At 73.9% G+C, this 47,582-nt stretch carries 39 protein-coding genes, 1 tRNA gene and 1 pseudogene; 19 read left to right on the top strand and 22 right to left on the bottom strand.

The genetic code is table 11. From position 1 onward, the window contains the following. Positions 1-110: 110 nt before the first annotated feature. From ACFWVC_RS24945 to ACFWVC_RS24935, 3 genes are read right to left on the bottom strand one after another with little or no spacing between them, the layout of a single operon-like run. Positions 111-4,664 carry an FtsK/SpoIIIE domain-containing protein gene (locus tag ACFWVC_RS24945; protein ID WP_384290248.1) on the bottom strand — a complete coding sequence of 1,518 codons (4,554 nt, stop codon included), beginning with the start codon at positions 4,662-4,664 and terminating at the stop codon, positions 111-113. 17 nt (positions 4,665-4,681) lie between these two features. Further along, complete coding sequence (locus tag ACFWVC_RS24940) at positions 4,682-5,899, bottom strand: hypothetical protein (RefSeq protein WP_384290246.1); 1,218 nt, start codon at positions 5,897-5,899, stop codon at positions 4,682-4,684. After that, positions 5,896-6,471 carry a sigma-70 family RNA polymerase sigma factor gene (locus tag ACFWVC_RS24935; RefSeq protein WP_384290243.1) on the bottom strand — a complete coding sequence of 192 codons (576 nt, stop codon included), beginning with the start codon at positions 6,469-6,471 and terminating at the stop codon, positions 5,896-5,898. Before ACFWVC_RS24935 ends, ACFWVC_RS24940 begins: the two co-directional genes overlap by 4 nt. Before the next feature lie 253 nt (positions 6,472-6,724). Between ACFWVC_RS24935 and ACFWVC_RS24930 the strand changes: the two genes are divergently transcribed. Further along, the gene (locus ACFWVC_RS24930; RefSeq protein ID WP_384290239.1) at positions 6,725-7,720 is read left to right on the top strand and encodes a ricin-type beta-trefoil lectin domain protein; all 996 of its coding nucleotides are present in this window, start codon (positions 6,725-6,727) and stop codon (positions 7,718-7,720) included. A 22-nt stretch (positions 7,721-7,742) separates the two neighbouring features. On the opposite strand, the gene ACFWVC_RS24925 is transcribed toward ACFWVC_RS24930, so the two are convergent. The 8 genes from ACFWVC_RS24925 to ACFWVC_RS24890 all read right to left on the bottom strand — a co-directional run bounded on the left by ACFWVC_RS24925 (position 7,743) and on the right by ACFWVC_RS24890 (position 19,236). After that, positions 7,743-8,858, bottom strand: a complete 1,116-nt coding sequence (locus ACFWVC_RS24925) for a hypothetical protein (RefSeq protein WP_384290236.1) — start codon at positions 8,856-8,858, stop codon at positions 7,743-7,745. A gap of 171 nt (positions 8,859-9,029) precedes the next feature. Beyond that, positions 9,030-10,409, bottom strand: a complete 1,380-nt coding sequence (locus ACFWVC_RS24920; RefSeq protein WP_384290234.1) for a UDP-glucose dehydrogenase family protein — start codon at positions 10,407-10,409, stop codon at positions 9,030-9,032. A gap of 176 nt (positions 10,410-10,585) precedes the next feature. Next, positions 10,586-11,752 carry a right-handed parallel beta-helix repeat-containing protein gene (locus ACFWVC_RS24915; protein ID WP_384290230.1) on the bottom strand — a complete coding sequence of 389 codons (1,167 nt, stop codon included), beginning with the start codon at positions 11,750-11,752 and terminating at the stop codon, positions 10,586-10,588. Continuing rightward, positions 11,749-13,608 (bottom strand): right-handed parallel beta-helix repeat-containing protein, encoded by a 1,860-nt coding sequence (locus tag ACFWVC_RS24910; protein ID WP_384290225.1) that lies wholly within the window; start codon positions 13,606-13,608, stop codon positions 11,749-11,751. Before ACFWVC_RS24910 ends, ACFWVC_RS24915 begins: the two co-directional genes overlap by 4 nt. Beyond that, positions 13,605-14,894, bottom strand: coding sequence for a glycosyltransferase family 2 protein (locus ACFWVC_RS24905; RefSeq protein WP_384290221.1), 1,290 nt, complete (start codon positions 14,892-14,894; stop codon positions 13,605-13,607). The genes ACFWVC_RS24910 and ACFWVC_RS24905 overlap by 4 nt, the downstream gene beginning before the upstream one ends. Positions 14,895-15,359: 465 nt before the next feature. Further along, positions 15,360-16,586 carry a ferritin-like protein gene (locus tag ACFWVC_RS24900; RefSeq protein ID WP_384290217.1) on the bottom strand — a complete coding sequence of 409 codons (1,227 nt, stop codon included), beginning with the start codon at positions 16,584-16,586 and terminating at the stop codon, positions 15,360-15,362. Between the two features lie 348 nt (positions 16,587-16,934). Beyond that, positions 16,935-17,609, bottom strand: coding sequence for a YoaK family protein (locus ACFWVC_RS24895; RefSeq protein WP_384290212.1), 675 nt, complete (start codon positions 17,607-17,609; stop codon positions 16,935-16,937). A gap of 193 nt (positions 17,610-17,802) precedes the next feature. Beyond that, positions 17,803-19,236: a fibronectin type III domain-containing protein gene (locus tag ACFWVC_RS24890; RefSeq protein ID WP_384290209.1), complete on the bottom strand. Its 1,434-nt coding sequence runs from the start codon at positions 19,234-19,236 to the stop codon at positions 17,803-17,805. Positions 19,237-19,481: 245 nt separating this feature from the next. Here ACFWVC_RS24890 and ACFWVC_RS24885 point away from each other — a divergent pair, with 245 nt between their 5' ends. After that, the gene (locus tag ACFWVC_RS24885) at positions 19,482-20,456 is read left to right on the top strand and encodes a YbhN family protein (protein ID WP_384290206.1); all 975 of its coding nucleotides are present in this window, start codon (positions 19,482-19,484) and stop codon (positions 20,454-20,456) included. 109 nt (positions 20,457-20,565) lie between these two features. Continuing rightward, complete coding sequence (locus ACFWVC_RS24880) at positions 20,566-21,978, top strand: amidase (protein WP_384290203.1); 1,413 nt, start codon at positions 20,566-20,568, stop codon at positions 21,976-21,978. Here ACFWVC_RS24880 and ACFWVC_RS24875 read toward each other — a convergent pair. Then, on the bottom strand, positions 21,975-23,348 hold the full coding sequence (locus ACFWVC_RS24875; RefSeq protein ID WP_384290200.1) for a serine hydrolase domain-containing protein: 1,374 nt from the start codon (positions 23,346-23,348) through the stop codon (positions 21,975-21,977). The two genes, ACFWVC_RS24880 and ACFWVC_RS24875, sit on opposite strands and share 4 nt — an antisense overlap. Before the next feature lie 237 nt (positions 23,349-23,585). On the opposite strand from ACFWVC_RS24875, the gene ACFWVC_RS24870 reads away from it, so the two are divergent. The 3 genes from ACFWVC_RS24870 to ACFWVC_RS24860 are packed head-to-tail and all read left to right on the top strand — an operon-like array spanning position 23,586 to position 27,606. Next, positions 23,586-24,284 carry a FadR/GntR family transcriptional regulator gene (locus ACFWVC_RS24870; protein WP_384290198.1) on the top strand — a complete coding sequence of 233 codons (699 nt, stop codon included), beginning with the start codon at positions 23,586-23,588 and terminating at the stop codon, positions 24,282-24,284. After that, positions 24,281-25,738, top strand: coding sequence for a hypothetical protein (locus tag ACFWVC_RS24865; protein ID WP_384290195.1), 1,458 nt, complete (start codon positions 24,281-24,283; stop codon positions 25,736-25,738). The genes ACFWVC_RS24870 and ACFWVC_RS24865 overlap by 4 nt, the downstream gene beginning before the upstream one ends. Beyond that, on the top strand, positions 25,735-27,606 hold the full coding sequence (locus ACFWVC_RS24860; RefSeq protein WP_384290193.1) for a GMC family oxidoreductase N-terminal domain-containing protein: 1,872 nt from the start codon (positions 25,735-25,737) through the stop codon (positions 27,604-27,606). Before ACFWVC_RS24865 ends, ACFWVC_RS24860 begins: the two co-directional genes overlap by 4 nt. Here ACFWVC_RS24860 and ACFWVC_RS24855 read toward each other — a convergent pair. The 5 genes from ACFWVC_RS24855 to ACFWVC_RS24835 form a co-directional block, all read right to left on the bottom strand. Continuing rightward, positions 27,599-28,114: a PaaI family thioesterase gene (locus tag ACFWVC_RS24855; protein WP_384290191.1), complete on the bottom strand. Its 516-nt coding sequence runs from the start codon at positions 28,112-28,114 to the stop codon at positions 27,599-27,601. The two genes, ACFWVC_RS24860 and ACFWVC_RS24855, sit on opposite strands and share 8 nt — an antisense overlap. A gap of 78 nt (positions 28,115-28,192) precedes the next feature. Beyond that, positions 28,193-28,927: a siderophore-interacting protein gene (locus ACFWVC_RS24850; RefSeq protein WP_384290189.1), complete on the bottom strand. Its 735-nt coding sequence runs from the start codon at positions 28,925-28,927 to the stop codon at positions 28,193-28,195. A gap of 78 nt (positions 28,928-29,005) precedes the next feature. After that, on the bottom strand, positions 29,006-30,286 hold the full coding sequence (locus ACFWVC_RS24845) for a hypothetical protein (protein WP_384290187.1): 1,281 nt from the start codon (positions 30,284-30,286) through the stop codon (positions 29,006-29,008). A 290-nt stretch (positions 30,287-30,576) separates the two neighbouring features. Beyond that, positions 30,577-32,805 (bottom strand): family 2 encapsulin nanocompartment cargo protein terpene cyclase, encoded by a 2,229-nt coding sequence (locus tag ACFWVC_RS24840; protein WP_384290185.1) that lies wholly within the window; start codon positions 32,803-32,805, stop codon positions 30,577-30,579. Between the two features lie 170 nt (positions 32,806-32,975). Beyond that, the gene (locus tag ACFWVC_RS24835; protein ID WP_384290183.1) at positions 32,976-33,446 is read right to left on the bottom strand and encodes a hypothetical protein; all 471 of its coding nucleotides are present in this window, start codon (positions 33,444-33,446) and stop codon (positions 32,976-32,978) included. A 130-nt stretch (positions 33,447-33,576) separates the two neighbouring features. Between ACFWVC_RS24835 and ACFWVC_RS24830 the strand changes: the two genes are divergently transcribed. Further along, positions 33,577-34,185 carry an HhH-GPD-type base excision DNA repair protein gene (locus ACFWVC_RS24830; RefSeq protein WP_384290180.1) on the top strand — a complete coding sequence of 203 codons (609 nt, stop codon included), beginning with the start codon at positions 33,577-33,579 and terminating at the stop codon, positions 34,183-34,185. 103 nt (positions 34,186-34,288) lie between these two features. Here the strand turns inward: ACFWVC_RS24830 and ACFWVC_RS24825 are convergent. Next, positions 34,289-34,459 (bottom strand): annotated as a pseudogene (locus ACFWVC_RS24825) (ATP-binding protein); the annotation flags it as partial. 97 nt (positions 34,460-34,556) lie between these two features. On the opposite strand from ACFWVC_RS24825, the gene ACFWVC_RS24820 reads away from it, so the two are divergent. Then, entirely contained in the window at positions 34,557-34,853 is a 297-nt protein-coding gene (locus tag ACFWVC_RS24820) for a type II toxin-antitoxin system VapB family antitoxin (RefSeq protein WP_319134963.1), read from the top strand. A 148-nt stretch (positions 34,854-35,001) separates the two neighbouring features. Then, positions 35,002-35,679 carry a LytR C-terminal domain-containing protein gene (locus ACFWVC_RS24815; protein ID WP_384290177.1) on the top strand — a complete coding sequence of 226 codons (678 nt, stop codon included), beginning with the start codon at positions 35,002-35,004 and terminating at the stop codon, positions 35,677-35,679. A 284-nt stretch (positions 35,680-35,963) separates the two neighbouring features. Here ACFWVC_RS24815 and upp read toward each other — a convergent pair whose 3' ends face one another. Next, complete coding sequence (gene upp / locus ACFWVC_RS24810) at positions 35,964-36,599, bottom strand: uracil phosphoribosyltransferase (RefSeq protein ID WP_384290175.1); 636 nt, start codon at positions 36,597-36,599, stop codon at positions 35,964-35,966. Between the two features lie 157 nt (positions 36,600-36,756). Between upp and ACFWVC_RS24805 the strand changes: the two genes are divergently transcribed. The 4 genes from ACFWVC_RS24805 to ACFWVC_RS24790 all read left to right on the top strand — a co-directional run bounded on the left by ACFWVC_RS24805 (position 36,757) and on the right by ACFWVC_RS24790 (position 38,310). Further along, positions 36,757-36,957, top strand: coding sequence for a hypothetical protein (locus ACFWVC_RS24805; protein ID WP_384290173.1), 201 nt, complete (start codon positions 36,757-36,759; stop codon positions 36,955-36,957). A 222-nt stretch (positions 36,958-37,179) separates the two neighbouring features. Continuing rightward, the gene (locus ACFWVC_RS24800; RefSeq protein WP_384290171.1) at positions 37,180-37,725 is read left to right on the top strand and encodes a hypothetical protein; all 546 of its coding nucleotides are present in this window, start codon (positions 37,180-37,182) and stop codon (positions 37,723-37,725) included. A 32-nt stretch (positions 37,726-37,757) separates the two neighbouring features. Next, on the top strand, positions 37,758-38,213 hold the full coding sequence (gene tadA, locus ACFWVC_RS24795) for a tRNA adenosine(34) deaminase TadA (RefSeq protein ID WP_384290169.1): 456 nt from the start codon (positions 37,758-37,760) through the stop codon (positions 38,211-38,213). Between the two features lie 10 nt (positions 38,214-38,223). After that, positions 38,224-38,310, top strand: a tRNA-Ser gene (locus ACFWVC_RS24790). Positions 38,311-38,446: 136 nt separating this feature from the next. Here ACFWVC_RS24790 and ACFWVC_RS24785 read toward each other — a convergent pair. Further along, positions 38,447-39,778, bottom strand: a complete 1,332-nt coding sequence (locus ACFWVC_RS24785) for a hypothetical protein (RefSeq protein WP_384290166.1) — start codon at positions 39,776-39,778, stop codon at positions 38,447-38,449. Positions 39,779-39,983: 205 nt separating this feature from the next. Next, entirely contained in the window at positions 39,984-42,017 is a 2,034-nt protein-coding gene (locus tag ACFWVC_RS24780; protein ID WP_384290163.1) for a choice-of-anchor D domain-containing protein, read from the bottom strand. A gap of 477 nt (positions 42,018-42,494) precedes the next feature. Here ACFWVC_RS24780 and ACFWVC_RS24775 point away from each other — a divergent pair, with 477 nt between their 5' ends. From ACFWVC_RS24775 to ACFWVC_RS24755, 5 genes are all read left to right on the top strand, one after another. Then, positions 42,495-42,659 carry a hypothetical protein gene (locus ACFWVC_RS24775; RefSeq protein ID WP_319663804.1) on the top strand — a complete coding sequence of 55 codons (165 nt, stop codon included), beginning with the start codon at positions 42,495-42,497 and terminating at the stop codon, positions 42,657-42,659. 28 nt (positions 42,660-42,687) lie between these two features. Continuing rightward, positions 42,688-42,984, top strand: coding sequence for a Dabb family protein (locus ACFWVC_RS24770; RefSeq protein WP_384290160.1), 297 nt, complete (start codon positions 42,688-42,690; stop codon positions 42,982-42,984). Between the two features lie 149 nt (positions 42,985-43,133). Beyond that, positions 43,134-44,204, top strand: coding sequence for an RNA polymerase sigma factor SigF (locus tag ACFWVC_RS24765; protein WP_384290158.1), 1,071 nt, complete (start codon positions 43,134-43,136; stop codon positions 44,202-44,204). A gap of 168 nt (positions 44,205-44,372) precedes the next feature. After that, positions 44,373-45,227 (top strand): RNA polymerase sigma factor SigF, encoded by an 855-nt coding sequence (locus ACFWVC_RS24760; RefSeq protein ID WP_384290155.1) that lies wholly within the window; start codon positions 44,373-44,375, stop codon positions 45,225-45,227. Between the two features lie 77 nt (positions 45,228-45,304). Next, on the top strand, positions 45,305-46,087 hold the full coding sequence (locus ACFWVC_RS24755; protein ID WP_384290152.1) for a hypothetical protein: 783 nt from the start codon (positions 45,305-45,307) through the stop codon (positions 46,085-46,087). Positions 46,088-46,147: 60 nt separating this feature from the next. Here the strand turns inward: ACFWVC_RS24755 and ACFWVC_RS24750 are convergent, their stop codons facing one another. Then, entirely contained in the window at positions 46,148-46,822 is a 675-nt protein-coding gene (locus ACFWVC_RS24750) for an esterase/lipase family protein (RefSeq protein ID WP_384290149.1), read from the bottom strand. A gap of 180 nt (positions 46,823-47,002) precedes the next feature. On the opposite strand from ACFWVC_RS24750, the gene ACFWVC_RS24745 reads away from it, so the two are divergent. Next, positions 47,003-47,582: ATP-binding protein (locus ACFWVC_RS24745; protein ID WP_384290147.1), on the top strand; the 580-nt coding region annotated here is incomplete at its 3' end.

Raw genomic sequence — 47,582 nt, 5'->3', positions numbered from 1 at the left:
CGGCGTCACCTCGTGTGCCTGAGCACCCCTGTGACGGGGTGCTCAGGCACACGACCCCCCGCAAAGATCCCACCCCCGCCCCCCCCCCCCCCCTCCGCCGTTCCGGCGCGCTACTCGGCGCGCAGCGTCGTCAACGGCACCTGGACGGCCATCACCGTGCCGCCCGGGCCCGCGGTCCAGCCGCGACCCGGGTGGGCGACCGACCGTACGACGCTCTGCGGCAGCCGTACACCGATCAGATCGCCCTCGGACAGGGTCTTCGGGCCGAGCAGCAGACCACGGCGGGCGCGCTTGGCGCTGACCGTCCAGCCGCTGAGGCCGCCCTGGAGTCCGTCGGCGGAGGCGGCGTAGACCAGGCCGAGGCCCTGGTCGCGGCCGGAGACCGCGATCTCCTTGAGGAGTTTGTCCGCGGCCGGGTTCATCAGCAGGTCGGCGTCGTCGACCATCACCACCCGGGGGCCGGGCAGCGCGTCGAGCGCCGCCCGCACGTCGTCCGCCGACGGGTCCGGCTCGGTGAGCACCCGGGCCGTCGCATGCCGGGCGAGCGCCCGCAGCGGCGACTCGCGGGGGGTGAGGACGACCAGCGAGGTGCCGCCGGCCAGCAGCGAGACGGCCAGCGAGGCGAGGGCGTTGCTGCGCCCGGACCCGGCGGGGCCGAGCACGCCGAACACCGAGGACGAGCCGGCGAGGTCCGCGCCGACGGGCTCGCCGGAGTCGCCGCCGACGCCGAGCAGGCCCCACAGCGGGCGCCTGGAAGCGGCGGGCACCTTGTCGTACGTCTCGGCGAACTCCACCGACCGCGGCAGCGAGGCGATCTGGAACGGCCGGCGCGCCTGCGGCACCCGGACGTCCCGCTTGCGGGCGGTCTCGCCGATCGAGCGGAGCGCCTCGGCCTGCTCGGTGCCGCCGCCCGGGGCGAGCTGCGCCACCTGGGTCTCGGTGCCGGTCAGGACGTGCCAGCCGCGGCCGGGCGGGATGTTCGACGGGATCTTGCCGGGCATCAGGCCGACCGCCTGGTAGTCGCTGCGGTCGCCCTGCCGCAGCAGCAGCTTGTGGTCGTTGTGGGCGGCCATCCGCCCGCCCAGCAAGGAGCGTTCGGAGGTGGCGACGACATGGATGCCGGCTCCCGCGCCCTCGCGCACCAGCCGGATCACCTCCTGGACCAGCTGTCCGTGGTCGTGCTCGTCGAGGATGACGGACAGCGAGTCCCAGCCGTCGACGAGCAGCAGGATGTGCGCGGGACGCTCGGCCGCCGGCAGCAGTCGGCGCAGCTCGGTGATGCCCGTGGCGTTGTGCTGCTGCGCCAGGTCCTGACGGTTCGTCAACTCCTGGTTGAGGCGGCGCAGCAGGCGCCCGAGCCGCTCCATGTCGTGCCGGGAGACCACGGCACCGCAGTGCGGCAGCGCGGAGAGGGCGGCCAGGCCGCCGCCGCCCGCGTCGATCCCGTACAGGTGCACGTCCGCGCTGCTCGCCTTGCGCGCGGCGGATCCGGCCAGCGTGCGCAGCACCTGGGTGCGACCGGAGCGCGGGGAGCCGATGACGTACAGGTGCCCGAAGGAGGAGAGGTCCGCCACGGCCACCCGGCGCTGCTGGAGCTGCGGCACGTCCTCCAGCGCGTACGGGATGAGCAACCGCCCCTCGCGGTCCGAGCCGAACGCGTCGAGGTCGTCCAGGACCAGTGCGTCCTGGAGCGGCGGGAGCCAGGGGCTGGGCTGGGGGGTGAAGTCCTCCAGCGCGTCCGCGGCGGCGCGGATCTCGGCGACGAGTTCCTGAAGGTCCGTCGGTGCCGGGCTCTGCGGTGCGACGGCCGCCGCGGCGGGCTCGGCGGGCAGGACGGCGGGCCGGCCCAGCCCGTCCCACGACAGTTCGCCGGCGCGGACCACCTTGCGGGCCCCGGCCTCCGGCTCGGGGGTTCCCTCCGCCCTCGGGCGGGGACGCTCGGCGCCGACCCAGGCGGTCTGGAACGGCTCTGCCGACTTCGGCCCGCGGCGGATCAGGGCGCGTCCCGGGGTGGCGGGCGAGATGTCGCCCGCGTCCCGGGTGTCGATGATGTCCTGGCTCTCGGTCTGGTCGGTGACCCGCAGCGCGATACGAAGGTTGGTGTTGGCCCGGATGTCGCCGGTCACCACACCGGCCGGGCGCTGGGTGGCCAGGATCAGGTGGATGCCCAGCGAACGGCCGCGCTGGGCGATGCTGATGAGGCCGGGCACGAATTCGGGCACCTCGCGCACCAGGGTCGCGAACTCGTCGATGACCAGCAGCAGCCGGGGGAGCGGCGCCAGGGAGGGGTCGGCGGCGCGCTTGGCGCGGTACTCGGGGTGGTCCTTGGCGTCGGCGGCGGCGAGCACCTGCTCGCGGCGGCGCAGTTCGGCGCCGAGCGACTCCAGGGCCCGTTCCACGAGGTGGGCGTCGAGGTCGGTGACCATGCCCAGGGTGTGCGGGAGGTGCGCGCACTCCTTGAAGGCGCTGCCGCCCTTGTAGTCGACGAGGACGAAGGTCAGCTCGTCGGGCCGGTTGGCGGCGGCGAGCGAGGCCACGAAGGTCTGCAGCAGCTCGGACTTGCCGGAGCCGGTGGTCCCCGCGACCAGGCCGTGCGGGCCGTCCTGCACCAGGTCCAGGGAGAGCGGCCCGTCGAAGCCGCTGCCGAGCACGAAGGAGGTGGACGCGGGCCGGTTCCGCCAGCCCTCCAGGAGGGCTTCCGCGCTGGGCGGCTCCTGGCCCAGCAGGTCAAGCAGCCGTACCCGCTGCGGGAGTCCGGCGTCGTGCTCGGGGCTGACGTCCCGGAGGGGCGCCAGCGCGCGGGCCAGTTGCTCGCACCACTGGGCCGCGACCTGGTCGGCGCGGACCGCAGGGACGTCGGGGGTGCCGGGGCGCTTGACGGTCAGCCGGCCGCCGGCGGCGAGCACCACGCCGGTGCTCTCCTCGGGCAGCAGCCGCTCCTGCTCGTCCAGGCAGACGCTGAAGACGCGCACGCCCGGGCCCTCGGTGAGCACCTGCACCATGCCGGGCACGTCGCGCAGCCGGCGGGCGCCGTCGGCGATCACCAGCACGTCGGCCTCACGGAAGCCGGCGTTGCGGTCCGCGCCGATCGCTCGCTTGCGGGACTCGATCTGCGAGACCAGCTCGCCGACCCGGGCGTTGGTGGACTCCGCGTCGTTGCCGATCAGGACGACGGGCCCGGCGGAGCCGGCGGGGCGCAGGTGCGGCAGCCACCGCACCCAGGCCCACTCGGCGGCCCGCTCGGGCTCGGTGAGGACGATGACGCGCAGGTCGCGGGGGCTGTGCAGAACGGCCGCCTGCATCACCAGCCAGCGGGCGAGCGGCTGTACGTCCGCCGCGGGACCGGCCATGCCGACCACGCCGTGCGCCGGGATGTCGACGCCGATGGGGGTGTCGGGGATGTTCCAGCGGATCGCGCGGTGGTTCTCGTCGCGGGAGGGGTCCTCCAGCTCGCGCAGCGAGGGCTGGTCGGCGGTGCCCAGGCGCAGCACGAGGTGGTCGGGGTCGTGGCGGCGCCGCTCCCACAGCCGGCCGCCGGGGCCGGTGGCGATGAGGGCGACCGCGGCCGGGTCGGGCCCGGTGATGTCGCGGACGGTGCGCTCCCGGGCGACCGCCTCGCGGACGCCCTCCTCCAGCGTGGCGCGGCGCCGGGCGTACTGCCGCTCCGCCTCCTCGTAGTCCTTGCGGGCGGTGCGCCGGCCGGTGACCCAGTTGGAGACCAGCATGGTGGGGCCGAGCAGGATGAAGACGACGAAGTAGTACGACTTGAAGATGCTGATCATGAACAGGCCGAGGATCACCGGCGACAGCATCATCACGGCCGGAAAGGGGCGCTTGTTCGGCGGCGACGGCGGCGACGGCAGCCGGACCCGCTCGGCGTCCAGGTGCGGCGCGATCCGCGGCGGGCGGTTGTAATCGATCCCGTACCCGTCGGCGGACGGGGTGACGGCGGCGTCCGCCTCGACCGGCGCGCTGAGCCGCAGCAGCACCGATCCCACGGTCAGGTCCTCCCCGGCCGGCCAGGGCACGGGCTGCCCCGGGGCGCCGGTGCGCTCGGTGGCCACCTGCAGCGGGCGGGGACGGCGCAGGGCGGTGACGGCGTCGTCCGGCGGCGGGGCCGCCACGCGCGCCCGCACCGATCCGCCGGGCTCCTCGGACGTGCGGTGCCAGGACGCGGTCCCGTCGGGGGCGACCGTCACCCACAGACCGCGGGCGGGCACGCCCCCGGCCAGGGCGTCGAGCCGGATGGCGCACAGCGGGTCGGATCCGATCTCGTGACTGCCGGGGCCGAGCCGCCAGGTGCGCCCGGCGCCGGGGCCGGACACCACGTGAACCTCGGCGAGTTCCAGCTCGTCGTCGCCGGCCAGCCGCACCAGGTCGGCGGCCACGGCGGGGCCGCCGAAGCCCAGCAGGCCCCCGTCCCGGACACCGGCGCCGGCGACGCGGGCGGCAGGGTCCAGGCGGTGGCCGCCCGCGTACAGGGGCCGGGCGGCGGGTGCGGCGGCGGCCGCCCACTCCGGCCCGGAGCCGGCCCCGGCGGCCGGCGCGTGCTGCTGCTCCAGTGCCGCCGCGAGTTCCCCGATGGTGGCGTCGGCGGGGAGCCGCAACTGGTGGTCGCGGCGGAGTCCGTCCGCGCTGTCCACGGTGGTGATGGTGAGGTTCACGGTTTCCCGTCGGTGCGTCAGGGCGTCTGAGGCGCTGCGGAGACGCCGGCGATGCCGGAGGTCGTGGGCTCGGCGAGATCGTCGTCGGCGGCGAGGCCGAGCGCGGCGGCGGGGCGCTCCCGGACGGCCCCCGCGGCGGCCGGGGCCGGGGCGGCCTCGGAGGTGACCCCGAGCGCGAAGTCGGGCTCGGCCAGATCGTCGTGGGGCGCCGCCGCGACACCGGCGGGCAGCACGTCGGGGTGCACGACGGGCGCGAGGACGACCGGCGGCTCGTCGTCCGGCCCGGCGGACGCCGGGTGGGGCGGCAGGTCGTGCAGGGCCTTGACCACCGCGCGCGACAGCGGCAGGGCGTCGATCCGCCCGACCGCGGGGGCGCCGTGGACGGTGAGCATCCCGTCCCGGGCCGCGGCCAGCAGCCGCACCCGGCCCCGGGCGGCGCCCAGGGTCAGCAGCCGCACACCGTCCGGCAGCGGCCGGTCGACCGGCTCCGCGCACACCGCGAAGGCGATCCCGGGCTGTTCCACGATCTCCGCCGCCGGCCGTCCCGCGTGCCGCGGGTGCACCCCGGCCGCGACCGCGACCGAGCCCGCCGGCAGCCGGACCTCCAGCTGGGCGGCGAGGGCCTGGAGCACCGCGCGGGAGGCGCGCGGGGCGCCGTGGACGGAGACCGCGGGCGGCCCGGTGTACAGGTCCAGCAGCACCGCGTTGCGTCCGTCGGTGCCCGCGCAGACCAGCAGCGGCACGGCGGCGACGGTGTCCTGCGCGTTCTCCGCGCTCTCCGGGCTCTTGGGTTCGGCCACGTCGGCGCGGGCGATCCACCACAGGCGCGGGTCGGCGGCGTCCGCCGCCCACGGCTCGGGCGGTACGGGGACCGCGGAGCCCTGCGCCGCACCCGCGGCGACCAGCACGCCCACCAGGTCGGGCCCGGCCAGCACGCCGTACGGGCGGGCCGCCGGGTCGACGGCCGCGGCCCGGGTCATGGCCCGCTCCGCGTCGGCCCACAGGGCCGGGTCCTTCAGGAGCCGCAGCAGCAGCCGCAGCCGGCGCCGGTAGCGCACCTCGGTGCGCACCGGCACGGTGAACGCCAGTACCGTCAGCCGCACTTCGCGCCGCGTGCGGCGGAACAGGGCCTTCCAGCCGCCGCCGCGCCGCACCAGCCAGTGCGTCACCGTCACGACGAGGATGACGGCGCCGGCCAGCCCGAGCCAGGCGGTCAGCCCGCCCCCGGCGATCACGCGGCGGTCCTTCCGCGGCCGGCGTCGCCCGCCGGTCCGGCGAGCCCGCGGGCGCCGAGTTCGTCGCGCAGCGCCCGGATGCCGTGGTGGGTACGGGACTTGACCGTCCCCCGCGGCACGCCCAGGGTGCGGGCCACGTCCTCCCCGGTCTGCCCGAGCAGGTGGACCCTGGCCACCGCCTCGCGGTGCGCGGGGGCGAGTGCGTACAGGGCCTCGACCAGCACGCGCCGGTCCCCGACCTCCTCGGCGTGGTCCGGGACGGACGCCGTGGTCGCCGCGGCGAAGTCGTCCGGCGTGACCCCGATGGGCACGGCGCGGTTCCTCCGGACCCGGTCGGCCACGAGGTTGCGGGCCACCCGGAACAGCCACATGCGGATCGGCCGCTCGCGCCACTCCAGGAGCGGGGCGAGCTGCCAGGCCCGCAGCATGGTCTCCTGGACCACGTCCTCCACGGTGTGGGGGTCGCGTCCGATCAGTCCCGTGACGAAGCGGCGGAGGCTGTCCCGTTCGGCGAGGAGGAGCGCGACAGCGTCCTCTTCCCCGCCTGTGCGGCCATGGTCGACGAGGCTCACGACCTCTCCCCAGGGATCGAAGATGATTGCGGCGGTGATTAAATCAGCGCTCACGACAGGGCGCACAACCGCAGACGGGCAACATCGGTCGGCATTCGGCCTTCCGTTCCCAGCCGCGATCGTACAGTGGCGGGAGTTCGCTACGGTGTGGGTGCTCCCGTGACGCCGACGCTGCCGCGACGGGGGCTCTGGGCTTTTCCTATGCCCCTTTTGCTGATTTCCGATGAATTCTTCGCGCCTTTGAGGAGACGTCGTGCCGTCCGTTCTCTCTTCCGGGTCCTCCGGCGGTCCGTCCGAGGACCGGACCGGTGACCCGGCGGCACCGTTCACCGAGACCTTCGCCCGCCGTCCCGCCCTGCCGCGACGCGGACTGCTGCCGGGCAGGCGGGTGTGGGCCACCGCCGTCGGCGCGGTGGCGCTGGCCGTGGCCGGTGTGCTGATCGTGCCCCTCCTCGGGCGGATCGACCTCTTCTCGGAGTCGCCCGCGACCTCCGTCCGGACGGTCGCCGAGGACGCTCCCGAGCCCGGGGCGACCGCCTCCGGCAGCCCCGGTGCCCCCTCGGCGCAGCCAAACCGGCCGGCCTCCCCCGGCCACTCCCGGCCGACCGGCGCGGCGGGTTCGGCAGGCTCGGGGGGCCAGGGCACGGGCGGCGCGGGGCTGCTCGCGCCCGGCACCGGAACGTCGGGTCAGCAGTCCGGGGGCGGGGGGCAGAACCACCCGGCGGGCACCGAGCACACCGCCGGCGCCACCGCGACCGCCACCGGCAAACCCGCGGGCGGATCGGGGAGTTCGGGCGGCTCGGGCGGCTCGGGGAGCACCGGCGGCTCCGGCGGCTCCGGGAACCCCGCGACCGTGCCGGGAACAGGCCTGATCGGATCGGCCTCCGGCCGGTGCATCGACGTCACCGACGCCACCGGCGGCACGGCCAAGGACGGCACCCCGCTGCAGATCTGGAACTGCGACGGCATGGCCAACCAGAAGTGGGTCTTCGCCTCCGACGGCAGCCTGCGCGCGATGGGCCTGTGCATGGACGTGGCCTGGGGCTCCACCGCCAACGGCGCGGTCATCCAGCTCGCCACCTGCCGGGGCAACGGGGCCCAGCAGTTCTACCTCAGCGGCGCGGGCGACCTGGTGAACCGGCAGGCCGACAAGTGCGTGGACGTGGTGGACAACGGCACCGGCGCCGGCACCCGGCTGCAGCTGTGGACCTGCCTCGGCTCCGCCAACCAGAAGTGGCACCAGGGCTGACCCGCCCCAGGACAGCCTGCGGCTACAGGACCAGCGCCAGCACGAGCAGGGCCACCACCAGCGACGCCACCGCCACCGCGGTCGCGCGCAGCACCCGCCGCCGGGACGGGAGCGGGACGACCTCCGGCCCGGAACGACCGGGGAACACATAGAAGACCCGGTCCGGTTCGTGGTGGGTGGTGAGCCGCGCGAGCGGCAGATGGCGGATGGTGACGCGACGGGCGACCTCGCCGGGGATGCGGCCCAGCCGGGGGGCGATCGCGCCGTGGTGCTCGTGCTCCAGGTCGGCGGGCAGATCGGCCCGGAACGAGGTCAGCACCGTCTCGCGCCAGTCCCCGGCGGACTCGGCACGGCGCCGGGCCCGCAACGGCGGCCGCCTCTCGGGCAGCGTCACCGCCTCGGTGCGGTCGCGCTCCTCGATGACGGCGCCGGTCCACGTGGTGATCACGCCGGTGCCGCCGCAGGCCTCGTGCGGGACGGTTCCGGAGCCCTTGCACGGTGGGCACGGGACGGAGCCGCGCCCCGCGCACTTGGGGCACTCCGTCCGGGCACGGCCCGCGCACTTGGGGCACGCGGCGCGCGGACTGCGGCACTTCGCGCAGCGGACGCGCTCCGGCGAGGCCTGGGCCGATGCTCCGCCGGCGCCGTCCGCCGCACCGCGCCGCGCGGACGCGCGGGCGCGGCCGGTGCCCTCGCACGCGGTGCAGGGGTCAAGGCCGCGGCAGGCGGCGCAGACGACGGTGGTGTCGCAGGGGATGTCGCCGCGGCCCTCGCACCGCTTGCAGTGCCACGTCCCGTTGCCGCAGTCGCAGGCGCGCTCGCGTATGGAGTCGCGCTGGACGAGTTCGATCCGCCGCGGCCGGCCGGGCTCGGGAGGCGGGTCGGCCTTGTGGGTCGTCAGGTCGGTGTAGACCGCGCGCTTCGACAGGTCGATACGGCCCTTGTGGGACCGCGCGCTCTCCGTGCGGGTCTGCGTGGTCCGCACGATCCGGCAGTCCAGCAGCGAGTGCCAGGAGATCCGCACGGCGGTGAGGTGGCCGAGCCGGACGGGGTCGCCGCCGCCCCGCTCGGAGAGGTGCTGCTCCACTGCCCGGAGGATGTCCTCGTCGGTCGGCGGCACGGTCGGCGTTCCTGACAAGGCGTCAACTCCCCATCACCGGCGGATCAGAGGTGAACAGACGCAGCGTACGGGCGCCCCGACCGGCCATCAAGAAGACGGGAGTTCACCGGCACACCCGTGCCCGGGCCGCCGCCGCGGCAGCGGGACCTCCGGCGCCGGGCCCCGCGCGGGGCCCGGCGCGGCCCACCGTCAGGGGCGGCCGAGGGCGCGGTACTCCCAGCCCGCGGTGCGCCACTGGACCGGGTCCAGGGCGTGCCGCCCGTCCACGATGCGGCGGGAGGCGACGACGGCGCCCATCGCCTCGGGGTCGATCTGCCGGAACTCGGTCCACTCGGTGAGCAGGACGACGACGTCGGCGCCGGTCGCGGCGGAGAGCGCGTCGGTGCCGTAGGACAGCTCCGGGTGGCTGCGCCGCGCGTTCTCGGTGGCGGCCGGGTCGACGACGGTGACGTGGGCGCCGAGCTGGTGCAGGGTGCTCGCGACGTCCAGCGCGGGGGCGTCGCGGATGTCGTCGGAGTTGGGCTTGAAGGCGGCGCCGAGGGCGGTCACCCGCACCCCGGTGAGGTCGCCGCCCGCCATCTCGCGCACGAGGTCGACGGTGCGGGCGCGGCGGCGCTTGTTGATGCCGTCCACCTCGCGGAGGAAGGCGACGGCCTGGCCGACGCCGAGCTCCTCGGCCCGGTGCGCGAAGGCCCGGATGTCCTTGGGGAGGCAGCCGCCGCCGAAGCCGAGGCCCGGCTTGAGGAAGCGCCCGCCGATCCGGTCGTCGTACGCCAGCGCCTCGGCGAGGCCGGTGACGTCGCCGCCGGTGGCCTCGCAGACCTCGGCCATGGCGTTGATGTACGAGATCTTGGTGGCGAGGAAGGAGTTGGCGGCCACCTTGACCAGTTCTGCGGTGGTGAGGTCGGTGACGACCACCGGGGTGTCACGGGCGATCACCGGCGCGAAGGCGGCACGCAACTGCTCCTCCGCCCAGGCCGACGCGGTGCCGAAGACCAGCCGGTCCGGGCGCAGGGTGTCGTCCACGGCGTAGCCCTCGCGCAGGAACTCGGGGTTCCAGGCGAGCTCGACCTCGGAGCCGGCCGGCGCGGTGTTCCTCACCAGCTCGGTGAGCCGCGCCGCGGTGCCCACCGGGACGGTGGACTTGCCGACGACGAGCGCGCGCCGGCGCAGGTGCCGGGCGAGTTCGGTCACCGCGCTGTCGACATAGGTCATGTCGGCCGCGTCGGAGCCCCGCTGCTGGGGCGTGCCCACGCAGATGAAGTGGACGTCGCCGAACTCGGCGGCCTCCTCGAAGCTGGTCGTGAAGCGCAGCCGCCCGGAGTCCAGTGCCTTGGCGAGCAGTTCGGGCAGACCGGGCTCGAAGAACGGCACCTCGCCGCCGGCGAGACGCTCGATCTTGCCCGGGTCGACGTCCACACCCAGGACGTCGAAGCCGAGGACGGCCATGCAGATGGCGTGCGTGGCGCCGAGGTATCCGGTGCCGATGACGGTGAGGCGGGGGACCGCCCCGTCGCCTTCGCCGGGTCTGGCGCCGGCGACGTCCTCCGCGAAGGTGATGGCTGCCATGATCGCTCCAGGGTTTCTCGGTGGCTCTGCGTGTCGGGGGTGGTGCGGGACGTGGCGGATCGCCGCGTCCCGGGGTGCGTGGGGGCGTGACCTGCGGCCGCGGCGGCCCGTCCGAGGGACGGGCCCCGCGCGACGGCGGAACCGGGCTGCGGAGGGGGCCGGCCGGACGCGGTGCGTCAGGCGGCGCAGTCGGTGTTGGTCAGGCCCTTCCCCGCGCCGGTGGCCTTGTTGTCACAGGCCACCTTGTTGCCGTTGACGGGTGTGAGGTTGAAGCCGTAGCCCGGGCCGTCCACGTGCGCGACATTGCCCTTGAAGGTGTTGTCGCGTCCCCAGCCCTTGAGGATCTCGTGGGTCTGGAAGCCGTCCTCACGCGCGTGGCTGCCGGTGTTGAAGGAGATCGTCCAGCCGTTGCCCTTGACGTCGACCCACGAGTCGTTGTGATCCCCGGACAGGTCGGAGCCGTCGAAGGTGTTGCGGGTGACGACGCCCCCGGTGGTGCCTTCCTTGATGTCGATCGACTCGGCGGTGGTGGCGCTGATGTGGTTGCCGACGACCGTGTTGCGGTCGCTGTGGTCCGGCTTGCACTTGCTGACCGTGCACCAGTTGGACTCGGCGGTGCCGACGTAGACGCCCTCGCCGAACTTGGGCTTGCGCAGGCCGGTGTCGCGGACGGTGTTGTCGCGCACGACGTTGTCGGTGCTGAAGTTCCGCAGGTGGATGGCCTCGTCGCCGATGTGCTCCACGGTCAGGCCCTGGATGACGGAGTGCTCGACACGGTCGGCCATCACGCCCTTCTGGCCGTTGCGCACCGTGAAGCCGACCAGCCGCCAGTAGCTGGCGCCGTCGAGGTGGAAGGCGTAGCCGCCCTCGACGTCACCGGCGTCGATCACCGCGCCGGGGCCGCCGCAGACCCAGATGGGCCGGTCGGCGGTGCCCGCGGTCTCGGCGGTGAACTTGTCCTTGTAGGTGCCGTCGGCGAGCCCGATGACATCACCGGGCATGGCGTTGCCGAGGGCTTCGTCCAGCGAGTTGGCGTCGCCCACCATGATCGTGGGCGTCGGACAGGTGACCGCGTCGGCGGAGGCCTTCGCGGAGCCGGTGGCCTGCGTCGAGGACGGGGGCGGGGACGACGGCGACTCGAGCGCCCCCGTGACGGGGTCGGTCGGCGCGTCGGTCGGCTCCTGCGGAGCGGACGGCGAGGCGCTGTGGGTGGCGCGCGGTGTGGCACCCGCCGCGCGGGGGGTGTCCCCGCCGCCGCCCGAGGCGATCGAGACGATCAGGGCCACAAGGGAGATCACCAGGGCCGCCCCGGAGACCCACATGGTTCGGGTTCCGGTCTTCACTCGGCCATCACCGGGACCCGGTCCTGACCGGCGAGACGGATCTCGCGGACGTTGTCCTTGGGCAGCGGGCGCTTGTCCTGGTAGGGGTGGCGGCCGAGCTGCCGGGAGCGGCGGCCGCGCTGGCCGAGCGCCGCCGAGAACAGGATGAGCAGCAGGATGCCCGCCCACAGCAGGGTCATCGGGCTCGCGTAGTGCTTGAACTTCACCCAGAACGAGCTGGTGTCGTACCAGGCGAAGGTCTGGTTCTGCTTCACCGTGACGTCGCCGCTGGCTCGGGTGCTGTCGATGGCGCTCGGTCCGACGCCGGCGATCACGTTGTACGAGATCGTGGATCCCCCGATGCCGCCGACCAGCGAGACACCGTGGTTGCCGGCGTTCTCGACGGTGTTGCCGCGTACCTCGGCGACGGAGTCGCGCACGTACACGGCCGTGTCGGCGTCCTCCACGATGTTGCCGGTGACCTTGGCGCCCGTCACCCCGTCGCGCACCGAGATGCCCTGCCGGGACTGGCCGATCAGGTGGTTGCCGGTGACGGCGACCTTCTCCGCGTCCTTGCGGACCACGATGCCCATGTCGCCGCCGTTGATGGTGTTGTCCTGCACGCCGACGTCGGTGCCGCCGAGGACCTCGATGCCGTAGTGCCCGTTGTCCTTGGCGGTGCTGCTGGACACCGAGTTGGAGCCGTAGTTGCTGACGGACTGACCGGAGGCGGACGGGCCGTGGGCCAGCGCCTGACCGCTGATCGTGAAGCCGTTGCCGCCGTTGCCGATCGCCTTGGAGCCGGAGACCCGGACCTGCTGGGTGGCGCGGGCCATGACGAAGCCGTCGCCGCCGTTGTCCCGGGACTCGGTCTTCTCGACCACCGCGTTGGTGACGTAGCGGTGCAGCACGAGCCCGTCCTGCAGGCTGTCGCGGATGGTGGTGGAGTCGATGGTCACCCCGGTGGCGCCGGAGGCGAACAGCCCGTAGGCGTTGCCGGCCACCGTGGAGTGGCTGATGTCCGCCGACACGTAGGACAGCTTGGGCACGGTGAAACGGCTGTCCGGGGTGGTCAGTTTGCCCGCGGGGCCGGCCTGCACGCCGCTGCTGCTGAGCTGCCCGGTGTCCTCGTCGTCGATGGAGTCCGGGCCGTCGAGGCTGCCGGTGTTGGGGCGGTCGGTTCCGGTGAGGCTGAGCCCACCGGTACGGCCGCTCCAGAAACCCAGGTTGGAGATGTCCGCGTAGGTCATGGAGAACTGGCCGCCGATGGCGCGGATGTAGGCCCGCCCGTCCCGGGGGTCGGTGTCGGGCTTGTTCTTCTGCGGGTCCCAGCTGGTGACCTTGAAGTGCGCCTGCGGGGCGCCGTCGAACATGATCCGGCCGCCGAAGGAGACGATGGACACGAAGCCCAGGCGGCTGCTGGCCAGATGCAGGTTCAGCCCGCCGGGGTTGGACAGCCGCAGCTTGGCGCCGGAGTTCAGGTAGATGTTCTCGGTCAGCAGATACGAGCCGTCGGGCTTGCGCACGAAGGTCTGCGGCGCGAGCTTCAGCAGGTCGGCGACGGTGTACACCTGGCTGCGCCGGGTCAGCACGAGGGTGTAGCCGCCGGTCGTCTCCAGACGGTACGGCTTGCTGTACTTCAGGTCCTTCAGCGACGCGACCGCGGCGATCGCGCGGATCTGGTCGAGCCGGTGGTCCTCGCCGGCGACCAGCGCGGTCTGGGTCTCGGACTCCTCGGCGGTGTACTGCGAGCTCGTGTCCCCGGCGTCGTCGGCCAGGGCCGGTACGGCCGGTGCGAGCAGCAGCGCTGTGAGGGGCAGCGCCGCCGCGACGCGCAGCGCGAGGCGGGTGCGCCGCGCGGGTATCGGGCGGTTCATGACTGGAAGGCCCCCAAGCCGGAGGTGGCGGTCGTCTGCGTCGAGCCGAGCGATGCGGAGTCCTGGCCCTCGCCGCCGATGCTGTCGCTGCTGCGGGTGAGCCAGCCCTGCTTGTTCATCGTGACGAAAGCGTAGAGCTTGATCGGAAGCGAGATCATGATGACCACCAGGGCGAGCAGCGGCAGCAGCAGCACTTCCTGAGGGTGCCGGCGCAGGTGCGAGTAACCGCGCACGCCGCGGCCGACGAGCAGCCAGATCAGCGCCAGCGCGATGCCCTGGCCGGTCAGTTCCAGGCGGCTGAAGAGCAGGTAGCCGACGGCCATGCCCATGGTGACGGGGGTGAGCAGGATCTGCAGCACCGTGATCTTGGTGACCAGCGGCTGGCGCCACAGCCAGCCCTTGTACACGGCGGTGAGGTAGCAGCGGTAGGAGTTGCGGCTCCAGCGCACGCGCTGCTTGACGAACGCCCGGAAGGACGAGGGGAACATCGAGATCGCGCGGGCGGAGGACTGGTGGACCGTCTTGTAGCCGGAGGCCAGCACCAGCCAGGTGAGCCGGCCGTCATCGCCGGCTATGCAGCGGCGGCCGAGGAAGAACTCGTCCTCCAGGTTGGTCAGCACGGGCGTGATCGCCGCGCGGCGGTAGGCCGCGGTGCGCCCGGACAGGCACGCGACTGCTCCGGCCCGGCCCATGGCGGGGACGTAGTCGTAGTACCGGAGGTTGACCAGCCAGTCGGCTATGCGGCGCCAGACGCTGGAGCCGCGGAGGTAGACGTTCTGCTGGGTGCCGACGCCGCCGACCGCGGGGTCGACGAAGGGCATCTGCACGGCGTCCAGCAGGCCCGGCTCCCAGCGGGTGTCGGAGTCCACCAGGACGACCACCTCACCGCTCGCCGCGCGTATGCCCACGCCGAGCGCGGAACGCTTGCCGCGGTGCTCGAAGGCGATCACGCGCACCCGGGGGTCGGTCACCTGCGACAGCCGGCGGAGCACCTCGTGGTCCTCCACGTCGGGAACGATGATCACCTCCATCGGGTTCTGCGCCAGCCAGGTGTCCAGGCAGTCCAGGAGGATGTCGGGGTCCTCCCGGTAGGCGGGCACCACGACGGAGGTGGTGGTGCGGAAGTTGTTCACCACGGGTCTCGCGAACCGGGACAGCACCGCCCGGTACAGCCAGAGTCCCCACACGAAGAGACCGGCGAGGCCCAGCGGCATCGCGTCCCTCCAGGACGTCTCGCCGACCGCCTCCACCAGCCATGACCAGGACGAGTCCAAGAAACTCGACATGAAAAAGGCCCCCACACGAACCGGGTCAATCGCGATTGACCAAAAAAGCGACGCAAGCGACGCAGGTACGGAGGAATCTAAGGCATCAGGCACAACCCCTTCACGCGGGAAACACAAACTTCACTTTGGTCACGAAGGCCCCTTCATGCAGGGAAGCGCTCTCGGTGAACCGGAACCGATCGGACAACGGCCGAAATTGACCGTTCTGGTCGGCGAGTCCTGGTGCCGTCATCCGCCCCCTATCAGGCCGGGACCCTACCGGTCCCGCCGCGGCGGCTCCGCTCCGGCTCCCGGCTTCCGGGACCGGTGAACGCTGACACTCCGTAACCTGTGTGTCGGATGTCACATCGTCACATCGGGCCTGGTGAACGCGCGATGAACGCCCCCCGGGGGCACCCGGAATGCCGGGTTCGTCCGATGGTCCGGGCGGGTCGGTGGTCCGGCGGGCCGGCACTCCACGGGCGGTCAGTGGGCCGGTGGGCCGCTGTCCGCGGTGGCGAGACGGCCCCCGGCGGGGTGCACGACATGGAACTGGGGACCGTAGGTGTGGCCGCTGCCGTCGGGGAGGGGCATCTCCATGAGGGCGACGGCGGACTCCTCCAGTTGCGTCATCACCTTGACCGCCATGTCCAGGGCGTGGGCGTCACCCGTGCCCCAGGCGGTCTGGAGGCCGCGCAGCATCTCGCTGAACCTGACGTCGAAGTGCTGGAGCAGACGGCCGGGTTCACGCGCCGGACGGGGCCAGCCGCCGGCCGGCACGACGCCCATGGGGCGGACCTCGGGGAACGGGACGAGGTCGCCGGTGAACTCCCACAGCCCGCCGACCCGGCGCAGCGCGCGCCCGTGGTAGATCTCGGCGAAGGCGTAGTAGTGGCCGAGGGCGTCATGGGCCAGGTGCGCCTGCGGGGAGGAGGAAGTGCCCTCCCCCTGCTCCTTGATGATCTCGATCGCCCACTCGACGTCCCCGGGCGAGGTGATGGGCCGCAGCGCGTCCGCGCCGATCCGCTCGGTCATCTGGCCGCGCGCGGTGAGATCGGGCCGGACGTCGCGGAATGCGTCCAGCAGCCCGTCGTAGAAGTCGCCGATGGTGGGCGGCCCGCCGAGCGCGCGCAGCAGCGGGTTCTCGGGCATCTCGATGCCCATCATCACGTCGTGGACGTACCCCTTGGTGAGCCCGGACAGGTACACCGTGAGCTCGCTGCGCACCCCGCCGGGCAGCGGCCCCGGGTACGCCGGCACCGCGCCCGCGATCCAGGGGCGGCCGCCGACGGCGGTGAGCATGTTGCACGCCAGGCCCATGTGGAACATCTCGTCGATGACGATGCTCCGGAGCCTGCGGGCCACCTCGCCGCGGCGGTCCTTCACCGACCACCAGGCGCACAGATAGGGCGGGATGGTCGACAGCTCCAGTTGCACGGCGATCTGCAGTGCCTGCCGGATCCAGCGCACGTCGCGGCCGGGCGCGGGGATCTCCAGCAGCCGGGCGACCGTGCCGCGCTGCATCGCCCGCGCGGCGCCGGGAGCGGCGGCAGGCGCGGCGGCGTGCGCCGGGCCGCCGAGGACGACGGGCCCCACGGCGGCCAGCGCGGCCGAGGCGACGAACCCCCGCCGGCCGAGCGCCGCGGCGTCGTCGGGCGCGTCCGCCGGGCCGTCGCCCGGTCCGTTGTCGGTGTCGTCGCGGCGCTGAGTCACCCAGTTCTCCGTCCCCGAGGAGCCGTCTGCGGAGGCTGGCGAAGCTACCAGCCGGCCCCGGCGCCCCTGGGGCGCTGCGCCCGGCGTGGCGGCGGGCACCGCCCGTGCGGCGCAATGGCGGCAGGGGACGCCGGGAGCGGCCCCGGGGAGCCGGTCGGGCCGGAGGCCGCTCGAGTGCCCGCTGCGGAACGGGCGCGCGAAGGCCCGCCGAAGAAGGCTGTTTGGAGCGCGGGAGACAGGGCAGCCGACACTCGCGGCCGCACAGCCGCGGGTGTGTGAGAAAGAGCCCAGGGCGCCGGGTTTCCCCCGGCCCGGCGCCCGGTGCCCGCGTCGGGCTCGCCTTCCGGGTCACTCCCGTGAGCCGGGGACGGCCGCGAGGGCGACGGCGGCGAGCAGCACCAGCGCCGGGGCGAGCGCGACGGCGTTGCCGTGCCGGATCTGCAGCAGGCCGCCGACGAGGGCGCCCGCGAACATGGCGGCGACCGACAGCACCCGGCGCGCGGTGGCCGGTCCCCGCCGGTCGGCGGCGAGCCCAGTCAGGGTGAGGGTGAGCACGGTCGTCGTCAGGTCGGGCACGGCGAGCTTGCGGACCACGGCGTTCTGCAGGCCCATCCCGAGTGCCAGCAGCACGATCGGCACATACCGCGAGGTGTCCGCGACGCAGGTGCCCATGGCGGCCGCCACCAGGACCGCGTGCGCGGCCACCAGCAGCGTGAACAGCCGTACGGGGTGCGCCACCCGCAGCACCAGCCGCCCGCCGGCCGCCGCCCCGGCGAAGAAGGCCGCCCCCGCGGTCAGGGACGCCAGGGCGGAGAGCGAGCGGTCCCCGGCGAGCGCGAATCCCAGGAAGACCACGTTGCCGGTCATGTTGGCCACGAAGACCCGGCCGAGGCCGAGGTAGCTGACGGCGTCCACCACGCCCGTGACGAAGGTCAGGACGAGGAGCAGCGGCGGCAGCACCCCGTGGTGGCCGGGGGTGCCGGGGAAGAGGCGGGCGGCGGCCCGGCCGAGCGTCGAGTCCATGGCGAAAGCCTGGCCGCACCCGCGGCCGGGCGCCACGTCCGTCCGGTCACGGCACCGGCACCAGCACCGGCACCGGCACTTCGCGTATCGCCAGGAGCCTGCCGACGCCCAGGAGCAGGTGGTGGAACACCCGTGCGGCGCACGGCGGTCACGCTCCCGTCGCCGGCAGCCAGGGCCCGCGCCCCGACCGGCATCAGGCGGTCACGGCCGCCCGCCGCCGGCCGGGCGCCCGCACGCCGGACAGGTCGCGCACGGTCACGCTGTTGCGGTCCGCCACCCCACGGCCGAACGCGAACAGCGGCCACAGTCCGGCCGCGACGCGGCGGCTGCGTTCGCTCCAGCGGCGGGCGGCCGCGCCGCGGGTCTTGTAGAAGTTCAGGGCGAAGCCGCCGGTGTGCACGCGCAGCAGGCAGAAGCCGCCGGGGTACTCCTTCACGGCGCCGACCTCCTGGAAGGTGACGCCCGGCGCCCCGGGCAGGACCGTGCGCTTGTTGCGGTGGGTGTGCCCGGCGTGGTGGAGGAAGACGCCGGGGGCCGCCGCGTAGCCGTCGAGCAGGGCGCGCGCCTGGCGGCAGTTCAGCCGCTGCCCGCCGGTGACGGGGAACGGGGAGTCCGGGACCGCGAGCGGGTGGTGGCCGAAGACGACGGTCGGCTGGTCGGCGTGGTCCCGCAGCCGGGCGCGGAACCAGGACAGCTGCTCGGGCGACAGTCCGCCCGCGTCCCCGCCGTTGCCCGGTTTGTCGTAGGTGTCCAGGCCCATGATCCGCAGCCCGTGCAGGTCGTGGTCGAACCACCCGGGACCGTCCGGCGCGAAGGGCCCGGCGCCCGCGCCCGCGGCCGGCGCGCGGTCGTGGTTGCCGGGCACGGCGAACCAGTCCGCGCCCTGCCCGCCGAAACCGTCCAGGATGCGTTTGGCCTCGCCCAGGTCGGCGGTCGCGCCCCCGGCGGAGAGGTCCCCGGCCGCCAGCAGGCAGTCGGCCCCGCGCAGGCGGGCGTCCTCGACCAGCGCGCGGCCCATGATCCGCGGGTACGGCGCCAGGCCCGCGTCCTGCCCGACCCCGCGCATCAGCGGGACCCCGGCGACCAGTCCCGCCCTGGTCTCGCCGAGATGCAGGTCGTTGCAGAGCGCGACGGCCAACAGGAAGCTCCCGGGCGGCGGTTGCGGCGTCGTGAAGGCGTAGGGACCGCCGCTGCCCAGGCCGAACGGGGACGTCCCCACGGCGTTCCCGCCCACCAGGTGCAGCGGTGTCGGCACCGCCACCGCCCCCCGGGAGCGGGCCCGGTAGTAGTACGTCCGCCCCGGCTCCAGGCCCGTCAGCTCCACGTGGTGGTGGGCGGTCGGCCCGTCGTCCCCGTACGCGGTGCGGTCCAGGCGCGCCGGATGCGTGCCCCAGGCGACCTCCCCCTCGGTCGGCGCGGGCACCATCGCGCCGGTGCCGTCGTCGGTGCCGGGCACGCCCGTGTACCAGGTGATGACGGCCGAGTCCTCGGTGAGCGTGACCAGTTCCAGGTGGACGGCCGCCACGGCGTCCGGGTGCGGCGGGCGCCACGACGCCGTCCGCCGTCGCAGCGACGCGGATGCGGCGGCCGTCAGCAGGGCCGGGGCGGCGGTCAGGCAGCAGCGCATACTCCCGGCGTGCCCGCGCGGGGTGAACGGCGGCGGTGCCGGCGGCGTCCGCGCCGGGTCGGGGCGGCGTACGCGCGGCGCCGCCGTCCCGGGCGTCGCACGGGCCCCGTTCCCGCCATCGTCTTTCCGCCATCCGCACAGCGGCCGCACGTCAGCGGGAGGACACCGGAAAGTCGTGTCCGCAGGGCAAGAAGGGACGACAGTACCTGCGGACAGGCGCGTGAGGCGCGGGGGCTAAAGAGATCATGGCCATATCCATCCAGCACATCCGAGCCGTCCTGCGACGGCTCCCCGTCCGTCAGATCGCCTGCATGGCCCCCATCGTGCTGGTCGGCTACTGGGTCGTCCTGCACTGGCCGCTCATAGCCTCCGGCGGGCAGCAACTCCTCGACGCCAACCGGGCCTGGCTGCTGGCCGCGATGGCGGCCACCGGGCTCGGCTGGGTCGCGGTGTCCCTGATGCGGCAGGGCGTCGTCCTGGAACGGCTCCCCGCCGGACGCCTGCTGGCCACGCAGTTCGCCGCGGGCGCCGCCAACCACCTGCTGCCCGCGGGCATCGGCGCCAGCGCGGTCAACCTGCGCTTCATGCGCGCGTGCGGCCTGCCGCCGGCCCGGTCGGCGGCCGCCATCGCCCTGTACTTCCTGGCCGAGTGCGTGGGCCGCGGGGCACTGCTGGTGCTGCTGATCGCCGTCTTCCCGCACGCGCTGCGGCTGCACGGCCTGCTGCCGAACGGCATCTCCTTCTCGGTGGGCACCACGGCCGCCGTGATCGCCGCCGTCTGCGCGGCGGCGGTGATCGGCCTGCTGGCCGTGCGGAAGGTGCGCACCGCCGTCCGGACCTTCCTGGCCACCGCGCTCACCGACGCCCGCACGCTGCACGCCCGGCCGTCGCGGGCGGTCGCGCTGTGGGCCGGGGCGCTCGCCTTCCCGGCCCTCCAGGCGGCGGGCCTGGTCGCCGTGTCGATGGCCCTCGAGATGCCCGTGCCGATCGGTCATGTCGCCGTCGCCTACGTCGCGGCGAGCATCGCAGCCGCGGCCCTCCCCACCCCGGGCGGACTCGGCTCCGTCGACGCCGCGCTCGTCTTCGCCCTCGTCGCCTCCGGTGCCTCCGTCGCGGCGGCCACCTCCGTCGTCCTCGGCTTCCGCATCGTCACCGTCTGGCTGCCGCTCATCCCGGGCGCGCTCACGCTCGGCGCGCTGGTGCGCTGGAAGGTCGTCTGACCGGCGCGACCCCCGCCCCGCGCCCCTCGGAAACCCCGTGGTCGGCGGGGCTCGGCGCGTGTCACCCTGACCGCCGGACAGGAGCCCGGGGGCCGGAGGAGTAGGGGCGTTGGAGCCGCACGAGTACGCAGAGCAGGACGCCGTCGGCCTGCGGGAGTTGATCCGCGCGGGCGAGGTGACCGCGGCCGAGGTCGAGACCGTGGCGCGGCGCGCGCTGGCCGAGGCCGGCGCCGAACTGAACGCCCTCACACTGCCGTTGTTCGACCCCGCTCCCGCCCACGTCGCGGACGGGCCACTGGCGGGCGTGCCGTTCGTGGTCAAGGACGGCGGCCCGTTCGTCAAGGGCGTGCCCTTCACGCTGGGCAGCCGCGCCGTCCGGGGCGCCGTCGCGGACGCCGACCACGACCTGATGGGCCGGTTCCGGGACGCCGGGCTGGTGGCGCTCGGCCAGAGCACGGCACCGGAGTTCGGGCTGAGCTTCGCCACCGAACCGCTGCGGTACGGGCCGACCCGCAACCCCTGGGACCCGGCGCGCGGCGTCGGCGGCTCCAGCGGCGGCGCGGCCGCCCTGGTGGCCGCGGGCGCGGTCCCGCTGGCGCACGCCAACGACGCGGGCGGTTCGATCCGCATCCCCGCGTCCTGCTGCGGCCTGGTCGGGCTGAAGCCGTCCCGGGGCCGCACACCGTCCGGGCCACTCGCGGGCGAGGCCGCCTTCGGGCAGCAGACGGAGTTCGCCCTGACCCGTACGGTGCGGGACGCCGCCGCACTCCTCGACGCCGTCGGCGCGCCCGTGCCCGGCGACAAGGTGACCCTGCCGCCGGTCCCGCGCCCCTTCGCCGACGCGGTGCGCTCGGACCCGGGACGGCTGCGCATCGCGCTGACCACCGCGGCGTGGACCGGCGACGCGGTCGACCCGCAGGTCGCCGCCGTCACCGTGGACGCGGGCAAGGTTCTGGAGTGGATCGGGCACACCGTGGCCGAGGCCTCCCCCGCCGTGGACGGCGAGGACCTGGTGGAAGCCTCGGTGCTGGTCGCGCTGGCGAGCGGCGGGGCGGTGCTGCGGGCGGCGCCCCGGCTGGACCGGTCGCGGCTGGAGGCGGTGTCGCGCGCGGTGCTCGCCGAGACCGAGGCGTGCACCGCGCTGGAGCTCATGGCGGCCGTCGACGCCCAGCACCGGGTGACGCGCGCGGTCGGCCGCTTCTTCACCGCGTACGACCTGCTGCTCACCCCGACCTTGGGCGCCCTGCCCGCGCCGCACGGCACGCTCGTCCAGGACGACCCGCGCCACACCGTGCGGTCCTGGCTGCGGCGGCTGTTCGCGTACGGCCCGTTCACGGCGGCGTTCAACGTCGCCGGGAACCCGGCGGTCAGCCTGCCGCTGGGACTGAGCCGCGAGGGGCTGCCGGTCGGGGTGCAACTGGTCGCCGCACAGGGCCGGGAGGACCTGCTGCTGGGCGTCGCCGCCCAGCTGGAGCAGGCCGTTCCGTGGCGGGACCGCAGGCCGCCGTACGCCGTCGGCTAGGTCGTGCCGGGGGTGGGCGGGACGACGGGGACGGTGGGGCCGGAGGTGGGCTGGACGGGGGTGGGCTGGACGGGGGCGCTCGGGGGAGCGGAGGGCGAGGCCGTCCTGGGCGAGGAGCTGGGGACGGGGGTGGGCGGGGTGCTGGCCATCGCCGGGAACGTGTAGACGTGGCCGGGTGACACGATCTTCGTGACGGCCTGGGCGAACAGGGTGCTGGGCTCGCTGCCCTGGTGCGCGGTGTCGCTGTTGAGCAGCAGGACGAGGGTCGCCTCCGCCTGCGGGAGGTAGACCACCACGGCCTGGTAGCCCGGCAGGGAGCCGTTGTGGCCGATCCAGCCGTGGTTGTCGAAGACGCCGAGGCCGTAGCCGGTGCCCGGGAGCCCGGTGGGCTGGAAGTCCAGGCGCTCCTTCTGGCTCGCGGGGGAGAGGATCGTCCCGGTGGCCAGGGTGTGCGCCCAGGTGCGCATGTCCCGCAGCTCGGAGACCATGGCGCCGGCGGCCCAGGCCCATGAGGGGTTCCAGTCGGTGGCGTCGGTCTCCGCCCCGTTCACCGTGTCCGTCGTGTAGCCGTGGGCGTGCGGGTCGGGGAAGGTACTGCCCTTGGGGAAGGACGTACGCCCCAGCCGGGCCGGCGAGATGACGTTGCGTTGCAGATAGGCGGCGAGCGGCTGCTTGGCGACCTTCTCGATCACCATCCCGATCAGTACCGTGTTGGTGTTGGAGTACTGGAACTTCTTCCCGGGCGGGAAGTTCGAGGGGTGCTGGAACGCGTAGGCCAGCAGTTCGGCGGGGAGGAACTCGCGCTTGGGGTTCTCCTTCAGCGCCTTGTCGAAGCCCGCGTCCTCGGAGTAGTTGAACAGGCCGCTGCGCATGTCGGCCAGCTGGCGCAGCGTGATCTTGTCGCCGCCGGGCACGCCGTCCACGTACTTCCCGACCGGGTCGTCCAGCTTCACCTTGCCCTGGTCGACCAGCCGGAGCAGCCCGGTGACGGTGAAGGTCTTGGTGACGCTGCCGATGCGCATGTACAGGTCGGAGGTCATCTTGGCGTTCGACTGCTTGTCGGAGACGCCGAAGGCGCGCACGTAGGCGCCCTTGCCGTTCGCCCACACACCGGCGATCACGCCGGGCACGCCCGTCTCCTTCAGCACGTCCTGGATCGCCGAGTCGAGCCGCTTGGTGATGTCGCCGCTCAGCTTGGGAAAGGCCGCGCTGCCCGGTGGGGCCGTGCCGTCCGTGGACCCGGTGGCCGGGGACGAGGACGCCGCGGCGGGGGCGGTGGCGTTCGGCCGGTCGGTGCGGGTGGGGCCGCCGCAGGCCAGGGCCGTGGGAAGGGCCGCGGCGGCCAGCGCCACCGCGATCGCCCGACTCACGTTGCTGCGGTTCCGGGGCGGACGTGCGCACGTGGGCGTCATGTCTGTTCTGTGCCTTTCGGCCGTGGGATGAGGACGAGGGCGCGCCATCGCGAACGTAAGCCGCACGCCGGGGAACGGCGACCGGAGAGCGGCCGGGCACGGCCGTGCGGGTGACGACCGTCCGCTGCAGGGGTCTTGACGGGGCGTCGGATCGTTGGGTTGAGTGGATGAGCCACTGAGCCACTGGAGGGTGAGATGGAAGCGCTGCCGCGTGAGTCGATCGTGGACGTCCTGGAGGACCGGCTGCGCGAGGAGATCCTCGCCGGCCGCCACCCCGCCAGCAGTCTTCTGCCGCCCGAACGGCAGCTCGCCGAGGGATACGGCGTCACCCGCACCACGCTCAAGCACGCCTTCGGCCGGCTCGTGCAGGCCGGGCTGCTGGAGACCCGGCACGGCATCGGCACCCGCGTGCGCGACTACGAACGGCTCGGCGGCGCCGACCTGCTGCCGATGCTGGTCCGGCACGACGCGCGCTGGCTCGGCGAGATCTTCGAAGTACGGCGCGGGGTCGGCACGTTGATCGCCGGTACGGCCGCCTCGCGGGCCACCGCCGCGCACCTGGCCCGGCTGCGGACCCGGGTCGAGGCCGTACGCGAGGCCGAGCAGCCGGACGCGGTGCAGCTCGCCGACGCCGAGGTGCACCGCGCGCTCGCCCGGGCGACCGGCAACCGCGTCTACGTGCTGCTCACCAACACCCTCTTCAACGCCTACCTGCCGATGCGGCGTCACCTCTCCGGTCCCTTCCAGGACCCGGAGGAGGCCCACGGACGGCTCGAACCGGTCGTCGCCGCCGTCGAGGCGGGTGACGCCGCGGCGGCCCGCGAGGCGGCGGAGGCCTATCTGAACGCCACCGAACGGATCATGCGCGCCGGGCTGAAGGCGGCGACCCGGTGAACGGCCCCCGTGCCCCCCGCGCGCCCCGTACCCCGCGCGGCACCGTCTTCGCCGAGACGATGACCGGCACCGTACGGCTGTCCGGCGAGGACCGGGACCGGCCGGTGCGGATGGAACTCACCGTCCGCAGCGACCGGTTGCTGCTCCCCCACCGCACCACGCCCGCGCGGGTCACCGGACGGCTGCGCATCGCGGGCCGCGCCGACGACCCCGCGGTCACCGGCACCCTGGAGATCTCGCCGCTGGCCCGGCGGCGCATCCACTACCGGCTGGAGTTCACCCTCGACGGGCGCAGTTGCGTCCTCGACGGCTGGAAGTCGGTCACCCCGCGGCACCCGCTGCGGTCGATGACCGTCCTGCCGTTCACGCTCACCCTGGACGGCTCCCCCGAACCGGCCGGCACCGGGACGCTGCGCTTCCGCACCGCCACCGCGCTCGGGCCGTTCCTCGCGAGCTTCCGTTTCCCGGTCCGTGACAAGGCCCGCGACGAGGCCCGCGCGCAGTGGGCGCCGCGCTCCGGCGGCGCCCCCGGCCGCACCGAGGTCTGGTACACGACCGCCACCGACCCCGCCACCGGCGCGGGACTGTGGCTGCACCACGAGGTGGTCACCCCTGCCGACGGCGGCGGCGCCCACGCGCACGGCTGGGCGGCGGTCTTCCCCGCCAAGGGCGCGGAACCGGTCGAGCACGCCCGCTTCGGGCCCGTACCGTGGGACGCCGGCGCCGACGTACCCGACGGCTTCGCCGCGGGCGGCGTCGAGGCCGTGCCGGGGCGGCTGCGCGGCACGGCCGGCACCCTGTCCTGGGATCTCACCGAGGACCCGGGGGACGCCGGACCGCTCTACACCTTCCCCCGCTGGTCGTGGCGGCGGCCGCTGCTCCCGGCGGCGCAGATCGTGCCGTCGCCGCGGGCCCACTACACCGGCCGCGTCCGCCACGGCTCCGGCGAGCTGGACCTGCGCCGGGCACCCGGCGCGTCGGCCAGGATCTACGGGCACGGCAACGCCCGCCGCTGGGCGTGGCTGCACGCCGACCTCGGGGGCGGCGACGTCCTGGAGATCGTGGCCGCCGTCTCCACCCGCCCCGGGCTGGACCGGCTTCCCCCGCTCGTCTTCCTCCGCCTGCGCAAGGACGGCCGAGACTGGCCGCGCGGCGGACTGCGCCCCGCCCTCGGCCGCGCGGGCCTGCGCCGCTTCACCGCCGACATCGGCCTCCCGCGGTGGATGGTCACCGGCCGCGCCGGCGGGCGGCGCATCACCGTACGCGTCACGCAGCACCCCGAGCGCACCCTCACCCTCGACTACGCCGACCCCGACGGCGCCCCCGCCGTCTGCCGCAACAGCGAGACCGCCGACGCCCACGTCCTCCTCGAACGCCGGGCCGCGGGCCGCTGGCGGACCGAGGCCGAATGGACCCTGGACGGCACCGCCCACGCGGAGGTCGGCGACCGGTGAGCGCGCTGAAGGGGCTGGTGGCGGCGCTGCTGGCGGCCGAGGGAGAGGCCGGGGGAGAGGGGGACTGGACCGCGGGGGTGGCCGGGCGGCTGGAGGGCCTGCTCGCGGCGATGCCGGCGGAGGCACGCCACGGATTCCGGGCCGCGGCGGCGGCGGTCGACGGCTACGCCAGGACGCGGACCGGGCGGCGGCTGGAACGGCTGACGCCGGATCAGCGGGAGGCGGTGGTGACGGGGCTGGCGGCCCGGCCCGCGCTGCTGCCGCTGCTGGACGTGGTGAAGGTGCCGGTGCTGCTGGCGGCCGGGACCGAGCGGATGCTGCGCGCGGGCGCCCCGGCCGCCGTGCCGGCCGCCCCGCAGGACCCGCCGCTGGACTGCGTGCCCGCCGCCCGGTGGCCGGACCGCTCACGGGCCGACGCCGTCGTGATCGGCTCCGGCGCGGGCGGCGCGATGGCGGCGCGGACCCTGGCGCGGGCCGGGCTGCGGGTGCTGGTCCTGGAGGAGGGCCGCCGGCACACCACCGCGGAGTTCGGGCGGCGGGCCCCGCTGGACCGCTTCGCCGAGCTGTACCGGGACGGCGGCGCGACCCTCGCCCTCGGCAGCCCGCCGCTGGTCGTGCCCACCGGCCGCGCGGTCGGCGGCACGACGGTCGTCAACTCCGGTACCTGCTACCGCACCCCGGACCATGTGCTGGCCCGCTGGCGCAAGGAGTACGGGCTCGGCGCCTTCGCGGACGCGGAAGCCTTCGGCGCGCGCCTGGACGAGGTCGAGCGCACCCTGCGGGTGGCCACCCAGCCGCTCGACGTACTGGGCCGCAACGGCACGCTCGCCCTGCTCGGCGCCCGCGAACTCGGCTGGCGGGCGGGCCCGCTGCGCCGCAACGCGCCCGGCTGCCGCGGCTCGTGCCAGTGCGTGGTGGGCTGCCCGGCCGGGGCGAAGCAGAGCGTGCAGCTGTCGGTGCTGCCGCAGGCGTGCGCGGCCGGGGCGCGGATCGTCACCGGCGCGTCGGTGCGCCGGGTGCTGACCGATCCGGACCGGCCCGGCGGCCCGCGGGCCTGCGGGGTCGCGGTGCGGCGCTCCGACGGCAGCACGCTGGAGATCCTGGCCCCGCTGGTGGTGGTCGCCGCCGGTGCGCTCCAGACCCCGCCGCTGCTGCGCCGCTCCGGGCTCGGCCGGCATCCGCGGATCGGCCGCAACCTCGCCGTGCACCCGGCGACGAGCGTGGCGGGACGCTTCGCCGAGCCCGTCGCGGACGGCGGCCCGGCGGTGCTGCAGAGCGCGGGCGTGGAGGAACTGCACGCGGACGGCATCCTCATCGAGGCCACGGCCCCGCCGCCGGGCATGGGCTCCTTCGTCCTGCCGGGCGTCGGCAGTGAGTTGCGCGCGGAGCTGGAGGACTCCGGCCGGCTGGCCACGTTCGGCGCGATGATCGCGGACCGGCCGGGCGGCCGTGTGCTGGGCCGCGGGCGCCCGCTGCTGCGCTACGACGTCGACCCGCGCGACGGCCGGCGTCTGCTGCGCGCGGTGCGCGCCATGGGCGACCTGCTCTTCGCCGCGGGGGCGTGCGAGGTCCTCACCGGCATCCCGGCCGGGCCGAGGGCCCGCACACCCGCCGAATTCCACGCCGCATTGGACAGCGTGACGATGCGTCAGCTGCATCTGTCGGCGTTCCACCCGACCGGCACCGTCGCGATGGGCGCCGACCCGCGCACCGCGCCCGCCGGGCCGGACGGGCGGCTGCGCGGCGTGACGGGCGTCCACATCGCCGACGCCTCCGCGCTGCCCAGCTGCCCGGAGGTCAATCCGCAGCTCAGCATCATGGCGATGGCCCTGGCCGTGGCCGAGGCGGCGGTGGGGACGGTCAGCTGAGGCGGATCACCGCGCAGGTCGTCGTGGCGTGCGCGTAGAGCTTGCCGTCGTGCGTGCCGACGACGCGCGCCTCGGCGGTGGCGGTCGTCCGGCCGACGTGCAACGCGGTCCCCTCGCAGCGCAGCGTCGGCGTCCCCGCGAGCACCGGCCGGATCATGTGCACCCCCAACTGGACGGTGGTGTAGGCCGATCCTGCCGGCAGCCGGCTCATCACGGCGGAGCCGAGCGCCGAGTCCAGCAGGGTGGCGAGGAAGCCGCCGTGCACGGTGCCCATGGGGTTGAGCAGGTGGTCTCCGGGGTCGCCCTCGAAGACGGTGCGGCCGTCGCCGACCTCGACGAGCCGGAAGCCCAGGGTGCTCATGATGGACGAGGCCGGGAACCGCCCGTCCAGCGCGCCTTGCAGGACCTCGCGGCCGGTCATGCCCAGGATCTCGGGGGTCGGCTCGGGGCGGTCCTGCCAGGTGTGGGTGCGCGATCGGGTCGCCGTGGCGGCTTGGTACGTCGTCATGCCGTCGAACCTAGGCGCCGCCGCGGGCCGCCGGGAGTGTCGCTCCCGGCAGTCTCGATACCGTTTCCGACACCCGGCTCACTCCATTCCGCGCTTGCCGGGGCTCCAGAAGGGCTTGGTCAGCACCGACCGGCGCTCCCAGCCGCGTTCGCGGACCAGCACGTTGCGTACGAGTTGCACGGTGCGGGCCTCTCCCGCGACGTAGGCGACACCGCCCGCAGGGTCGTCCGGCAGATCCAGCGCCCGGACGGCCTCGGCGAGGCCCTCGGACGCCGCGGCGGACGCGTCGCCGCGCAGCCGCCAGGCGAGCCGGTCCGCGTGCGCCAGGGACAGCCGGTCCTCAGCGGTCGCCGTCTCCACGCAGCCGTGCACGGAAGCGTCCCCGGGCAGCGCGGCGAGCATGGCGCCCAGCGCGACCATCGCCGTCTCCTCCCCCACGAAGACGTGGAACCCGGCCTCCGGCCGCGGCACGAACGACCCCTCCGGCCGGCCCAGCCGCACCCGCGTCCCGGCCTCCGCCGCCAGGCCCCAGCGCGCGCCGGGCCCCGGCTCCGGATGCTCCATCACGCACAACTCGATCGCTCCGGCCGGGTCGTGGCGCCACACCGAGTACGTCCGCCGGGTCAGCCCGTCCACATGCACCCGCACCTGCTGCCCCGGTCGGCAGTCCGCCTCGCCCAGCCCCGGCCCCTCGATCCGCAGCCGCCGCATGCGGGCGGCCACACGCTCCACGGCCACGACCGTGCCGTGCAGCAGGAACCGGTCGAGCAACCGGTCCCGCAGGGGCGTGCGTGGGGTACTGGGCGCGCTCATGGGGGGAACTCCTCACCGCTGGGCCGGAGATGCGGGTCCACCGTAGGCTCCGGGGGACCCGCACCACCATCGGCCCCGTCAGGCGAAGCGCGCCCCCGCCACCGGCCCGGCCGAGGCCGTCCGCTCCCGCGGCCCGTCCGGCCACCGCCCCGCCAGCCGCGCGGCGAAGGCGGTGAAGCCCGTGTCCGGATCGGGCGGGGTGCCGCCGTCGCCCCGGTCGGGCATCGGATCGGCGGCCACGACCTCGTGCGCGATGTCGTGCTCGGAGCGGTCGTCGGGCGGGACGACCCCGGGAGAGCCGTCGGGCGACATCCGCAGCCGCTCGCCCCAGGGCGCGACGCAGTGCTGCGCGAGCAGCCCGCTGACGTCGGCGGACACGGCGGGCGGCCGCGTCCAGCAGGTGGCGTGCTCGTACAGCACCTGCCCGGGGGCCGGCTCCAGCAGGCCGCCGAGCAGCCCCGGGTCCGCGTCGGTCAGGTCGTACGCGACGACGACGGTGTCCGGGCGGCCCGGCACATAGGGCTCGACGGGCAGTTCCAGGACGCGGGCGGCGGCCAGGCCCATGATCCGGCTGGAGCGGTCGGGCAGCGCCGCCACCGCGCGCGGTGCCACGCCGGTCGCGGTGAGCGCCAGCCGGAGCCGGTCCAGACCGGCCCGGCACAGGTCCGGGCTGTCCTGGACGTAGGCGTACCGGCCCGTCATGCTCTCGAAGCCGTACGGGGACAGCGTCGCCAGCACGCCCCCGGTCAGCACGTGGTGCCAGCCGCGCAGGTCCGTGGCGTCCAGGGCGGCGGTCCCGGCGACGGCGTCGGCCCGTCGGAGCCGGCGGCGCAGGCGCGTGTCGGCGGGCAGCCACTGCTCGTCGTCGCCCGCGGGCACGGGAAGCCGGGCGGCGGTGTCGCGGGCGAGCGCCAACTCGCCTGCCATCAGGGCGTTGTGAGCGAGCAGATAGCGCTCGGGCCAGGCGGCCAGGGCACTCCCGCGCTCCCGGAGCACGTCCAGCGCCTCGCGGTGGCGCTCCTCGCGTTCCAGCGCGGCGACCAGCTCGACCAGCACGCGACGGGAGTCCGGGACCCGGCGCAGCGCGGCGCGCAGAGCGGGTACGGCCAGGTAGGCGGCACCCTCCTCCACGCAGGCGTAGCCGTACGCGTAGAGCTCCGCGACGCCGTCCGGCGTGGCGGCCAGCGCGGTGGCGGCGGCGGCAAGGTCGCCGCTGCCCGCGCGGCGGGCGAGGGCTTCGACGAGCGGGGCGAGGGCGGCCGGGTCGGCGGAGTCGGCGTGCGCGCGCAGGGCGCGCGCCGCGCCACCGGTGTCACCGGCGTCCATGAGGTCGCGGATCTTGGTCAGTTCGGGGTTCACGGGCGGGTTCCTCCAGGGTCCGGGCTCGGCAAGGACGGCGGGGGCGGGCCCGCTGGAGGAGGGGAGGGACCGGGGGCGGGGACGCCCGGCGGCAGGGCCGGGGCCTCGGGGTTCACCGACCGGGGCGGCGCGCGCCCTTCCGGCCGGGGGTGGCAGCGATCATGCGCCGGATCATCCCCGGCATCTCCCGTACCCGGCAACCGGTTTGTGACGCGGGGGCGCCCACCGGCGGGAGGGGGACGGCCCGTGCGGGCCGCCCCCCTCTCCCCCCACGTGAACGCGCCGGCGCGCTACCGCGCCCCGAGCAGCGTGACCAAGCGGGCCGCCGACGTGCCCAGTCCGTGCGGGCCGACGGGTGCCCGGGAGGCTCCGGGCGGCCGGCGCAGTTCCTCCTCCTCGTAGCGGTGGCAGCCGCGATGCCAGGTCAGGATGCCCGCGAGCCAGTTCTCCAGCTCGCGCACATAGCCGTCCAGTACCGCGCGGGCCTCCGCGCCGAGGTCGAAGTCGTCGTACAGCACGGGCAGTTCGTTCGCCGCCACGTGCTGGAACTCCTTCATGCGCCCGGCCATCAGGTCGTGGACCACGGCGAGCGAGGCCGGCTCGTCGCAGTCGAAGAAGTTCTGCACCACCAGCAGGGCGTTGTGGATCTCGCCCTCGTACTCGATCTCCTTCCGGTACGAGAAGACGTCGTTCATCAGGCAGGCGTAGTCGGCGGCGGAGTTCTCCAGCGACCGCATCGGCCCGCTGCGGTAGACCTCGTCCGGCACGACCTGGCCGTGCCCGAGCCGGCACAGGCTCATCGTCAGGTCGGAGCCGAAGGTGCGACGGCGCATCTCCAGGTAGTCGACGGGGTCGGGGACGCGGTTCTGCGCCTGGTTGGCCAGCTCCCACAGCCAGCTCGCGGTCATGCTCTCGATCGCGGCGCGGAAGCGGCGGCGCGCCTCGGGCCGCATCGGCCCGGCCGTACGCGCCCACAGGTCGGCCAGGCCGCGCTCCAGCGCGTTGACCGGGGCGGGCGCGGGCGTGCCGTCGACCGGCATGAAGGCCGGCAGGCGGTCGTTGGCGGCGCGGGCGCCGACCAGGTCGCGGGTGCGGCCGAAGACGGCCGGGAACCAGTCGTCGGCGTAGGTGCCCCAGGTGAGCCACCCGGAGGTGATGTCCAGCGCCTCCGGGGACGCGTCCGGGTGGATGCCCGCGGCGCACAGCGGGAGGTCGAACGCGATCAGCTTGTGCTCGTCCCACACGAAGGAGAAGGGGACTCCGGGCTGCGGCTCCAGCAGGCCCATCCGGTGCGCCCAGTCGACGATGTTCCGCCGCGCGGCGTCCAGGTGCGGGCTGAGCGTGGTGGGGAAGGGCATCGGGAAGTCGGGCGGCGGGAGCGGACCGGTGCGCCGCGGCACATGCGTGAAGCCCCGGACGCGGGCGGTCTCGGCACGCCCGGTGGTCCGCACCGCACCGGCCGACAGGCCGATCCCGCCGGGCAGCGCGAAGGGCGACCAGCCCGGCTGGGCGGGGGCCGCCGCGGCGCCGCCGCCGTTCATGTAGCGGCTGGAGCGCATGTGCCACTCGTGGCCGCCGGACTGCCAGTCCTGCAGCCCCTTGATGTACGCCAGCACGGCGGCGCACTGCGCCGCGTCGAGCCCGTGCTCGGCGACGAGCGGCGGCAGCTCGGTGACCGCGGTGTTCTCGAACTGGTGCAGGCGCGAGGTGAGCAGGTCGTTGACGGACTCCGCGGCCTCCTGGGTCGTGCACCCCAGGAAGGTCTCCAGGACGAGCACGCCGTTGCTGAGCTCACCCTCCTCCTCGGTCTCGCGCTGGTACGAGAACAGGTCGTTGCGCAGGTGCACCGCGTCGGAGAAGGCGTCCCGCAGCACGAGCATCGGCCGCGACCCGGCGATCACGGCCGGCACCTCGGCCCCGGCCGCGTACTCCACCAGGCCCGCGGACCACGGCGCGCCGCCGACCTTGCGGCGCATCTCGATGTACTCCACCGGGTTGGGCACCCGGCCCGCGTTGATGTTGGACAGCTCCCACAGCGACTCGTTGAGCAGGTGCTCGGTGCTCTCGGCGAACCGCCGGCGCCAGTCCGGCGACATGGCCGGGACGGTGCGCCGCCACAGATCGGCGAGCCCCGCCTCGACCGGGTTGGCCGGCTCGGGCATGCCCTGCGCCAGGTCCATCGGCATGAAGGCGGGCAGCCGGTCGAGGTAGGCCTTGCCCCCGCGACGGTCCTGGGAGCGCTTGAACGTCTCCAGGAAGTGGTCGTCGAAGAAGAAGACCCACACGTACCAGTCCGTGACCAGGGACAGCTCCGGTCCCGGGCAGTCGGGGTGCGTGTAGGCGCACAGCAGCGCGTAGTCGTGCGCGTCGAGGTCGGCGGTGTCCCAGATGCCGGAACCCTCCAGCATCCCCATGTCCCGCGCCCACGTGCGGGAGTGCTCCCGCGCCTCCTCCAGACGGGGGTTCAGGCGCGCGGGGTACGGCAGGTAGAAGTCGGGCAGTTCGAATGGCTGCGTCACTCGTTCAGCGCTACCCGGACAGGTGGGGGCTATCCGGCGCATCGGTCATGCCACACGAAGGTGTGACATCCCGTACGTCATGCCGCGGCCCCGGAGGCGCGAGGACGCCACCGGGGCCACGGCGGGCTGTGTACGGCGGGCTGTGTGCGGCGCGCCGGCCCCGCCACCGGTCAGACCGGGTGCCCGGCCCGGTCGTCCCTGCCGTGCTGGTCGTGGTCGGGATGACCGGGGTGGTCGCCCCAGCCGCGGCACAGGGCCCAGATGATGAAGATGTCGATCGCGATCATCAGGAAGGCCCAGAACGGCGAGTACGGCAGCCAGGCGAAGTTCACCAGGATGTTGAACGCGATCAGGACCACACCCGCGACCCTGGCCCATTTGGGCGCGCTGGACAGCAGGGCCGTGCCGACGATGAGGACGAGGACGCCCAGCACGAGGTGGATCCAGCCCCAGGCCGTCAGGTTCCACTTGAAGATGTAGTGGCCCAGCCGGACCCAGACATCGTCCTTGGCGATGGCGGAGATGCCCTCGAGGATCATCCAGACACCCGAGACCATCATCAGAATCCCCGCGAACACGGTGCCGCCGGTCGCCCAACCCGAGTGGTGATGCGGCTTGACCGACTGCGTCTGCTGGCTCATCACAAGGCTCCCATCGCGTCGGTGGGTGGACACCTCACACGGTCCGCCCGCACCGTCCGGTCGGCCATCGGCGCTGAGCCGTTCGGGTGACGCGGGGGCGGCGCCCCGCCGCCCGAGGGATCATCGGTCCATGGCAACCACACTCCGGCTGTCCCAGCAGCCCGAGGCCGACGCGCTGCTCGGCCGCAGCCCGCTCGCCGCACTCACCGGCATGCTCCTCGACCAGCAGATCCCGATGGAATGGGCCTTCACCGGCCCCCGCACCATCGCCACCCGCATGGGCCGGGACGATCTGGACGCCCAGGAGATCGCGGCCTACGACCCCGAGGCCTTCGTCGCCCTGTTCTCCGAGAAGCCGGCCGTGCACCGTTACCCGGGCTCGATGGCCAAGCGCGTGCAACAGCTGTGCCAGTACCTCGTCGAGCACTACGACGGCGACGCCGAGGCGGTCTGGCGCGGGGTCGGCGACGGCAGGGAACTGCTGACCCGGCTGGGCGACCTGCCCGGCTACGGCAAGCAGAAGGCGCAGATCTTCCTGGCCCTGCTCGGCAAGCAGCTCGGCGTCACCCCCGAGGGCTGGCGCGAGGCCGCCGGCCCCTACGGCGAGCAGGGCTCGTTCCGCTCCGTCGCCGACATCACCGGACCGGAGTCCCTGGACAAGGTGCGGGCCTTCAAGCAGGAGGCGAAGCGCGCCGCGAAGGCGGCCCAGCCGGCGAAGAAGGCCGGGAAGAAGGCCTAGCGGCGCCGCCGGCGCTCGGACGTGCCGAAGAGGGACCGGGTGATCCCACGTCCGATCCGGGTTCCGGCGGAGCGGGCCGGCGGCTGGAAGACAGCGCTGCCCACGCGCCGGCGACGAGTCCGTGCCGGTTGAGCATGCCGGGCGGGACGCGGACGGGGGCGTCCGGCAGGCATCGCCCGTCCCACAGCAGAGCTCCGGGGTCGAGCGCCGGTCCGATGACGGCGTACCCCCGGGCGATGGCCCGCACGGCGCCGGGTGTCGTCGGCGTGGGCATGGGCCGCTCCGCTGCTCCCGCTATCACCGTATTTGCCCACCATCGCACTCCTGCGCCATTGCTGCGCCCGTACGCCCTTGCCCGGTAGGCTTTCCGTGTGATCTTCAAGCGCATCGGAAACGGGCGGCCGTACCCCGACCACGGCCGGAAAAGCACCCGTGAATGGGCGGACGTCGCCCCACGTCCGGTACGCCTCGACCAGTTGGTCACCACGAAGGGGCAACTCGACCTGGAGACCCTGCTCGCCGAGGACTCGACCTTCTACGGAGACCTGTTCGCGCATGTCGTGAAATGGCAGGGCGACCTCTACCTGGAGGACGGGCTCCACCGCGCCGTGCGCGCGGCGCTGCAGCAGCGGCAGGTGCTGCACGCGCGCGTGCTGGAGATGGACTGACCCGGACGGGCGTACACGGAACCCGGCGGACCGGTCCTGACATCCGTTCAGCCGATTGTTGACCCTTTCGGGTTCAAGTCGTCCCGATTGGCCGCGATTGGTTGATCGTTTAGTAGGCCAAGTCGGAATCCCGCACTACGCTGCGCACATGAGCATGCTGACGCCCCCTGGCATGGGCGGGAAGTACCGTGTCACCGGGAACCAGTACCCACGAATGCGCCGCCCACGGAGCCGGATCCGGATCGTGACGGTACTGGTCACGACCGTCGCCGTGCTCGGCCTCGCCGGCTGGGGCACCCTGCAGCTGGTCGACGTCTTCGGCGGCGACGCCGCGGCCAAGGGCAAGGCCGCGCAGGCGGCCAACGCCTCCAAGGAGCGGGCCTGCAAGGCGGTCGCCACATCGCCCGGTACATCCGGCACCAAGCCCATCGTTTACCCCGAGCCCGGGCAGCTCACGGTCAACGTCTACAACGCGACCGCCAAGAGCGGCCTAGCCAAGAAGACCGCCGACCAGCTCGCCGCCCGCGGCTTCAAGATCGGCACCTTCGGCAACGCCGACCCCGAGTACGACCGCAAGGTCAAGGTGGCCGCCCTGCTGCTCGGCGGCTCCGGCACGAAGGCGGAGGCGGCCCTCAAGCTGGTCGGCGCCCAGTTCAAGGGCACCACCACCCTCAAGCCCGCCGGCCCCAAGTCCAAGCACGCGGCCGGCACCGTCGACCTCATGCTGGGCAAGGGCTTCACCACGCTCGCCTCCGACAAGAACGTCAAGAAGAACCTCGTCCTCCTCGCCAAGCCGAGCCCGGCCCCCCGGCCCGCGGGCTGCTAGGCCCTGTCGTCAAATTGGCGCCGACCGCCCGAAGGGCGGGCCCCGCGGCGTCTGGTGCGGTGCATCGCAAGGCGGAGAGTCGTCCTCGTAGTGGGCTACTCGGACGATTCGACAACGCAGCGTGGGGGCACCCCCGGCCGAAGGCTGGGGGAGTGCCGTGCCAGGCGCCGCGGGGCAGGCGGGAATTTGACGACAGGGCCTAGGGCGCCCGGCACACCCGACACATACGTCAGGGCGGTACGGACCCCGTGGGGTCCGTACCGCCCTGACGTACGTTCCGGGAACTAGCCCGCGGTGCCGTAGAGGCGGTCGCCCGCGTCGCCGAGGCCGGGGACGATGTAGCCGCTCTCGTTGAGGTGGCTGTCGACGGCGGCGGTGACGACGGTGACCGGCTTGCCCGCCAGGGCGCGCTCCATGGCCTCGACGCCCTCCGGGGAGGCGAGCAGCACCACGGCCGTCACGTCGTCCGCGCCGCGCTCGATCAGCAGGTCGATCGCGGCGATCAGGGTGCCGCCGGTGGCGAGCATCGGGTCCAGGACGTACACCTGCCGCCCGGACAGGTCTTCCGGCATGCGGGTGGCGTAGGTCTTGGCCTCCAGCGTCTCCTCGTCGCGGATCATGCCGAGGAAGCCGACCTCCGCGGTCGGCAGGAGGCGCACCAGGCCCTCCAGCATGCCGAGGCCGGCCCGCAGGATCGGCACGACCAGCGGCCGCGGGTGGGAGAGCCGCACGCCCGTGGTCCGCGCCACCGGCGTGGCGATGTCGACCTGCTCGGTGCGCACGTCACGGGTGGCCTCGTAGGCGAGCAGGGTGACCAGCTCGTCGGCCAGCCGCCGGAAGGTCGGCGAGTCGGTGCGCTCGTCGCGCAGCGTGGTGAGTTTGTGCGCCACCAGGGGGTGGTCGACAACATGGATCCGCATACCCCCGACTTTAACGTCGCGGCCACCGCCGGGCCGAAGCGGCCGCCCGGAGCCGCTGGGCAAGGAGCGGCTTTGAAACCACACTGAGGGGGGAAGGCGAGCCCTTACGCCCGGGCTGTCCCGTCCGGGCCCCGCGGATCACCAGGGGTGGTGCCCCATGGCGGAGCACGACGACAGTGGCGCCGACGCGAGCGACGCCCGTACGCAGCAGGAGCGCGACGCCGAGCGCAGGCGACGCCGGACGATGTTCCTGCGGGAGCTGAACGAGGCCAAGGAGCTCCGCGACCGGGTGCAGCCGCGCAGGGCGCGCGCGGCGCGGGCACGTCAGCAGATGCGGATGCGGACCTTCCGCTGGTAGGCCACCGGGACGGGCGAACCGCCCGTCCCCAATGGATTACGGCGGGTCCCCGCAGGCCGCCGCAGGGAAAAAGCCGGAAGCCCTGGCACGCGGCACGCGCGGAAGACCCTTCGCAAAGCCGAGGTTTCTGCCACGATGCCGAGTGTGGGCGGGGACCCCCGAGCTGATCATCCGGCTCCCGCCCGAAAGTCCGGACGGCCTGAGACCTGTGGGAGAGTCACGGTGTATTTCGCCGCACTGCTCGCGCGCACCGAGGACGGTTGGGAAGCGCGCGAGACCGATCTCGACGATGTGGAAACCCTCGGCGACCTGACCGAGGTCGCCCGCGCCGCCTCGACCGAGGAAGATACGGTCCTGGTCTTCATCGAGCAGGAGGACGCCTGGTTCGGCGTCGTCCGCGTCGACGGTGAGGAGGACCCCCGGATCTACGTGTCCGACGCCGCCGCGGCGGCCCGCAGCTCCTACGGCGAGATCCTGCTCACCGACGAACTGCTCGGCCGCGACCCGGAGGACCTCGACGAGATCGTCGACCTGGACGGCACCGAGGAGGGTGACGCCGAGGAACTCGACGACGACGACGTGGTGCCGGGGCCGAAGGAGGTACACGTACCCGTGGGCCCCCTCGGCGACGCCGAGCTCCTCAAGGACCTGGGGATGGACGACAAGGAGCTGCTCGCGCTCAGCGGCGACGGCGCGCTGACGGGCGAGGCCCTCGGCGAGATCGCCGACTCCCTGGGCTGCGCGGACGTTCTGGAGGCGGTCCGCTGACCGACCCGCTCCGCGACCCCTGGGCGCAGCCCATGCGGCTCGCCCTCCACGAAGCGACCCTCGCCCCGCGCACCGGCGACGTGCCGGTGGGCGCGGTCGTGCTGTCCCCGGACGGCACGGTCATCGGCCGGGGCCGCAACGAGCGGGAGGCGGCCGGCGACCCGACCGCCCACGCGGAGGTCCTCGCGATCCGCGAGGCCGCCAGGACGGCCGGTTCCTGGCGGCTCGGCGGCTGCACGCTCGTCGTGACCCTGGAGCCCTGCACCATGTGCGCGGGCGCCGTGGTCCTGTCCCGGCTGGACCGCGTCGTCTACGGGGCCCTCGACGAGAAGGCCGGCGCGGCCGGTTCGCTCTGGGACCTGGTCCGCGACCGGCGCCTGAACCACCGCCCGGAAGTGATCTCCGGAGTGCTCGCCGAGGAGTGCGGTGACCTGCTCACGCGCTTCTTTCGCACAAACGATTTCGGAGCACACCCGGACGTCCGCTAAGCTCTCCCTCGGTAGCGTGTCCGAGCGGCCTAAGGAGCACGCCTCGAAAGCGTGTGAGGGGGCAACTCCTCCGTGGGTTCAAATCCCACCGCTACCGCTCTGAACAGCCGAAGGGCGGCACCCCGGGACCCCGGGGGGCCGCCCTTCGGCTTTGGTCGCCCGTCACCCACCCGGCCCCCGGAGGCGGACTCAGTGCTCGCCTCCCGGGGGCCGGGGTCACGCAAGGGGTGGGATCACTTCACGTCGACGGCGTCGGCGGTGCCGCGGGAGGTGCGCATCGTGGTGGTGCCGCTGAAGACGGGCATCCAGGTGCCGTCCTTGCTCGCGGTGAGCTTCTTGGTGAAGCGGCCGCTCGCGTTGGTGGTGGCGTAACCGCTGTACGACCACTTGGTGCTGCCCTTGGCCTGGAAGTACAGAGAGACACGCTGGCCGGAGACGGGCTTGGTGGTCTTGCCGGACTTGCGGTCCAGCACGCCCGTGGCGGTGATGGTGGCGCCCTTGCGGACCGGCTCAGGGGTGGCGTTGAAGCCGTGGATGGCCGTGGTGTCCAGGACGAGGCAGGCGGGCTTCGCGCCGGCGGGGCGGGTGGCCGTGAAGTTCGCCGTCGGGAAGAAGGTGTTGGGACCGATTCCGGGGTACTGACCGGCGGACAACTGGTGCTTGCCCGCGGTGAAGTTGCCGCCCAGCAGCAGCCGGGCGGTGACCACCCGGTGGTCCACGGGCCCGGTGGCCCAGCGGTTGAGGGCGGTCATCTTGCCCGGGAGGTACATGCTGGTGCCGACCGGGTTCCAGGTCTTGAAGACGGGGTCGCGGACCTCGATGCGGGCGTCGCAGGCGGGCGGGATCTTGTCCGACCAGCCGGCGTCCAGGCCGAAGCCGGCCTCCTTCAGGCGCCAGTCCGCCTTGTGCTGCGTGCGGATGTCGAGGGTGAAGCCGAACGCGCGCCGGTCCACCGGCACGGTGGCCGGCAGGCCGAGCACCTTGGGCACCATGCCGCGCACCGCGAGCTCGGCGGCGTCGCTGCCGACCTGGTTGGACGGGCCGCCCTGGCCGTCGCTGCCGGCGCCGAGGCGCGTCCGCGCGTACAGAGTGTGGATCGGCTCGGCCATGCTGGACTGCGGCATGGACAGGCGGATCCGGTAGGTGTGGCTGGCGTGGGGTTTGAGGGTCCAGCCGTCCGCCGGACCCATCTTCCAGTGCAGGTTGACGGGGTAGGGCCATTCCGAAGGCTTGGAGCCGAAGGGGTAGTAGACCTTCAGCGGCGCCCGGTGCCAGGTGTCGTCCTTGCCGTCCGCCCAGTCCATCAGGACCGATCCGGCGGGCATCGGGTCGGTCCAGTCCATGGTGCTGATGTCCCAGAAGGCATGCTGGCCGGTGAGAGTGGTCGAGCTGGGGTTGGTCACGGTGAACGTGCCCTGCACCCAGTCCCCCTTGACCGTGACCGCGCTGGGCATCGAGACCTTGACCGAGCCGTCGAGCCAGGTGTCCCCCGACGCCGAGGACGTCATGACGGCGCAGGCCGGCAGCGCCACGGCGGCTGCGATCAGCAGGCGTGTGAGTTTCAAGCGGATACTCCGATAGGTGTTGATCCGGCGGCATTCGTGTTGCCGCGCCCCCCGCCCGCACCGGATGCGTGTGCGAGCGAGCACACCCTAGCGGCGGAGGCCGACAGTCGGCGCCGGGGTTTCCGGGGCCGCTGTTCCTCCTCGGTTCAGGAATGACGAGGGGCCCGACAGCCGTGGCTGTCAGGCCCCTCCGGGTGCGGACGGGTCAGTCCTCGTCCCGCGTCACCCGGGTGGCGACGGTGGCGACGTTGTTGCCGGGGTCGGTGTCGAAGGTGCTTGCGACGGCCCGGGCCGTCGAGGTGATCAGGCCGAGGCCCGGGGGCGCGGTGAGGTCGACCTCGAAGGTGGCCGTCCGGCCGGGCGCGAGATCACCGATGGTCCACACGACCCGCTGGATGGACGGGTGCGGGCCGCCGCCGCTGAGGAACCGCACGCCGCCGGGCGCGTGGGTGCTCGCCCCCCACCAGGTGATGTCCGGGATGGGGCCGAGGCCGGGCCGGGGGTTCTGGTCGACGTGGCGTCCGCGGCCCAGGAGCTCCAGCGTGGCGGCCACGCCGGTGGCGGTGTCGGGACCGTTGTTGACCACCCGCACGGTGTAGGTGAGGGGGCCGCGCGGCGCGACGGCCTCCGGCGCGCTGAGGGTGATCTGCACGTCGGCGCTGCTCGTGGCGGCGACCCCGACGCCGGACAGCGCCGCGCTGCGGACGCCCGCGGTGGTGTCGACGTTCAGCGCGGCGGTGCGCGCGCCGGTCGCCGAGGGCCGGAAGGTCACGGCGATCGTGCAGCGGGCCCGCGGCGGGAGCCCGCCCGTGCAGGTGCTGGCACCGAGTGCGAAGTCCGCCGCGTTCACTCCGGACAGGGAGGTGCCGGTCACGGACTGGGCCGTGGCGCCGCGGTTGGTGAGCGTGAAGGTCCGGGCCGTGGTGGCGGTGTTCACCGGCTGACCGCCGAAGTCCAGGCTCGCGGGGCTCAGCGTGACGGCGGCCGTCGCGATGCCCAGGGTGAGGTCGCTGGGTCCGGCCACCCCGTTGCCGAAGGCCACCGTGGCCGAGGAGGTCGCGGTCGGGCCGGACGGCGCCGCGGCCACCCGCGCCTTGTAGGAGAGGGTCACGGTCCCACCCGGGGCGAGCGTGCCGCCGGAGGCGGCACCGGCCCCGGTGCCCAGCCGCGCGGTGACCGAGGAGGCCGCGACGGTGACCGTGTCCCGCGGCGGCGCGGCGCCGTCGACCCGGACGTCCGTCACGTCGGTGAGATTGGTGAGGACGTCGGTGAGGACCACGCCCGTCGCCGGGGCGTCCCCGGTGTTCACCACGGAGCGCGCGACGGCGACCGTGTCTCCGGGCGCCAGGTCGCCGCCGTCGATGTCGGTGATGCTCGACGTCCTGAACTCGGGCTGGGCGGCCTGGGGGTAGCTGAAGCCGTATCCCAGGGCGACGCCCGCGGCGCCCCGGCCGCCGGCGAACCTGCCGTCCACGGTGGTCGCCCCCGGCTGCCAGGCGCTGTCACCGACGGCGGCGAACTGCCCGGCGCCGATGGTCACCGGCGACCCCTTGCTCGCCCCGCTGTCCACGCGGACCCCGACCGGGGCGGCCCCCGCGCCGACGGCGTCGTCGAGCAGTCCGCCGACCCGGACGGTCCTGGCCGCGCCGGCCGTGATCTGCGGGGCCGCGGCGCGCGGGGTGTCGCCACCCTCCACCAGGGCCCTGGGACCGGCCACGAGCACCACGCGCTTCGGGACGGCGCCCGTGGCCGCGCCTCCTGTGTACGTGGCGGCGAGCCGCCAGCGGGTCGCGGAGCCCCCGTTCACCGTCCCGGTGAAGGCGGCGCCGGCGGCGCGGCCGGCGAAGACGGCCGGCAGTTGTGCCATGGCGATGGTCCGGCGGCCCACGGTCATGGTGGTGACATCGGCGTCCGGGAAGGTCACGGACGTCCCGCCGTCGCCGAAGCGGTAGGCGCTCTCGGCGCCGGCCGGGTCGTCGGGAGCGGTGTCGGAGGAGAAGAACACCACGCCCGCGTCGAGTGTGCTGCCCTCGGGCGGTGCCGCCGCGAGCCGCGAGCCGGTGCCGCCGGCGCCACCGGCGTGGGCGAAGCCGTCACCGGCCGTCGTCACGGTCCTCTGCAGCATCAGCGGAAGGACGGGGGCGCCCGCTCCGGCGGCCGCGGCCGGCAAGGCGGCGGGCAGCCCGAGCGCGAGCAGCGCCGGGGCGACGACGGCCGCCGCGACCCGGGGGAGGGACAAGCGTCGGGATATGTGACGCACGGTCAAGGCAACCTCCGCTGAGGGGCGCGGTCGTGGGGGTACGAGGCGCACTTTTGTGTGGTGATCAGTCAATTACGCACGGTATGAGCGACGGAATGTCCGGGCCACCGGGCGTCCGCATCCGGGTGATCACCGCACCGCTCACGCGCCACGCGGCGGCAACTGACGGCCAGGAAGCAGCTCGCACCGGGCCCCGGCGGCGTCCGCACGCGGCGGGCGGAACGTGGACCGCGGACGTACCCGGCGCCGGTGTGCGGCGACGTCGCTGACGCTCCGTCGGCGACCGCGCACCGGGTGCGACGCGACTCCGCGCACGGCCGTCTCCGCGGGGCGGGAGAGGGCCCTCGGGCACGTCCGCGAGCTGCTGGAGCCGGGTCTCTCGGGCGGTCGGGAGGAGCGGGAAGCGACGGCAAATGAGACCGCCTGATTAGCCCATTCGGTGGATACACTCCAGCCATGGCGCAGGCGAAGAAAGTCACCATGTACGTCCTCGTGGTCTTCGTGCTCTATACGATCATCACGTCGCCCGGGCGTGCTGCCGATCTTGTACAGGTAGGCTTCCAGGGCATATCGGACGCCGCCAAGGGCGTCGGTGAGTTCATGACCGCGCTGATCAACTGATCGGCCGCGACCCCGAGGAGTCAGCGCCGTGATTCGCCATCTGGTCCTTTTCAAGCTCAATGAGGGCGTCGAGCGCGACGACCCGCGGGTGGTGGCCGGTGTGCGCGCCTTCGAGGAGCTCGGCGGCCTGGTCCCGGAACTCGCCTCCTGGGAGCTCGGCTGGAACATCTCGCCGCGCCCCATCGCCTACGACTTCGCGCTCAACGCCTCGGTCGCCGACGCGGGCGCCCTCACCGCCTACCTGGAGCACCCCGCCCACCAGGCAGGAGTGGCCCAGTGGCACGAATTCGCCACCTGGGTGATCGCGGACTACGTGTTCGAGTGACGGCCCCGACCGGACCCGGTCCCGAACAGCCCTTCGCCCGCCGGGCGGAGGGCTTTTTCGTATAGCACCGCGCCTCGCTTGCACACAGTGCACATGAATTGTGATGCTATGACCGCTTTTGCCGGATGAGTGGACCGATGAGGAGTGGCATGCCCGTGTCGGCCCGTACGGCGTCACCTGCAATTCCCGGCGACGACAGCGGGACCGGTACAACGGAGGACGCCCGGGGCGAGGGAGGGGATGGCCGGAGGATCCACAGCGCCCGGGAGGCCGCGGACGGCCACGACGGGCGGGAGCCCTTGGAGTCCAAGGAGGACGGCAGCGTCCAGGAGGGGCAGGACGGCCCGTCAGGGCAGGGCGGCGCGGACGGCGGAGACATCGCGGGCGGCGCGGACGGCGCGAGCCGGCAGGTCGGCGGCCGGCCCGGCGGGACCCGCTCCGGGACCACCAACACCAACGCGATCGAGGCACGGGCGCTGACCCATGTGCTGTTCGAGGAACTGACCGGGCTGGAACCGGGGACCCCGGACCACGCACGGGTGCGGGCCGCCCTCATCGAGGTCAACCTGCCGCTGGTGCGGTACGCGGCGGCGCGCTTCCGCAGCCGCAACGAGCCGATGGAGGACGTCGTCCAGGTCGGCACGATCGGGCTGATCAACGCGATCGACCGGTTCGATCCGGAACGCGGCGTGCAGTTCCCGACCTTCGCGATGCCGACCGTGGTCGGTGAGATCAAACGTTACTTCAGGGACAATGTGCGCACCGTCCACGTCCCCCGCCGGCTGCACGAACTGTGGGTGCAGGTCAGCGGCGCCATCGAGGACCTGACGGTGGCCCACGGGCGCACCCCGACCACCGCCGAGATCGCCGACCGGCTGAAGCTGTCCGAGGACGAGGTGCTGGCCTGCCTGGAAGCGGGGCGGGCGTACCACGCGACGTCCCTGGAGGCGGCCCAGGAGGGCGGCGAAGGGTCGCCGGGCCTGCTGGACCGGCTCGGCTACGAGGACCCGGCGCTGACCGGGGTCGAGCACCGGGACCTCGTGCGGCACCTGCTGGTGCAGTTGCCGGAGCGCGAGCGGCGGATTCTCCTGCTCCGCTACTTCGGAAATCTGACCCAGTCCCAGATCAGTGCGGAACTGGGGGTTTCGCAGATGCATGTGTCGCGTTTGCTGTCCCGGAGCTTCGCTCGGCTGCGATCCGCAAATCAGCTCGAATCGTAACCTTTACGGGCGACCCTCCCTGCGGAAATAAGTCGACATGGCGCTACAGCGTGTTGCCGACATGTGACATTCTGCGGGAACAGCGTTTGTCGGGGTCCGGCCTCCGGTATTCCAGTGGAGGAACGAACCGTCGCCCGCGACACCCGTCCGCGACCTCAAGGGGGTGGCATGTCCGTAGAAGTGGGCAGTCCGAAGGTGCTGAACACCGAAGCGCCGCACGATGCTCCTGACGACAGCCTCGACATCGCCGAACCCGCCGTCGTCGACACCCGCACGCTGTCCCGCTCGCTGTTCCTGCGGCTCTCCGAGCTGACGGACGACAGCCCCGAGCGGGCCTATGTGCGGGACACGCTCATCGAACTCAACCTCCCGCTCGTGCGGTACGCGGCGGCACGCTTCCGCAGCCGTAACGAGCCGATGGAGGACATCGTCCAGGTCGGCACGATCGGCCTCATCAAGGCCATCGACCGCTTCGACTGCAACCGCGGTGTGGAGTTCCCGACCTTCGCGATGCCCACGATCGTCGGCGAGGTCAAGCGGTTCTTCCGCGACACCTCGTGGTCGGTGCGGGTGCCGCGCCGGCTTCAGGAACTGCGGCTGGCGCTGACCAAGACCAGCGACGAGCTCGCGCAGAAGCTGGACCGCTCGCCGACGGTCGCCGAACTCGCCGTCTCACTGGGCGTGTCGGAGGAGGACGTGGTCGACGGCCTCGCGGTCGGCAACGCCTACACCGCGAGTTCGCTGGACTCCCCGCCGCCCGAGGACGACGGCGGCGAGGGCTCACTCGCGGACCGGCTCGGCTACGAGGACGCCGCGCTGGAAGGCGTGGAGTACCGCGAGTCGCTCAAGCCGCTGCTCGCCCAACTGCCGCCGCGCGAACGGCGGATCATCATGCTCCGCTTCTTCGCCAACATGACCCAGTCGCAGATCGGCGAGGAGGTCGGCATCTCCCAGATGCACGTCTCCCGGCTGCTGACCCGCACGTTGGCGCAGCTGCGCGAAGGTCTCACCGCGGAACACTAGGCAGGTGCCGAACCGGCCTTGATTCAAGGGCCGGTTCGCATCCTTTGGTGCTGACGGTTCGTCATTACACTGGTGTGATGGTGCACATACCGACCGGCCGCCGGGGCGCGCTCGCCGCCGCCTCGGCGGCCGTCGTCTGCCTCGGCGCCTTCGCCGCCCTGGGCCCGGACTGCGAGAGCGCGGGAGCGGGCTGGGTCGCCGCCGGGGCCCCCGGCCCCGCGGGCAGCGCCGCGGTGAACGTGCCCCCTGGCGACGGCGTGGACCCGGTCCCGCCGGACGGCGGCTCGGCTCCGCCCCGGCAGGGCGGCCCGGCGCCTCAGGACCGGCCGGGCACGCCCGGGGCGAGCGGCACCCCGGCACCCTCCGGCTCCGCCACGGCACCGGGCCCTGGCGGTACGACCTCGGCCTCGGCCTCGCCCTCGCCCGCGCTCACGGCCACCACCACCGCGTCCGCCACCGCGAGCGGCGGCTCGAGCCCGGCGCCGCCACCCGGCTCCGCCCCGCCGTCCGGCTCACCGTCGCCCGCGGCGACACCGTCCGCGTCGCCGGGCGGGCCCGCCGCTGTGGTGGTGAGCGCGGTCGTCCGTTCCGCCGCCGAGGACCGCTGGTGCGAGAACGTCACGGTGACGCTGGCCAACACCGGTGACTTTCCGGCCACCTCGGGCACGCTGGTCTTCGGCACCCACATCATCGGCCTGCTCGGCATCGACTGGGCCACGATCGAGAGCCGCGACCCGCTGCCCGCACCCCTCGCGGGCGGGGCGAAGGACACGAGGACCTGGACGGTGTGCGTCGACGCCTGGCGCGTGCCCCGGGGCATGCACGTGGAGACCCGGGACGTCTCCGTCCGGGTCCCGTGAGCGCGCGGGACCGCGGCGGGACGGGGCCGGGCCCGTCCCACCGCGGCGGGGTGCCAAGGGTCAGGCGGCGAGGTAGGAGCGGATGTCGCCGATGGTGCTCGCGTCGGTGAGGAACCCGATGTGTGTCGTGCAGGCGACCAGGTGGTTGGTGGCGCCGCTGAGCGGGGTGCTGGTGTACGGGATGATGATGCCGTCGCACGGGGAGTACCAGGTCGCGTAGACCGTGCTGCCCGGCGTCTCGTCACCGCTGCTGATGGTGCGGACGAAGGACGAGCCGGGGAGCATCTCCACGCACGAGGTGTAGATCACGCAGGCCGAGGCATAGGTGGTGCCGTGGTTGGCGCCCGCGACGGAGGCGACCCGGCGGACGGACGAGGTGCCGCCGAGCTGCGTGAGGTACCACTGGGTGACCAGGCCGCCCATGGAGTGGTTGACGATGTCGACCTTGGTCGCGCCGGTGCGGGAGAGCACCTGGCGCACATAGCTCGCCAGTCCGGCGGCGCTGGTCTTGTTGGACTGGCTCCAGTTGTACTCGTACGCGAACAGCTCGCCGCGGCTGTAGCCGGCGCTCACGAACGCCGCTTCCGCGTAGTCCCAGTTGCTCGCGCTGCCGGTGTAGCCGTGCACGAAGACCACGGGGGTGTGGGTGGCGGCGTTGGCGGTGCCCGGCAGGGCGACGGTGCCGAGGCCGAGCGCGGCGGCCAGGGTGAGGAGGATGGCCCAGATGCGTCGCATCACAACTCCTTGTCGTGTGGGGGTCGGCAGGAGTCTCGGAGCGGCGGGCGCCCGGCGGACCGGTGGAATCACCAGTGGCGTCGGCGGTCATGACGGCGACGACTTTCGATGATTCCTGTCATGTCCCGAACATCGTGCACATCTCTTCCCTCTCCGACCCGGCCAGTCGACACTGGCGTCATGGAGGCCGAGCGGAGTGCGAACGCTGCGTGGCCGTCCGGGCTGTACGGCAGGGGGCGCGAACGGGCGGCCCTGCTGGCCCTGCTGGACGCCGCCCGGACCGGCCGGGGCCGTGCCCTGCTGCTGGCCGGGGAGCCGGGCTCGGGACGTACCGCCCTGCTCGATGCGGTCGCCGCGACGGCGGCGGCCGCGCGGTGCACGCTGCTGAGCACCGCAGGCACCGCCGCAGAGACGGCCGTTCCGCTCGCCGGACTGCAACGGATGCTGCTGCCGGTCGCCGGCCTGGTGCCCCGGCTGCCCCCGCCGCACGCGGCGGTGCTCGCCGCGGTGCTGGCAGGACGCCCCCCGCCGGACGGTGAACTCGTCCTGGGCACCGCGCTGTTCCGGCTGACCTCCGTGCTGTGCGCCCCGGCGCCGCTGCTGTGGTGCGTGGACGACGCCCATCTGCTGGACACCGCGACGCTGCGGGCGCTGGGCATGGCCGCGCGCCGGCTCGCGGGCACGCCCGCCGCCCTGCTGCTCGCCGTCGACGAGCCCGCCGACGAGCCCGCCGGGGACCCGGCCGCCGCCCAGCAGGAGG

The sequence above is a fragment of the Streptomyces sp. NPDC058691 genome (genome assembly GCF_042714775.1).
Classification (GTDB): domain Bacteria; phylum Actinomycetota; class Actinomycetes; order Streptomycetales; family Streptomycetaceae; genus Actinacidiphila.
Note: the sequence above shows the minus strand (reverse complement) of the source record. Positions and strands in the feature narration are given on the sequence as shown.

Coding starts and splice junctions, on each gene's coding strand:
- tadA (WP_384290169.1), top strand. CDS start 37,758: ATGCGGCTCGCCCTCCACGAAGCGACCCTCGCCCCGCGCACCGGCGAC.
- ACFWVC_RS24750 (WP_384290149.1), bottom strand. CDS start 46,822: ATGCGACGCATCTGGGCCATCCTCCTCACCCTGGCCGCCGCGCTCGGC.
- ACFWVC_RS24895 (WP_384290212.1), bottom strand. CDS start 17,609: ATGGACTCGACGCTCGGCCGGGCCGCCGCCCGCCTCTTCCCCGGCACC.
- ACFWVC_RS24760 (WP_384290155.1), top strand. CDS start 44,373: ATGTCCGTAGAAGTGGGCAGTCCGAAGGTGCTGAACACCGAAGCGCCG.
- ACFWVC_RS24890 (WP_384290209.1), bottom strand. CDS start 19,236: ATGCGCTGCTGCCTGACCGCCGCCCCGGCCCTGCTGACGGCCGCCGCA.
- ACFWVC_RS24910 (WP_384290225.1), bottom strand. CDS start 13,608: ATGAACCGCCCGATACCCGCGCGGCGCACCCGCCTCGCGCTGCGCGTC.
- ACFWVC_RS24815 (WP_384290177.1), top strand. CDS start 35,002: ATGAGCATGCTGACGCCCCCTGGCATGGGCGGGAAGTACCGTGTCACC.
- ACFWVC_RS24805 (WP_384290173.1), top strand. CDS start 36,757: ATGGCGGAGCACGACGACAGTGGCGCCGACGCGAGCGACGCCCGTACG.
- ACFWVC_RS24855 (WP_384290191.1), bottom strand. CDS start 28,114: ATGACGACGTACCAAGCCGCCACGGCGACCCGATCGCGCACCCACACC.
- ACFWVC_RS24835 (WP_384290183.1), bottom strand. CDS start 33,446: ATGAGCCAGCAGACGCAGTCGGTCAAGCCGCATCACCACTCGGGTTGG.
- ACFWVC_RS24920 (WP_384290234.1), bottom strand. CDS start 10,409: ATGGCAGCCATCACCTTCGCGGAGGACGTCGCCGGCGCCAGACCCGGC.
- upp (WP_384290175.1), bottom strand. CDS start 36,599: ATGCGGATCCATGTTGTCGACCACCCCCTGGTGGCGCACAAACTCACC.
- ACFWVC_RS24850 (WP_384290189.1), bottom strand. CDS start 28,927: ATGAGCGCGCCCAGTACCCCACGCACGCCCCTGCGGGACCGGTTGCTC.
- ACFWVC_RS24870 (WP_384290198.1), top strand. CDS start 23,586: ATGGAAGCGCTGCCGCGTGAGTCGATCGTGGACGTCCTGGAGGACCGG.
- ACFWVC_RS24905 (WP_384290221.1), bottom strand. CDS start 14,894: ATGTCGAGTTTCTTGGACTCGTCCTGGTCATGGCTGGTGGAGGCGGTC.
- ACFWVC_RS24830 (WP_384290180.1), top strand. CDS start 33,577: ATGGCAACCACACTCCGGCTGTCCCAGCAGCCCGAGGCCGACGCGCTG.
- ACFWVC_RS24765 (WP_384290158.1), top strand. CDS start 43,134: ATGCCCGTGTCGGCCCGTACGGCGTCACCTGCAATTCCCGGCGACGAC.
- ACFWVC_RS24775 (WP_319663804.1), top strand. CDS start 42,495: ATGGCGCAGGCGAAGAAAGTCACCATGTACGTCCTCGTGGTCTTCGTG.
- ACFWVC_RS24755 (WP_384290152.1), top strand. CDS start 45,305: ATGGTGCACATACCGACCGGCCGCCGGGGCGCGCTCGCCGCCGCCTCG.
- ACFWVC_RS24885 (WP_384290206.1), top strand. CDS start 19,482: ATGGCCATATCCATCCAGCACATCCGAGCCGTCCTGCGACGGCTCCCC.